The sequence below is a fragment of the Streptomyces sp. NBC_00568 genome, assembly GCF_026341855.1.
Lineage (GTDB): Bacteria > Actinomycetota > Actinomycetes > Streptomycetales > Streptomycetaceae > Streptomyces.
In genome coordinates, this window is record NZ_JAPENW010000001.1 from 5,177,146 (window position 1) to 5,234,816 (window position 57,671).

Here is a 57,671-nt window from a genome sequence, read left to right on the forward strand (position 1 = left end):
GCCGTATATTCGGCCCGTACCCTCCAGAACGGGAGAAGCCGGTGGAGATCGTGGCGTTCGGCGTCCAGTCCGACGAGAAGCCCCTGATCGAGAAGGCCTTCGCGGGACGCCATGAGGTCCGGTGCCTCGACGTCTTCCTCACCGAGGACACCGCTCCCATCGCGGCCGGCTACGAGGCCGTCTCCACCAGCGTCAACTGCGGCCTGGGGCACCGTGTCCTGCAGACCCTGGCGACCGGCGGAACCCAGCTCGTCGCCCAGCGCTCCACCGGGTTCAACAACATCGACCTCGAGGTCGCCGAGCGCCTCGGCATGACGGTCGCCCGGGTCTCGTACTACTCGCCCTACTCGGTCGCCGAGTTCGCCTGGACCCTCGCCATGGCCGTCAACCGCCGTATCGTGCGCGCCGCCAACCGCACCCGCGACTTCGACTTCCGCCTCGACGGACTGATGGGCCGTGACATGCACGGCCGCACCGCGGGCGTCATCGGGACCGGGAAGATCGGCGAGGCCTTCACCCGGATCGCCCACGGCTTCGGCATGAACCTGCTCGGCTGGGACATCGCGGAGAACCCTGCCTGCGCCGGACTCGGCATGAAGTACGTCTCCAAGGAACGCCTTCTCGCCGAGTCCGACCTCGTCACCCTGCATGTCCCGCTGATGCCGGGGACGCAGCACCTCATCGACGCCGACGCGCTGCGGATGATGAAGGACGACGCGATCCTGGTGAACTCCAGCCGCGGCGGCCTGATCGACAGCCAGGCCCTCGTCGCCCAGCTGCGCGAGGGCCGCTTCACGGGTGTCGGCCTCGACGTGTACGAGGCGGAGGCCGGGCTGTTCTTCCTCGACAAGTCCCTCGAGACCGTCGAGGACGACACCCTGGCCCGCCTGGTCACCTTCCCGAACGTCCTGGTCACCTCGCACCAGGCGTACTACACCGGCGACGCCGTCGGCCAGATCGTCGAGGCCACGGTCAAGAACGTCCTCGACTACACCGAGGGCCGCCGCTCGGAGAACGTGCTGGTGCCCCGCAGCTGACCGGTCAACTCCCGCACGACGGCCGCACCGTTCAGCGTCAGCACCGACTCCGGGTGGAACTGCACACCCGCGAACCCGGGACCGCGCAGCGCGTGCACCTCACCGTTCACGCCGCGGCTGACCTCGACGCCGTGCGCCGACAGCTCCACCAGCGCGTCGTCGTCGCAGCGTGCCACGAAGCTGTTGTAGAAGCCGACGGTCTCCACCCGCCCGAAGAGATCGACAGCGGTCTGCGCGCCCTGGTAGGGCACGTCCTTGCGGACGATCTCCAGTCCCAGCTCGGCCGCGATCAGCTCGTGCCCGAGGCAGACACCGAGCACGCCGTGCCGGTGTCCCCGGATCGCCTCGGCGGTGAGCGCCCGCAGGAAGCGCATCTTGGGGTCCGCCGGATCGGACGGGTCGCCGGGGCCGGGGCCGAGGACCACCGGCCCCTCGTGCGCGCGGACCGCGTCCCGCAGCCCCGGCTCGTCGTAGCGGCGCACCGTCACCTCGAGTCCGGACGACCGCAGCAGATGCGCCAGCATCGCGGTGAAGGTGTCCTCGGCGTCCACGATCAGCGCGTGTCCCGCGAGTTCCCGTGAGCGCTCCTGCATCCGCAGCCAGAACGGCGCCAGCGAGGCCCGCCGGCCGTCCAGCGACGCCCGCACCCGCGGATCGTCGCCCAGCCGCGGCCGTACGCCGTCCGGCCGCGGCCTGCCGGGGCGCACTCCCAAGGCGGCCAGCACACCCGCCGCCTTGGCGTGCGTCTCGGCGACCTCGCCCGCCGGATCCGATCCCCGTACGAGGGTGGCGCCGACCGGCACCCGCAGGCGTCCGCCCGCGTCGATGTCGGCGGTACGGATGAGGATCGGGGAGTCGAGCGTCTGCCCGCCGGCCGTTCCCTCCGAGCCGTCCCCCGGCTGCCGCCCGACCAGCGCCAGCGCGCCCGCGTAGTAGCCGCGCCCGCCGACCTCGTGGCGCTCGATGACACGGCAGGCGTTCTGCACGGGCGAGCCGGTGACGGTCGCCGCGAACATGGTCTCCCGCAGCACCTCCCGCACGTCCAGCGAGGAGCGGCCCCGCAACTCGTACTCGGTGTGCGCGAGATGGGCCATCTCCTTGAGCCGCGGTCCGATCACCACGCCGCCCATGTCACCGACGGTGCACATCATCTTGAGCTCCTCGTCGACGACCATCGAGAGCTCCTCGATCTCCTTGCCGTCCGAGAGGAACGCGAGCAGGTCCTCGGGCGTCGGGCCCCCGTCCGGGTAGCGGTAGGTCCCGCTGATCGGGTTCATCACGACGGTCCCGGCGGACATCCGCACATGCACCTCCGGGCTCGCCCCGACCAGCGTCCGCTCCCCGGTGTGCACCACGAACGTCCAGTACGCGCCCCGCTCGCCGACCAGGAGCCGGCGGAAGAGCGCCAGGGCGTCGGCCCGTCCGAACCCCGGGATCCGTCCCTCGTACGTCCGCCGGATCACGAAGTTCGCACCCTCGCCGCGCCCGATCTCCTCCCGCAGCACCCGCTCGACGATCCCGGAGTACTCCTCGTCGTCGACGTCGAAGCCGCCGTCCTCGACCCGCACGTCGTGCGCCGGCAGCTGCGCCAGCGCCTGCGCTAGCGGCAGTTCGTGACGCTCCTCGGGGGTGAGTACCGCCAGCGGGGTGCCGTCGTCGCGGACGTCGAAACCGCGCTCCCGGATCTGCCGGAACGGGATCAGCGCGAGGCCCTCGTCGGGGATGTCGGCGAGGCGCTCCACCTCGCGCACCGGCCCCATCAGCAGCTCCACCACGTCGTGGTCGCGGCCCGGGGTGCGGCGGCGCAGCAGGGCGAAGGGGCGGGAATCGTCCAGCAGGTCGAGCAGATTCATCGGTGCGGTCCTTCTCTCGAATGATGCATCTCGGAGAGGAACGACCCGGGTCCGCAAACACCGAAGGCCGCCCCTCGGGCGGCCTTCGCGAAGTCGTGCGTACGCGCAGTCAGTGGGCCGCCGGATGAGCGGTCCACCACCAGTTCTGGTTCGAATGCGCGAACATGCGCCGCACCCTACCCGACAGCGAGGGGCGGGCAACAGCGTGAACCGTCCCCGCGTGGCGTTCCGACCGCACGGCCACCGGCCATGGATGGCCAGACAGTCCGAACCCACCGAGAAGCGAGAACCATGCTCACAGCCCGCTCGTCCCAGACCCGCCGGACCGGCGCCCGCGCCCTGACCGTGCTCCTCGCGGCCGCCGCCCTCGCCGCCGGGCCGCTCGGCCCCGCGCTCTCGGCCCCGCGCCCGACCGACTCCGAGGACCTGACCCAGGTCGACTACCGCGGTCACACCTTCACCGTTCCCGCGTCCTGGCAGATCGTCGACCTGAAGAAACATCCCGACACCTGCGTCCGCTTCGACCGGCACGTCGTCTACCTCGGCAGGCCGGGCAACCACCAGAACTGCCCGGCCCGGGCCAGCGGACGTACCGAGGCGCTGCTGATCCAGCCCGCCCCCACCGCCCCGAGCGCGGTCACCGAGAACCCCACGGCCCGCACCTACCGGGCCACCGGTCACCGCATCGTCGTCACCGCCGCCTATGGATACGACCGCACCCGGATCCAGGACGTCCTGCGCAGCGCCGGGCTGCCCGTAGCCGCCGCACGGCCCGACGAACCCGCGGAACGGCCCGCGGCGGCCCCGCTGCCCGCCGACGCGACCTCCTTCCGAGGGGAGGGCTTCGACGCCTGCACCGCCCCGAGCCAGTCGGCGATGGACGCCTGGCGCGACGACTCCGGCTACGGCGCCATCGGCGTCTACATCGGAGGACTCAACCGCGCCTGCGCCCAGCAGCACCTGACCGCCGACTGGGTGCGCACCCAGTACACGCGCGGCTGGCGGTTCTTCCCGCTGTACGTCGGCCGGCAGCCCTCCTCCGACGGCGGCAGCTGCGGGGGCGGCTGCGCGGCGATCACCAGCCCGGTGCCGCAGGGCACCGCGGCCGCCGACGACGCGGTCAAGCAGGCCGCCGCGCTGGGCTTCGGCAAGGGCACGGTGATCTACAACGACCTGGAGCACTACGAGCCCGGCGGCAAGGTCACCGACCAGGTGCTCGCCTACATCGACTCCTACACCGAGCGCCTGCACGCGCTCGGCTACCGCTCCGGCGCGTACGGCAACACCTCGTCCCTGGTCTCCGACCTGATCGCCAACCGGGCCTCCATCACCCTGCCCGACGTGATCCACTTCGCCCGCTGGAACCGTGAGTCGACCACGTCCGACGCGTCGATCCCCTCGTCGCTGTGGTCCAAGCACCAGCGCATCCACCAGTACGTCGGCGACACGACCGAGACCCATGGCGGTGTGAAGATCTCCATCGACCGCGACCGGCTCGACGTGGACTAGCGGATTCCTTCTCCGGGCGGCGCTGCGACCGGTCGTACGGCCGCCCGGAGAGTTGTCGATCGAGCGGGGTTCGTCTCACTTGATGAGCATGTGGATGGACGTCCGACACGACCCCGTAATGTTGTGGGGGTGACCGTGAACGCTAAGTCCAGCGCGAGCGCTGGCAACACCTGGCGAGACCTGCCCGCGGCGCAGCAGCCCGAGTACCCCGATGCCGAGGCTCTGCGCGATGTGATCGCGGACCTCGCGTCGTATCCGCCGCTCGTCTTCGCGGGCGAGTGCGACCAGCTGCGCGCCCGGATGGCGTCCGTCGCCAAGGGAGAGGCGTTCCTTCTCCAGGGCGGCGACTGCGCCGAGGCCTTCGACGCCGTGTCGGCCGACCACATCCGCAACAAGCTCAAGACCCTGCTCCAGATGGGCGCCGTGCTCACGTACGCCGCCTCGGTGCCGGTGGTGAAGGTCGGCCGGATCGCCGGCCAGTACTCGAAGCCGCGCTCCAAGGGCACCGAGACCCGCGACGGCGTGACCCTGCCGACGTACCGGGGCGACTCGGTCAACGGCTTCGACTTCGACGAGAAGTCGCGTATCCCGGACCCCGAGCGCCTGAAGCGGATGTACAACGCGTCCGCCTCCACGCTCAACCTGGTGCGCGCCTTCGCCACCGGCGGCTACGCCGACCTGCGCCAGGTGCATGCCTGGAACCAGGACTTCGTGAAGTCGTCCCCCTCCGGTCAGCGCTACGAGCAGCTGGCACGCGAGATCGACAACGCGATGAACTTCATGCGGGCCTGCGGAACCGACCCGGAGGAGTTCAAGACCGTCGAGTTCTACGCCTCCCACGAGGCGCTGCTCCTCGACTACGAGTCGGCGCTGACCCGTGTCGACTCGCGCACGGGCCACCTGTACGACGTCTCGGGCCACATGGTGTGGATCGGTGAGCGCACTCGTCAGCTGGACGGCGCGCACATCGAGTTCGCGTCGAAGATCCGGAACCCGATCGGGATCAAGCTGGGCCCGACGACGACGGCCGAGGAGGCGCTGCAGTACATCGAGCGCCTCGACCCGGACCGCGAGCCGGGCCGTCTCACCTTCATCGTGCGGATGGGCGCGGACAAGGTCCGCGACAAGCTGCCCGAGCTGGTCGAGAAGGTCACCGCCTCCGGCGCGACCGTGGCCTGGGTGACCGACCCGATGCACGGCAACACCTTCGAGGCGGCCTCGGGCCACAAGACCCGCCGCTTCGACGACGTGCTCGACGAGGTCAAGGGCTTCTTCGAGGTCCACAAGGGCCTCGGCACGCACCCGGGCGGCATCCACGTCGAGCTCACCGGTGACGACGTCACCGAGTGCGTGGGCGGCGGCGACGAGATCTTCGTCGACGACCTGCACCAGCGCTACGAGACGGCCTGCGACCCCCGTCTGAACCGCAGCCAGTCCCTTGACCTGGCGTTCCTCGTCGCGGAGATGTACCGCGACCAGTAGCAGATCAACAGGTAGTGCGCCTGTTACCGGCACATGATGTGGGGCGCGGATCACATGCGATCCGCGCCCCACACCACTTTTCTGGTTCCTATGTGCCGGGTAAGGTTAGGTTAGCCTCACCGATTAACGGGATGGCGCGACCTGATGATTCCGGCGGGAGGTGGACCGCGTGTACGTCTGCAGTTGCTTCGGGATCACCGAACAGCAGGTGAAGAAGCACGCGGAGGACGGCGCCTGCACTCCTCGGCAGATAGCCTCGGCCTCCAAGGCGGGCACGGACTGCGGTTCGTGCGTACGCCGGATCCAGTCACTGCTGGGCAGGGGCTCGTGTCCGCGTCGTGAGCTGGCCGACCAGGGCATGCCGGTGCTCTCCGAAGTCCTCGGACCGGTCGAGACCGCCGGGCGCGAGGCCGCCTAACTCTCCGGCTGCTCGACGAGCTGCGCGATGTAGAGCGCCTCGCCGAGCTTCTCGACCAGTTCCAGCTGGGTGTCGAGATAGTCGATGTGGTGTTCCTCGTCCTCGAGGATCGACTCGAAGATGTTCGCGGACGTGATGTCGCCCTTGGCGCGCATCACCTCGATCCCGCGCTTGAGGCGGTCGATCGCCTCGACTTCCACCTGCCGGTCGGCCTGGAACATCTCGGTGACCGTCTGTCCCACCCGGACGTGGAAGAGCCGCTGGTAGTTCGGCAGTCCGTCCAGGAAGAGGATGCGGTCGGTGAGCACCTCCGCGTGCTTCATCTCGTCGAACGACTCGTGCCGGGTGTACTTCGCGAGCTTCGTCCAGCCGAAGTTCTCCTGCATCTTCGCGTGCAGGAAGTACTGGTTGATCGCGGTCAGCTCACCGGTCAGCTGCTCGTTGAGGAATTCGATGACCTCGGGGTCGCCCTGCATCGCAGAGGCTCCTTCCACGCGGGGACTGGGCAGGTTGCGCCGCATCTTTGCATCGGCGCCGGAGACCGTCCAGTAAGTGCACGCTTAGTAGGAGTTGCCCGAATCGGACCCCTGCTGGTCACAGGCACTGTCCCGGGTCTGTCAGGATGGAGTCATGGGTCAGCCGGTGGAGCGTGAATCTGGAGAAACAGCGCAGTCGGAGCTTCCGCCGGGGCAGCGACTTCAGCGCGGCTGGCCGGTCACGCACTACGGGCCCGTACCCAAGTTCCGCCCCGAGCGCTGGGAGTTCAGGGTCTTCGGCGCCACCGCCGACGGCGAGAAGCAGTGCTGGACCCACGAGGAGTTCACCGCCCTCCCGTACGACTCCGTCGTCGCCGATCTGCACTGCGTCACGAAGTTCAGCATGCTCGGGGCCGAATGGGGTGGTGTCCCCGCCCGTACGATCCTGGAGCTCGCCCCGCCCGCACCCGCCGTGACCCATGTGATGGTCTGGGCCGAGTACGGCTTCAGTTCGAATCTGCGCCTCGCGGACTTCGCCTCCGAGCGCTCCATCTTCGCCACCCACAAGGACGGCGAACTGCTGACGGCGGAACACGGCTTCCCGCTGCGCCTGGTCGTCCCGCATCTGTACGCGTGGAAGGGTCCCAAGTGGGTGCGCGGCGTCGAGTACATGACCGCCGACCGCCGCGGCTTCTGGGAGGAACGCGGCTACCACAACGTCGGTGACCCCTGGCGCGAGCAGCGCTACTCCTACCAGGAAGAGCCCGGGGACGGCCCCGAGCTCTGATCCCGGCTTCGCTGTCCGGGCTCCTCAGTGGTGGTACTCGTGGACCACCGCGTGCCCCTTGCCGCGGCCGATCATCCACTTGTTGACGGGCGTCGTGACCGCGAAGGCGATCACCAGGGACGCGGCCAGCGAGAACCAGAAGAGCGCGTCGGCCAGTTCCGCGTCCATCGCGGCCGGCCACAGCACGATCACCCCGTTGTCGATCAGCTCCATCACGGCGATCGACAGGGTGTCCGCGGCCAGTGCCACCCGGAACGCCGTCCGGAAGCCGACCCCCGCCTTCAGGACGCCGCGCAGTGTGAGCGAGTAGCCGAAGAAGAAGGCCAGCACGATCGCGAGGGCCGTCGTGGGCGCGTTGGCCCAGCCGAGTGCCGTGCCGATCACCATGCCCAGCACCTCACCGATGGCGCAGCCGGTGAGGCAGTGCAGCGTCGCCCGGGCGGCCATCGACCAGGTCGCCCCCGTCGGCGCGTGCGGGTGTCCGTGCGCCTCATGGTGCCCGTGCGCGTCACCGGCCGGCCCCTCGTGAGGCGTGTGCCCCGGCTGGTGTGTGTGCGTTTCGTGTTGCATGAGTGGTCCCCAGCGTCAGGTGACGGTTCCTCTGCACAGCAGCAACCATATACCCCCCTGGGGTATTCCTGAAGAGGTCGCGAAGCGCCGGGGCGGTGTCGGCCTCAGCCGTCGCGGAGCTTCTTCAGCCGCTCCACATCGGCCGCGTGCCCCTCCTTCCCGCCGGGCGTCTCGATGATCAGGGGGACGCCCTCCGTGGCGGGATGTGTCATCAGGGCACGGAACGGGTCCTCGCCGATGTGGCCGGAGCCAATGTTCTCGTGACGGTCCTTGTGTGCGCCGACCACATCCTTGGAGTCGTTGGCGTGGATCAGTCTGAGCCGCCCCTCACCGACGGTGTCGACGAGCAGATCGAGGGTCTGGTGCATACCGCTCTGCCCGGTCAGATCGTGGCCCGCCGCGAAGATGTGGCAGGTGTCGAGGCAGACGCCCAGCTTCGGGTGGGCGTCGAGAGCATCGAAGTACGGGCCGAAGTCCCAGGTGCGGGAGCAGAGGGAGAAGCCCTGGCCGGCCGTCGACTCCAGCAGGAGGAACGGGTCGTCGTCGTGGGTCAGTTCGTCCAGCAGCGGCAGCAGATGGGTGCGCACCTGCTTCAGCGCGACGGACCGCTCCCGGCCGCCCGTCGCGCTCCCGGTGTGCACCACCACCCCCAGCGCGCCTATCTCCCGCCCGCGCCGCAGCGAGTGCCGCAGCGACTCCACCGACTTCTCGACCGTCGCCTCGGTGTGCGAACCGAAGTTGATCAGATACGGGGCATGGACGTACGCCGGGATCGACCCGTCGGCGCAGGCGGCGCGGAAGTCCTCGTCCTGCTTCGGGTTCCCGGCGGGCGTCGCCCAGCCGCGCGGGTTGGCGACGAAGACCTGGACGGCCTCGGCCGCGAGGTCGCGGGCGTAGGAGAGGCCGACTGAGTTGAGGCCGCCGGCCACGGGAACATGGCCGCCGACGGGGTTGCGGAGCTGCTTGCTGGTCACACCCATCAGGGTGTCACGCGCCGCCGAGCACCCCGCGGGCGGACCGGGGTGGGGGAGCGGCCCCCGAGCGGAGGCTCCGCGGGGGCCGCGCGTCCCTGGAGGCTCAGCGGATCTCGATCGTGATCGTCGAGCCCTTGGGCGCCGTGTCGCCGCCGTCCACCGACTGGCTCTTGACCGTGTCGCCGAAGAGTCCGAGCAGTCCGCGGTCCTCGTCGACCTCGAACCCGGCGTCCTCGAGCGCCTGCTTCGCGTCGTCCACGCTGTCGCCCACGACGTCCGGGACCTCGACCAGCGGGGGGCCCTTGGAGACCGTCAGTGTCACCGTGTCGCCCTTGGCGGCCTCGCGGCCCGGGATCGGTGTCTGCTCGGCCACCTGGCCCTTGTCGAAGTCCGAGGTGACCCGGTTCGCGGCGATCTTCACCTTCAGACCCGCGTCCTCCAGCTCAGCGGTGGCGTCCTCGACGGACGAGCCGGTCACCTCGGGCACCTCCACCGGGCTGCCCTTGCTGACGATGATCGCGATCGCCGAACCCGAGTGCCGCGGCGTCCCCGCGACCGGATCGGTACCGATCACGAAGCCCTTGGTCACGTCGTCGCTGAACTTCCGGGTGACCATGCCCGCGGCGAGCCCGTCGCCCTTGAGCACGTCCTTCGCCTTGAACAGCGCGAAGCCCTTCAGGTCGGGCACCTTCACCGTCTCCGGGCCGTTCGAGACGGTCAGCGTCACGGAGTCGTTGTCGCGGATCCGCTCGCCGACACCGGGGTCGGTGCTGATGACCTGGCCGCGCTTCACGGTGTCGCTGTAGGCGCGCTTGACCTGCTTGACGTCGAGTCCGGCGTCCTGGAGCCGGGCCGTGGCCTGCTGCTCCGTCTTCGCCAGGACCGGCGGGACCTTGGTGAACTGGCCGGAGTTGATGTACCAGACACCGCCGCCGAGGCCGAGCACCAGCACGATCGCGGCGACGACCATCAGTATCCCGCGCCGCGGACGGGTGCCCGGCTGTCGCACGGGCGCGGTCGGCGCGGCACCGAAGGGGCTGGCCTGCTCGAACCGGCTGGTCCGGTTCAGGTCGTGGCCGTCCTCCTCGTTCACGGGCAGCGGACGGGGGACGGACAGCGAGCGCGGGATCACGCTCGTCCGGTCGTCGGCGTTGCTGTGGCCCACGGCGAGGGCACCCGGCGGCACGGCGTCGAGCTGGTCCGCGGTGAGAACGGCCCGTGCCTCGAGGACCTGGCCGAGCAGCGCCACCGCGTCGGCCGGGCGCACGTCGGGGTTGCGGGCGGTGGCCGTGGTGACCAGCACGTCCAGCGGGTACGCCATGCCGGGCACGGCGGCCGACGGAGGCGGCACGTCCTCGTGGAGGTGCTGGTAGAGAACCTGCGCGGGAGAGTCCCCGGTGTACGGCTTGGCGCCGGTGAGCATCTCGTACAGGACGACACCGCAGGCGTAGACGTCGACACGGGTGTCGGCGGTGCCGTGCTCGATCTGCTCGGGGGCGAGGTACGACACGGTGCCGAGGACGGTGCCCGTCGTGCTCGTGACCGTGTCCACGGCGCGGACCAGCCCGAAGTCCGCCACCTTGACCCGGCCGTCGTCCCCTATCAGGACGTTCTCCGGCTTCATGTCGCGGTGCACGAACCCGGCGCGGTGCGCGGCGCCGAGTGCGGCGAGCACCGGCTCCAGGATGTCGAGCGCGGCCCGCGGCTGCAGGGCGCCGCGCTCGCGCAGCACGTCACGCAGGGTGCACCCGGCGATGTACTCCATGGCCAGATAGACGTACGACCCGTCCGCCCCCTGGTCGAAGACCTGCACCACGTTGGGGTGCGCCAGCCGGGCCACCGACTTGGCCTCGCGGATGAACCGCTCGACGAAAGAGGCGTCGGCGGCCAGCGTCGGGTGCATCACCTTGAGCGCGAGCACGCGGTCGAGGCGGGTGTCCAGGGCCCTGTAGACCGTGGCCATCCCGCCGACCGCGATCCGTGCGTCGACGCGATAGCGGCCGTCGAGCACGTGTCCGACAAGCGGGTCCTGAAGGGTCGTATCCACGCAGGTGAGTCTACGAGCCGCCACTGTCACACCGCCCCGTTCGGCCGATTCCGGGGCCCGACTGCAGCCGACCTGTGACGCACGCCGCACGCACGGGGACGCCGGCATCGCACTGATGTCCGATCGGATCCCCGTCCGCCTCCGCAAGGCCACAACGCGACAACCTGCGCCCCGGGGAAGCCGATCGCGGCCGGAAACGGACGGTGCGGGGACCTCGCGCGGGCGGATGCCTCAGAACGCGGGGCGCTCCGGGTCCAGCGCCGCCATGCCCTCCGTGGGGGAGGAGGCCGCGGCGAAGTGCCGCCGGGGGATGCGCCCCGCCCGCCGGGCCAGACGCCCCGCCTCCACCGCGTGCCGCATGGCCTCCGCCATCAGCACCGGCTCCTGCGCCCGGGTCACCGCCGAGGCGAGCATCACGCCCGCACACCCCAGCTCCATCGCCAGCGCGGCGTCCGACGCCGTACCCGCCCCGGCGTCCAGGATCACCGGCACGCGCGCGTGCTCGACGATCAGCTGGAAGTTGTGCGGGTTGCGGATCCCGAGCCCGGACCCGATGGGCGAGCCGAGCGGCATGATCGCCGCGCAGCCGACGTCCTCCAGCTTCCGCGCCAGCACCGGGTCGTCGTTCGTGTACGGCAGCACGGTGAAGCCGTCGTCGACCAGCGTCTCCGCCGCGTCGAGCAGTTCGATCGGATCGGGCAGCAGCGTCCGCTCGTCGGCGATGACCTCCAGCTTGACCAGGTCGGTGCCCAGTGCCTCGCGCGCGAGCCGGGCGGTCAGCACGGCCTCACCGGCGGTGTAGCAGCCGGCCGTGTTCGGCAGGAGGCGGATGCCGAGCCGGTCGAGCACCGACAGGACCGAGCCGTGCACGGACGCGTCCACACGCCGCATCGCGACCGTCGTCAGCTCCGTGCCGGACGCCGCCAGGGAACGCTCCAGGACGTCGAGGCTGGGCGCGCCGCCCGTCCCCATGATCAGCCGGGACGCGTAGGACCTGCCACCGAGGACGAAGGGATCGTCGGCCATGGGTCAGCCTCCTTGGACGGCGGTGAGGACTTCGACGCGGTCGCCCTCGGTGAGAGCGGTGGACGACCACTGCGCGCGCGGGACGACGGTTTCGTTCAGGGCGGCGGCCACTCCGGCCGGCGCGGGGGTGAGGGTCGCGACGAGCGTGTCGAGAGCGGTCCCGGCGGCGATCCGCTGCCGCTCCCCGTTGACGACGATGTTCATGCGGGCTGCTCCGTGAGGGCGGTGGCGCCGAAGCGCAGGGGGCTGAAGGGGCGGGCTTCGGCGGGGAGTTCGCCGGTGGTCAGGACGTGGGCCATCGCGTCGCCCGTGACGGGCGTCAGGAGCACGCCGTTGCGGAAGTGCCCGGTGGCCAGCAGCAGTCCGTCCAGCGCGGTCGGGCCGAGCAGCGGCGCGTTGTCGGGCGAGCCGGGGCGCAGCCCCGCACGGGTCTCGACGAGCGGCAGCTCGGTGATCCCGGGAACCAGCTCATGGGCGTCGCGCAGCAACTCGTAGACGCCGCCCGCCGTCACGGTGGTGTCCCAGCCCAGTTCCTCGCTGGTCGCGCCCACCACGAGCTCGCCGTTCTCGCGCGGCACCAGGTAGACGTGGCTGCCGCGCACCATGGCCCGCACAGTGCGCTTCAGGAAGGGCGCGTACCGCCGCGGCACGGCCAGCCGCAGCACCTGCCCCTTCACCGGGCGCACGGGCGGCAGGACGTCTTCGGGGACGCCCGCCAGACGCCCGCTGAGGCTGCCGCCGGCCAGCACCACCTGGCCCGCGGTGAGTTCGCCGCCGTCCGTGGTGACCACTCCGGCGGCCCGGTCCCGTACGACGGTCAGACGCTCCGCCCAGGTCCGGTGCAGGACCACTCCGGCCCGCTCGCACGCCGTGACCAGGGCACCCGCGAGGCGCCGCGGGTCGATCTGGTGGTCGCCGTCGACCCGCAGACCACCGCGTACACCGGGCGCGAGCATCGGCTCGAGACGGCGGCACTCACGGCCGCTCAGCCACTCCGACTCCAGCCCCGACCGGCTCTGCAGGGCGTGCAGTTCCCGCAGGTGCGCGCGGTCGTCGGCGTCCAGCGCGACGGCCAACGTGCCGCACCGGAGATAGCCGAGGTCCTGGCCGGACGCCTCGGTCAGCTCGGCGGCGAAGTCCGGATAGCGGCGCGCGGAGGCGAGGTTGAGGCCCAGCAGGGTCTCCTCGCCGTAGTGCAGCTCGGTGACGGCGGCGAGCATCCCGGCCGCGACCCGGGCGGCCCCGCCGCCCGGCTCGGGGTCCACGAGCGCGGTGGCGAACCCGCGCTGAGCGGCCCGCCAGGCCGTCACCAGACCGATGATTCCGCCCCCGATGACGAGGACGTCTGAGGAACGTGCAGGCGACATGGGCGTCCAGCCCCTCCCTTCGCCGGCATGACCCGGATCAGGTTCGTACGGTCGGAGGCCGCCCAGCCTCCCTCTCAGCCCGGTGCGTCCGGGCTCCCGCGAGTGCTTTACGTTGGCCACCCTAGCCCGCCCCCGCCCGTCCCAGTAAGGGAGCCTCCGCCCGTGGCACGATCGCTCGAAGGCCTCGTCCTCGCCCCCGTCGCCGACCAGGCACCGGGCCAGGTCGGCACCCGCACCCGCTTCCGGTACCACGAGGAGGACGGCGTGGTCTGGGCCGACTACGCGGGCGGCGACGTGCTCCGCGGGCACCTCGTGGGTACCCGTGAGGGTGACCGCCTCGACTTCCGGTACGTGCAGCTGAAGCACGACGGGACCACCTCGTCGGGCCACTGCGTGTCCCTCGTGGTGGAACTGCCCGACGGCCGCGTGCGGCTGGAGGAGAGCTGGGCGTGGGAGTCCCGGACAGGCACAGGGACGAGCGTGGTGGAAGAGGTGCGCGGGACCTGTCGTGTGGACCAGGTCACCGAGCACGTCGGCTGACTGACGAATTGTCAGGTGTCTGTGACTCCTCCCCCTCGTGAACGAGGGGGCTTCTCACTCGACTCAAGGAGTTTCATGACGGCCAAGCCCTGACCGCTGCCGAAGGCAGACGCAAAGCCTACTACGCCGCTTTGCGGCTCCGGCACTCAGGACGCGTTTCCCGCCCCGGCCCGAAGGTCTGGATTCCCACGCCAAGGAGAGAGATGGTGATCAGGTGAGCGAGCAGACGCAGTCTCAGGGGTCCACCGCACGGCGGGTCGTCGTGGTGGGCGCGGGCATGGCCGGAGTGCAGACCGCGGTCGCCCTGCGCGAGCAGGGCTTCACGGGCACCGTCACGCTGATCGGCGCGGAGCCGCATCAGCCGTACGACCGGCCGCCGCTGTCCAAGGCCGTACTCCTGGGCAAGGCCGAGGGCTCCGCCTTCGACATCGACTTCGAGGCCCTGGACATCGAGCTGAGGCTGGGCCGCGCGGCGCTCGGCGTGCGCCCCGGGGACCACGAGCTGGACACCGAGGGCGGACCCGTCCCCTACGACGTCCTGGTCGTCGCCACCGGCGCCGAACCGATCCAGCTGCCCGGCGCGGAGGGCGTGCCCGGGGTGCACCTGCTGCGCACCCTGGACGACGCCGAACGGCTGCGTCCCGTCCTCACCCAGCAGCACGACATCGTGGTCGTCGGCGCGGGCTGGATCGGCGCCGAGTTCGCCACGGCGGCGCGTGAGGCGGGCTGCGCGGTGACGGTCGTCGAGGCCGCCGACCGGCCGCTCGCCGGCGCGCTGCCCGCCGAGGTGGCCGCACCGATGGCCGCCTGGTACGCGGACAGCGGGGCCTCGTTGCGCACCCACGCGCGCGTGGAGCGCATCGAGCCCGGCGCGGTGGTCCTGGACGACGGCTCCCGGGTGCCCGCGGGCGCCGTCGTGGTCGGGATCGGGGCGCGGCCCGCGACCGCCTGGATCGCCGCCTCCGGAATCGAACTCGGCGCCCACCGCGAGATCGTCGCCGACGACCACCTGCGGACCTCCCTGGTGGACGTCTACGCGGTCGGCGACTGCGCCTCCTTCCCGTCGGGACGCTACGAGGACCGCCTCCTCGTCCACCACTGGGACAACGCCCTGCAGGGCCCGCGCACGGTCGCCGCGAACATCATCGGGGAGGCTCCCGCCGCCTACGACCCGGTGCCGTACTTCTGGTCCGAGCAGTTCGGCCGCTTCGTGCAGTACGTCGGCCACCACGCGCCCGCCGACACCCTGGTGTGGCGCGGTGACTCCTCGGGCGCCTCCTGGTCGGTGTGCTGGCTCCACGAGACGCGTCTGGTCGCTCTTCTGGCGGTGGGCCGCCCGAGGGATCTCGCTCAGGGCCGCCGGCTCATCGAGGCGGGCGCGCTGATGGATCCGGAGCTGCTCGCGGACCCGTCGAGGCCGCTGAAGGCCGCCACGGTCTGAAACCGTCACGCCAGGTCGGGTGCCCTCGGCTTCCGACTGTCGGTCCGGGATGGCAGGCTTGTCCCGTGACCGAGATTGACGCAAAGATCGATGCTCTCGTCCCCGCCTGGCTCACCCTCCCCGACATCGCCGAGCAGTTCGGCGTCGAGGTGACCCGTGTCCGGCAGCTGGTCAAGGACGGCCAGCTGATCGCCGTACGCCGTGGTGAGAACCGAGCGCTGCACGTCCCCGCCGACTTCATCGACGCGGACGAGCAGAAGGTAGTCAAGGGCCTGGCCGGCACCCTGACGCTCCTGAGGGACGACGGCTTCTCCGACGAAGAGGCCCTCGAGTGGCTCTTCACGCCCGACCCGAGCCTGCCCGGCACCCCCGCGCAGGCTCTGAGCGAGAATCGCGGCACGGAGGTGAAGCGCCGCGCCCAGGCGCTCGCCGTCTGACCTGCAACGAGACCGTCCGGCGCGGGACGCGCGGCGGCGGGACCACCCCGGCCGCCGCGCGCCCCGCCCACCGACAACGGGGGACACACGCATGCCCGAGAACGCCGCCACCACCGCGCGGGGCCGGCTCGCCGACGCCCGCGTCTACCTGTGCACCGACGCCCGCAGGCGTCAGGGCGACCTGGCCGAGTTCCTCGACGCGGTCCTGGGAAGCGGCGTCGACATCGTGCAGCTCCGCGACAAGGGCATGGAGGCGGGCGAGGAGCTGGAACACCTCCAGGTCTTCGCGGACGCCTGCGCCCGGCACGGCAAGCTCCTCGCGGTCAACGACCGGGCCGATGTGGCCCACGCCGCCCGGGCCGACGTCCTGCACCTGGGCCAGGGTGACCTCCCGGTTCCCGCGGCCCGCGCGATCCTCGGCGACGAGGTCCTCATCGGACGCTCCACGCACGCCGGGTCCGAGGCCGCGGCCGCCGCGGTCCAGGAGGGCGTGGACTACTTCTGCACCGGCCCCTGCTGGCCCACCCCCACCAAGCCCGGCCGCCACGCACCCGGCCTCGACCTGGTCCGCGGCACGGCCTCCCTCGGCACCGACCGTCCCTGGTTCGCGATCGGCGGCATCGACCTCGGCCGGCTCGACGAGGTGCTCGAAGCCGGCGCCCGCCGCGTCGTCGTCGTACGGGCGATCACCGAGGCGGACGACCCCGGCGCGGCCGCTGCGGAGTTCGCCAAGAGGCTGCGCGCGGCGTAGGCGCGGCAGCGGCCCGCGCGGAGCGTGCCGGCACGGCTGACGTCCGCGCGGAGCGTGCGGAGAGGGCCCCGGGAGCACGCTGATGCGGCCGCTGTCCGAGGGGTGGACAAGAACTCGACAGATCGGACAAATCCCAGCGGTTCGGTTGGGGGACCGACGCCCTCTGGCTAACCTGCGAGTATGGCCCTCGGATCTGCTTCCACCAGGACTGATCGCGCACGCACCGTGCGCGACATGCTCGCGACCGGCAAACAGACGTACTCGTTCGAGTTCTCGGCGCCGAAGACCCCCAAGGGCGAGCGGAACCTGTGGAACGCCCTGCGGCGGGTCGAGGCCGTCGCGCCCGACTTCGTCTCCGTGACCTACGGAGCCGGCGGCTCCACCCGGGCCGGCACGGTCAAGGAGACCGAGCAGATCGTCCTCGACACGACCCTGACCCCGGTCGCCCACCTCACCGCGGTCAACCACTCCATCGCGGAACTGCGCAACATCATCGGGCAGTACGCGGACGCGGGCATCCGCAACATGCTCGCCGTGCGCGGCGACCCGCCCGGCGACCCCATGGGCGAGTGGGTCCCGCACCCCAAGGGTCTGACCTACGCGGCCGAACTCGTGCGCCTCATCAAGGAGTCGGGCGATTTCTGCGTCGGGGTCGCGGCCTTCCCGGAGATGCACCCGCGGTCCAGCACATGGGACCTGGACGTCTCCCACTTCGTCGACAAGTGCCGCGCCGGCGCCGACTACGCGATCACGCAGATGTTCTTCCAGCCGGAGTCCTATCTGCGCCTGCGGGACCGCGTCGACGCGGCGGGCTGCGCGACGCCGGTCATCCCGGAAGTCATGCCGGTGACAAGTGTGAAGATGTTGGAACGGCTCCCCAAACTTTCCAATGCCTCGTTCCCGGACGTCCTGAAAGAGCGGATCCTCACAGTCAAAGAGGATCCGGCGGCTGTACGCTCCATTGGGATCGAGTTCGCGACGGAGTTCTGTGCGAGGCTGCTGGCCGAGGGAGTCCCCGGACTGCACTTCATTACGCTGAACAACTCCACGGCGACGCTGGAAATCTACGAGAATCTGGGCCTGCACCACCCGCAGCAGGCCTAGACCGGTCGCACCCACGTACGACACACTGCGTAGCGGCCACTGGGAGAGGGGCGTACATGGGCTTGACGGTCCTCTATCTTGCATTCGGCATCGTCGCGTTGTGGCTGCTCGGCGAGGTGCTGCTGCAGTACAAGGCGCGGCTGCGGTTCCGGCTGCTCGCCTTCGTCGGCTTCCTCGGTGTGGTTCTCGGTGTCCTGATGCACTCGGTCGTGGTCATCGGCCTGGGCGCGGCCGCCTTCACTGTCGGTCAGACCTATGTGACGCTGTCGTTCCGCCAGGGCTTCGCGCAGGGCTGGGCCATCAACGGCCGCTCCGCGCCGGCCAAGCCCAGCAAGCGCCGCCGCGGCGAGCCGGGGGGCGAGGACCCGTCGCTCGAGGTCTCCGACCTCGAAGCGGTCGAGGAAGCGGCCTACCGGCGCGAAGACGACTTCGCGGCCGACGACGACGTCTTCACCCCCGCCCAGTCCGACCGGTTCATGCCCCCGGGGTCCGCCGAGCCCGCAGCCGCCGAGTCCACGGCGGTCTACGAACCGCAGCCCCTGCCCGAGGACACCGGCTCCTACGGCGTCTACAACGCGGCCGCCTACGCCGCCGCCACCGACCAGTCCTACGCGGGCGCGGCCCAGTCCCAGGACCAGCAGGCCTACGCGACGACCGCCCAGGACCAGCAGGGTTACGCGACGGGCGGCCAGTCGCAGGACCAGCAGGCCTACGCGTACGACGGGTACACGGGCTACGACCAGCAGCAGTACGGCTACGACAACAGCCAGCAGCAGTACGCCGCGTACTCCGACCCGTACATCGGCCAGCAGACGTACACGGGCGCCTCGTACGACACCACCTACACCGGTGGCGACCAGCAGTACACGCAGCAGCAGAACTACGGCCAGGACCAGTACGCCACCGGTACGTACGGCGGCGAGACCCCGGCCGGCGGTGTCTGGGTGCCGCAGCAGCGCACCGACGAGTACGGCGGCGAACTCCCGCCCGAGCAGCAGCAGTACCCGTACCAGGGCAACGGCAACAACAGCGCCGGGATCGACGAGCAGTACCGGTACTGACCGGCCGGACAGCGGCTGACGGTCTTCTCGCCCCCGCTGCCCGCCGGTCCGCTCACTGCGAGCCCTGGAACTCCGGTCCCTCCACGATCAGCCCGGCCACCAGGGCGCCCGACATACCCGCGTGCGGCAGACCGCCGCCGGGGTGCGCCCAGCCCCCGGCAGTGAAGAGCCCGGGCACCCGCGTGCTGTTCGACGGGTGCAGCAGCCGGCCGTCCCCCGCAGCGAGAGCGGGAGCGGGGACCGCGCCACCCTCCGCGCCGGTCGCCTCCGCGATGTCGGCCGGGGTGCGGACCTCGTGCCACAGGAGCCGGTCGCGCAGGCCCGGCAGGGCACGCCCGGCCGCGCCGAGGACCCGCTCCACGTCCGCCTCGGACACCGGGGCGCCCGACGGCACCGTGACCGTCACCGTGACCGCCTCGTGCTCCGCGTCCGGTACGAGGGCGGGGTCGTCGGGGCGGGACACCACGACGGTGGGCGACGCGGGCAGCCCGGGGCGCTCGCCGAAGAGCCGGTCCAGCTCGCCCGCGCGGTCGACCGTGTGGACCACCGTCCGGTGCGTCACCCCGGCGGGCCGCCCGCCGCGCAGCGCGAGCAGCACGGTCAGCCGGCTGGCCGCCCCCGGCTGCGGCGGGACCTCGTCACCGCCCCGGACCATCACCCCGGGGAGAAGGCCGTCCAGGACACCTGGCGCGACGCCCGCGACCACGAAGTCCGCCTCCGCGAACGCGTCCCCCTCGGATCCGGAGCTCGGGGAGCCGCCCCCGGAGAGCTCCACGCCGACCACCCGGCCGCCCTTCTCGACGATCCGCTCGACGGACGTCCCGAAACGGAACTCGACCCGGCGGTCCACACACCGTTCGTACACCGCGCGCGCGAGCTCCCGGATGCCGCCGCGGACGTACCAGGTGCCGAAGGCGTGCTCCATGTACGGCAGCACGGCGGCGCTCGCCGGGGTGACGCGCGGGTCGAGCCCGTACGCCAGGGCGTGGCTCTCCAGGAGAGCCGTGAGGCGCGCGTCGCGCAGCTCCCAGGCGGCCACCTCGGCGAGCGTGCCGGCCCGGCGGGTGCGCAGCAGCTTCCTGTGCGGCACCGAGGGATAGGGGTCGCGCTCGGCCAGCACCGGCCAGTTGGGCCACAGCGGCTCCTCCAGGAGCGGTCTGCGCGCCCGGTCCCACGCCTCGCGGGCCCGCACCAGGAAGTCGCCCCACCGCGCGCCCGCGTCCGCGCCGAGCGCTTCGTCCAGCGCGGCGAGCACGCCCGCGCGCGAGGCGTTCGGCAGGGACACCCGGGTGCCGTCGGCGAAGACATGGTCGGTCGACGGGTCGACCTGGACCAGCTCGACGCACTCCTCCAGCGGCTGCTTGCCCGTCTTGACGAACAGGTCGCGGTAGACCGCGGGCAGCGGCAGCAGCCCCGGTCCGGTGTCGAAGGCGAAGCCGTCCCGCTCGAAGCGGCGCACCGCGCCGCCGTACGTCTCCGTCCGCTCGTACACCACCACCCGGTGGCCCGCGACGGCCAGCCGGGCGGCGGCCGCCATCGCGCCCATCCCGGCGCCGATCACCGCAATCCGTCCCATGCCGGCGACTTTATCGGCAGCCACCGACAGCCCCGTCCCGGAGGCCGGCCGGGCGGTCCCGGCCGGCCGCGTCGGAGGATCCGGCTGCCGCGCGGACCCTCCGCCCCGGTCATTCGAGGTCCGCCCGTGACGCCGGTCCGGGCGGCCGCTCCACCCGCGCGGCCATCCGTCTCTCCTCCCGGCGCTGCGCGCGGCGGCGCAGGAACCTTCTGATCCGGGAGGCGAGGAAGTAGAGCACCACGAGCCCGGTGACCAGCAGGACACCGGCGATGACCGCCGCCGCCTCGGGGTAGAACATCGCGAAGGTGAGGAGCCCGGCCACCCCGAGATCCTCGGCGGTGCTCATCACGAAGTTGCTGAACGGCTCGGGCGAGGTGTTGATCGCCATCCGTGTCCCGGCCTTGACCGTGTGGCTCGCCAGCGCCGTCGAACCGCCGATCAGGCCCGCCGTCAGATCCGAGACCGAGCCGCTCTGTCCGGCGAGCAGCGCACCGACCCACGCGCCCGCCGCCGGACGGATCACCGTGTGCACGGAGTCCCACACCGAGTCCACGTACGGGATCTTGTCGGCGACCGCCTCGCAGAGGAACAGCACGCCGACTGTGACCAGGATCTCAGGGCGTTGCAGGGACTCCGGGACCTCGTCGCTCAGCCCCGTCGCACCGAAGACGCCGAGGAGCAGCACCACCGCGTACGCGTTGACGCCGCTGGCCCAGCCGCTGGTGAAGACCGGGGGGAGTACGGACACGGACGCGATCGTAACCAGTGGGCGAGGGCGCGTCCTGGGCATGAGTGCGTATGCCTGAGTATCCGTACCTACAGGGTGAGATGAGTAGGCGCACGGATGGGTCCCACCTGCGCGAACGACAGAGTGGAGACACGGAAAGGGGCGCGGTTCCGGCACCGCCGACACGGGGCGGCGGAACGGACCCCGCGCCCTTGGCCGCTCCTTCCGCCGACTCGCTCGGCGGGAGTGAGACACGGGGGATCCCGGGGGACGACCGAACGGGGGCCCGACGGGGGGTACGGGGGAGCACGACGGAGCGCCGGTTCGAACGGCCCGCGGGGGACGCGGCCGTTCGAACCGGCGCTTTCGTGTGTGCGGGTGTTCAGCGGTGGCCGCTCACACGCCCCTGGAGGAGCCGGGACAGCGCCGCGTGGACGTCGTCCAGGGAGCGCTCCGGCTGGAAGGCCTGCCAGTCCAGGGCGGCCACCAGGACCATCCCGACCAGTGCCGCCGCCGTCAGCGGGATGTCGATCTCGTCGCTGAGCTCCCCGGCCGCCACCGCGTCGCGCAGTACGTCCTCGACGACCGCCACCGCCTGCTGCCGCACCACCATCAAGGTGGACTGCCAGGCACGGTTGGTGCGCCAGAGCTCCGCCACGTACAGCTGGGTGAAGGCCGGATAGCGGTTGATGAAGACGAGCCCGGCCCGGATCATCGCGTCCAGCGCGTCCACCTTGCTGCCGCCGTCCCGGGCGGTCTTCTCCGCGGCCTCCCGCAGCGAGGCGGTGAGGAGCCCCACGCCGTGCCGCAACAGCTCCTCGAAGAGGACCGACTTGCTCGCGAAGTTGTAGTAGACCGTGCCTTTCGCGACCCCGGCCCGCTCGGCGATCTCGTCCACTGTGGTGGCGGAGAAGCCCTGTTCGGCGATCAGTGTGACGGCCGCCTCGTAGAGCTTCTGCCGGGTCGCCTCGCGGCGGCTTCCGCCGCCCGCCGTGGTGCTGCTGCTGTCCATGGCCCCGATTGTCACAGGAGCGCTCACGCGCTTGGTCACAGGCTCAGCTCCGGGTGCAGCCGGTCGAGGGTCCACACCTGCTTGCGGCGCGCCGACAGGGCGGTGAGCGCGAGGGCTCCCACGGTGAACGCCGTCAGGACGAGGCACGCCGTCCGGACCGGCTCGAGGCCGCCGCCGGTGATGAGCCTCCGGAGGGCCTCGACGACGTAACTCATCGGCATGAAGGGGTGGATCGCGTTGAAGAAGCCCGGACTGGTCTGGACGGGGTAGGTGCCGCCCGCCGACGTCAGCTGGAGCATCAGGAAGGCGAGGACGAGGATCCGGCCCGCGGCCCCGAAGCGCGCGTTGAGCCACTGCACGATCGCCGCGAAGCAGGCCGACACCAGGAACAGGAAGCCCACCGTTCCGGCCGCCCGGACCATCTGGAGGCCGATCGCCCAGTGGAGCACCGCCATCAGGGCGGCCGTCTGGAGCACGCCGACGACGGCGACCGGCAGCCAGCCCGCCAGAGCGATCCGCCACGCCGAGGCCCCCGCGGCGAGCGCGCGCCGGTTCAGCGGCTGGATCAGCATGTACGCCACCATCGCGCCGACCCACAGGGACAGCGGGATGAAGTACGGGGCGAATCCCGTGCCGTAGTTGGGCGCCTTGTGCAGGTCCCTGGAGGCCAGCTGCACCGGGTCGGCCATGACCTGGGTGCGCCGGTCGCGGTCGGGCTTGTCGTAGTCGGGGATCTGGTCGGCGCCGTCGTGCAGTCCGCCGGCCAGCTTCCCGGAACCGCCGACGAGCTTGTACAGGCCGCCGTCGAGGTCGCTCGCGCCCGTCCTCAACTGTCCGACGCCCGTGTCGAGGTCCGCCGCGCCGGTCTTGGCGGTGCCGATACCGGAGTGCAGCCGCTTCGCTCCCTTGGCGACCGAGGAGGCGCCGTCGTTCAATTTGTTGATCTTGGAGACGCTGTCGTCGAGGTCCTCGGAGAGATGCGGCGAGCGGTCGGCGAGGGCCTGCGCCTGCTTCTCCAGCGTGGCCAGGTTCTTGTCCAGCTCGTCGAGGTCGCCGTCCTGGTCGTCGATCAGCGTGTTCACGTCGTCGGCGACCTTGACGACGTCCGCGGCGGCCTCCTTGGCCTTCTTCAGGTCGGGACAGGCCGCGTCGGGGAGCGGGAGGGTCTCGCAGCGCGCGCGGTAGACGGTGTTCAGCGTGTCGGACGCGGCGCGTGCGCCCTTGGCCGCGGCCGGGGCCGTCTTCACCAGGGTGTCGAGGTTGTGGCGGATCCCCGCGGCCGAGTCGGCGACCAGCCGGGCCGTGTCACCGATCGACTTCTCGTTGTCCTTCAGGAAGGGGCCGACCTTGTCCGCGACCCCGTTGACCTTGTCGGCCAGCGCCTGGGTGCCGTCCGCGACCTGGCGCGAACCGTCCTCCAGGTCACCGGCGCCCGTGTTGAGCTTCCTCAGGCCCCCGGAGAGCTTCCCGCTGCCCTTCTTGGCTTCCTTCAGGCCGTCCGCGAGGTCCTTGGAGCCCTTCTTCGCCTTGCCGATGCCGCCGTTGAGCTTGTCGGCGCCCTCGGCTGCCTGCACGGTCGCCCCGTGGATGTCCGAGAAGGAGATGAAGATCTTGTCGAGGAACGAACGTGAGGCCTTCGTGGACGCGGCCGTCCGTACCTCGCTGAACACCGTGCGGGAGATCTGCCCGACGATGTAGTTGTTCGCGTCGTTGGTCCGCACCTGGAGCGCACCCGTCTCGGGTGATTCCCCGGAACTGGACGCGATCCTCTTGCTGAAGTCGCCCGGCATGGTCAGCGACAGGTAGTACGTGCCGTCCTCCACGCCGCGGCGGGCCTCGGCGGAGCTCACCTCGTGCCACTCGAAGGTGTCGCTGTCGTGCAGCCCCTCGGTGATGTTGTCGCCGATCGTCACCTTCTTGCCGCCGGCCGTCGCCCCCTTGTCGTCGTTCACCAGCGCCACGGGGATGCGGTCGAGACGGCCGTACGGGTCCCAGAACGACCACAGGTAGAGGGCGCCGTACAGCAGGGGCAGCAGCAGGAGCGCGGCGAGCGCGGCGCGCGGCAGCTTGCCCCGGCCGAAGCGGCGGAGTTCAAGAGCGGCCAGTTTCGGTGAGCGCATCAGCCGTCTCCTTGTCGTTGGTCCCGCTGTCGCTGTCGCTGTCGCTGTCGCTGTCGCTGTCGCTGTCGCTGTCGCTGTCGCTGTCGCTGTCGCTGTCGGCGTCGGCGTCGGCGTCGGTGGTGGCCTTGGCGTCGGCGTCGGTGGCCTTGGCCGTTTCGGCTGTGGGGCTGGTGGCCGTCGCATCGGTGCCGCCGTCGGCGTCGGACTTGGTGGTGCCGGCGTCGGCCTTGGTGGTGCCGGTGTCGGCCTTGGTGGTGGCAGCGGCGGCAGCGGTGGTGGTGTCGGCGGTGGTCTCGGTCCCGGGTGTCGCCGCGGTCTCGCGGGAGGCGCCGGGGCCCTGTTCGCCGGCGGTCCCCGACGCGTCGCTCGGTGCGGTGGACACGACGACGGCGCCCTCGGGGGCCTCACTGCACACCGCCACGACCGTGGTGCCGGACTCGGCGAGAGACGCCAACAGGGCCCAGACGTCGGACCGTTCGGCATCGGAGAGCTTGAGGTCGGCGTCATCGACACCGAGCAGCCGAGGGCGGCCGATCAGGGCCAGCGCGACGGACAGCCGCAACGCTTCGAGCCGTTCCAGATCGCGTACGGCGGTCCTCGCCCCCTTGGGCAGCGTCTCCGGGTCGAGTCCCGCGGCGGCCAGCGCGGCGCCGATCCGCGACTTGGCCTCGCTCACCCGCTCGCCGCGCGGTCGCAGCAGGGCGCGCAGCGAACCGCCGAACCGCCGCTGCAGCAGCGCCCGTTCGCGCAGGTGCTCCCCGACGGTCAGCGCGGGGTCGAGGTCCGTGACCCCGGGCACGTGTGCGAGCGCGCTCGTCCGGCGCACCGCGGCCATCTGCTTCGGCAGCCCGGCCGCGCCCACGGCCGCCGTCCCCTCGGTGGCCTTCATCCGGCCGGTGAGCGCGAGCAGCAGGCAGGTGCGGCCGGACCCGGACGGTCCCTCGATCGCGATGAGCGATCCGGGCTCCGCTTCGAGTCGAACCCCGCGGAACGCCCAGCCCCGGGGCCCCTTGAGCCCGAAGTCCTCAGCTGTGACGCCCAGTCCGTGTGGACCGTCCACAGATTCCCCATCCCCTGAAACATGGAACTACTTTTGAACTGACTGGTCAGTGCAAAAACTATCCCGAACTTTCGAGCGAAGCAAAAGCCCAGGTCAGAACGGATTGTCAGTGGCATACCTCACGATGGGCACATACGGCCACAGTGCTGTCACGCGACGACAGGAGGTTCGTCATGGCCAGCAATTCCGCAGCCGCCGCCCGCCGGCGCCGCGCCACCGGCCCTGCCCCCTCACTGAACGGCCCGGCGAGCGACGTGCACCCTGTGCTCCGCCGGGCCACGGCGCCACCCGCCGCCCTCGACCTGCTCTCCCAGGCCCGCACCGGGCTCGACGAGGCGACGGCCCTGGAAACGTCCAACGAGCGATACGCGACAGCCCACTTGGCCGCGCTGCGCACCGCCGCCGCCGTGCTGGCCGCGCGAGGCCGCCCGGAACCCACGTCCCGACGCCGGGCCCGTATCCGCAGCGCCTGGGAAGTCCTCCCGGAGATCGCTCCCGAACTGACCGAGTGGAGCGCGTTGTTCGCCTCCGGGGCCACCCGCCGTGCCCGCGCCGAGGCGGGCATCCAGGGAGCGGCCACCACTCGCGACGCCGACGACCTGATACGCGACGTCGCCATGTTCCTGCGCCTCGTCGAGCGGATGCTGGTGCTGCAGCCCGTGCTGCCCCAGCCCCGGCAGGACGGGGACCGGGAGCGGGCGGACAGGGGGGTGCCGGACGCGGGTTGACCGCGGCGGTGTCGAGGACGGGCCGGTGCGGGAACCTCACGTCCACCGGTACGGGAACCTCGGATCGACCGGTACGCGAAGCCCGGATCGACCGGCTTCGGGGCATCGGGCGGACCCCGGGGAGGCCACCGGCTCGGCGCCCGTCCGGCACCCGCTCGTCACGCGATGCGGCGCACGTGAGACGGAGGATCGTTCACGGCGGCGGAGGCAATAGGGTGGAGGCGCCTGCTGCCTCCCCGCCGGGAGGCCCGAAGATCGCTCCGCCGTTCAACAGGCGGTGCCGCGCCGAGGAGTCAACTGCCGTGTCGGACCCGATGCGCCCCCGCGCTTCTCTCCGTACCGCCGTGGTCTGGGAGGTCCTCAAGGACGCCCTGGACCGCCGGGTCAAGGCCGCCGGGCGGGAGTCGCTCGACGTGCTGGACACGGGTGGCGGCAGCGGCAACTTCGCTGTGCCCGTCGCCGGTCTCGGTCACCGTGTCACCGTCGTCGACCCCAGCCCGAACGCGCTGTTCGCGCTGGAGCGCCGCGCCGCCGAGGCCGGCGTCGCCGACCGTGTGCAGGGTGTCCAGGGCGACGCGCACGGACTCTTCGACGTGGTCGAGCGCGGCGGCTACGACGCCGTGCTGTGCCACGGCGTCCTGGAGTACGTCGACGACCCGGCCGAGGGCGTCCGCAACGTGGTGGACGCGCTGCGGCCCGAGGGCGTGCTCAGCCTCCTCGCCGCCGGTCTGGGCGGCGCCGTGCTGGCCCGCGCACTGGCCGGGCACTTCAAGGAGGCCCGGCACGCGCTCGACGACCCGGACGGACGCTGGGGGGAGGGTGATCCTGTTCCGCACCGGTTCACCGCCGAACAGCTCACCTCCCTGGTCGCCGGCGCGGGCCTGCACGTCGGTGCCGTGCACGGCGTACGGGTCTTCGCGGATCTGGTGCCGGGAGTCCTGGTGGACACCGAGCCGGGCGCCCTGGAGGCCCTGCTGAAGCTGGAGGCGGCGGCGGCCGAACTCGCCGCCTTCCACTCCGTGGCCACACAGCTCCATGTGCTCGGCGAGGCCCGGGGTACCGCCGAGGGCTGAGCCGCCTCCCGTGGTGCGCCGCTGATCAGGGGCTCGGCAGCAGATGGAGTACGCCACAGACCACCCGATCGAGTGCTCGGCGCCGTATGATCGAGGGAGACCGTCCGGCATGACGGACCGTTCGCTGGGGAATGCACGCCTCAGTACATCGGGTCGCCATGCCGGGTTCCGGTTGGCGAATTGGCGTAGAGGGGCGGGTTTCACGGGGGCGATTCCCTGCCTATCCTGAAGGGGACCCCCGGTCGCCCCGGCGACTGCACGATGAGGAGGACTCCGTGCCGCTCTCGGAGCACGAGCAGCGAATGCTCGAGCAGATGGAGCGAGCGCTGTACGCCGAAGATCCCAAGTTCGCGACAGCGCTTGAGGGAAGCGGGCTGCGTACGTACACCCGGCGACGGGTTTACCAGGCGGTCGCGGGCTTCCTGGTGGGTATCGCGCTCCTCATGGCTGGAATGGTCGCAGTTCAGATCTGGCTGAGCGTGGTGGGCTTCCTGGTCATGCTGGGCTGTGCGGTGCTCGCCGTCACCGGTTGGCGCAAAGCTCCCAAGCCGGGTGAACAGCCGGCCGCGTCCGGCTCACCCGCCGCACGCCGTCAGGGCCGGCAACGCCGCTCCATGATGGACCGCATCGAACAGCGCTGGCAGCGTCGTCGCGACGAACAGGGCGGTAACTGAGCCTCCGGCGTCGCAGCCGCAGACATACGCGTGAGGGGGCGTCCACCCGGGTCCGGGTGGACGCCCCCTCACGCGTGCGTTCGGGTGCCCGTGCGCATGCCGGTCGTGCCGGGCCGGGAGCCGCTCGGTCTCGGGGCTCTCCCTCGGGCCCCCGGGCTCCCTCCCGGGGCCGGGCAGCCCGCTCCCTCCCGGGGCCGGCCAGCCCCGGGGCGTCCCGGCGGCTCGGACGTCCTGAGAGCAACCGCCGGCGGTGCGAACCCGCCCGCCCGGTGCCCGGGACCCACGTTCAACGGCACCCGGCACACCGGTGGCTGTGCCCACCCGTCCCGCCCTGCGGGGCGCCTGCCCACAGCGGGGAGCGGGTGCCCCGTCGCCCGTCGATCGCCCAGCCCGTGACCGGCAGGCCGGCCGGTGCGGCCGGTCTGCCGGTCAGGGGGTCTGGCTCGACGGGCGGTGCAGGAGGGCTTCCTTGCGGGCTGAGACGCGGGCTCCGAGGGTCGTCCAGGCGGCCGAGGCCGCCCAGATCACCCGGACGGCCGAACGCGGGGCGAGGAGAGCACGCAGACGGACGGGACGGCTCGCGGAGGCACTGAGGGCCTCCGCGACACGGCGCGCGTCGTTCGCGAGTCCTGCCACCGGCCGGGGGTGCGGAGCGTAGAGAACCTGCTCCACGGCCGCGGCCAGCCGGTGCACCGCGGCCGAGGCCTCCGGATCGAGCTCCCCGATCCGGACGATGCGCTCGGCGGCCTTCCTCGGCGTCTGCGACTCCTCCGGCGCGATCCCGTAGTCCCACGCCGTATCGGTCACCTCCAGCCAGGCCCCCAGCGTGTACGCCGCCACGTCCGCCTCCGTGCGGCCGTGGCCGCCGAGCCGGACGGTCCGTGTCCGCAGCCGCCACAGCATGGGCAGCAGCGGCACACCCAGGATCACGAGCCCGGCCAGCGCCAGCCCGAGGTTGTTCAGCCAGGGCCAGTCGTCGTCCTGGGCACCGACCGCCGCCGCCGAGGACTCGCTCGGGCACGCCGCCAGCTTCCGCAGCTGCGGCGAGCAGCTCTCGCTGGCCGACGGTGCCGTGGAGGGCGCCGCGGACACCGAGGACGAGGGCTTGGGCACGACCGGTGCGTCGTTGCCCGGGGTGTTCGTCTGGGTGTACGCGGGAACCGTGCCCCGGCTCGGGGTCGGCTCGAAGCGGGTCCAGCCCACGCCCTCGAAGTACAGCTCGGGCCAGGCATGCGCGTCCCGCAGGCTCACCGACATCGAACCGTTCGCCTGCGGAGACCCGGGCGTGAAGCCCACCGCCACGCGGGCCGGTATCCCCAGCGTCCGCGCCATCGAGGCCATCGCGAAGGAGAAGTGGACGCAGAAGCCCTCCTTGTCCTTCAGGAAGTTCGCGATCGCGGCGGAGCCGCTGCCGGCCTGCACCTCGGTGTCGTACCGGAAGTTCCCGCTGACGGCGAAGTAGTCCTGGAGCTTGACCGCCTGCTCGTAGTGGTTGGCGGAGCCCTTGGTGACCTTGCGGGCCGTGTCCGCCACCAGCGGGGGCAACGACTCCGGAACCTTGGTGAACTGGCGCCTCATCGCGGGCGAGGGCTCCGGGGCGCTCGCCAGCTCCTCCGCGGTCGGCTGCACCATCAGGCTCGTGACCTCGTACTGCACACCGCGGGTGTTCTGCCCGTGGTCACCGACGAGGGTGCGCCCCACGGGTTCGTACCGCCAGCTGCCGTCGATGTCGACCTTGCTGGCCGGATACGGCATCGGCAGCCAGTCCTGCGCGTACCAGTCGGCCGCCGCGATACGGGTCCGGATCGTGGCCCGCTTGACGCGGTCGGCGAGACCGATCGGCGCCGGGAACGACTTCGGCACGTCCTCGATGTGGCGCTGGGCCGGCTTCCAGGCCGTGCCGTCGAATTCGTCCAGCGAGACGATCCGCAGATACAGGTCCTGCGTCTCCGCGGTGTTGGTGCGGTACGTCAGGACCGTGCGGTCCTCGTCCACGTTCAGGCTGTCGCGGAGTGAGACCAGCGGGTTCACCGCGGAGATCGTGCCGCCGCCCCCGGAGCCGTTGCCCACGCCCCGTCCCGTGGCGTCCAGCAGTCCGCCGTCGAGCGCGGGCAGGGCGAGCGGCACCACCAGGGCGACGCCCAGCGCCACCGCGCCGATCCGCCGCCCGGTGCGGACGGGCGCGACGGCGCCGTCCGCGGGCTCGGGGCCGGGAGCGCGGGGCGCTCCGCCGAAGACGCGACCCCACTGCGAGAGCCGGTCCCGGCCCTCGGCCAGCAGCAGCATCAGATAGCCGGCGGCCGCGAGCAGGAACCACAGCCAGGCCGCGCCGCCGCCGGAGAGGCCCGCGGCGACGGAGTACAGGGCGAGCAGCGGAAGGCCGGCGGGGGCGGCGCTGCGGTAGGTCACCGCGAGCGCGTCCACCGCGAGTCCGATCATCAGGACGCCGCCGACCAGCATCAGCCGGATTCCGTCCGACAGGGGTGCCGGAATCGAGTACCGGCCGACGTCGGCGCTGCCCGCCTGGAGGAGTGTCGCGAAGTGCTGGAAGGCCTCGGGCCCGGGGACGATACCGGCGACGGCCTGCTGCCGGGCGAAGATCAGCGTCAGCAGCATCAGCGTCACCAGAGCCTGTGCCGCCACGGTCAGCGGCCGGGCCAGCGGAACCCGCCGGGTCAGCGCGCCCACACCGGTCTGCACGGCCACCAGGAACACCGCCTGGAAGATCCATGTCGCCGGGTCCACCAGCGGCAGCAGCGCGCAGGAAGCCAGCAGTGTGGCCGCGGCCGCGCACAGTGTCAGTCGGGCTCGCCCGCTCATGTCCCACTACCCCCCGCGGTAGTACCTGTCGACGCCACGTGCGTGCGCTGACGGTCGGCCTCGCGCCACAGGTCCGCGAGCGACGCGCCCCGCGGCACCATGACGGCGGTCCAGCCCGCCTCGCGCAGCATCCGCAGCCGGTCCACGCTCCTGTCCAACGGGCCGGGCACTTCGCTCGGTTCCCGCACCCAGGACTCACTGTCCAGCAGAAAGGCGACGGCCCCGCCGCTGCGCTGGCGCATCTTGCCGAGCACGGTCGCCTGCTCCTCGTCGAGATCGCCGAGGAAGGCGATCAGCAGTCCTTCGTTGCCACCGCGCAGCACGTCGTACGCCCGGGACAGGCCCGTGCCGTCCGAGTGGTCGATGACGGCGAGCGTGTCCATCATCATCCCGGCGGCGTCCGCCGATTCCTGGCTGGCGCCCGCGAACCCGTCGGCGCCCTCCCCGGGCACCGAGCTGCCGGTGTCCGTCAGAAGGCGGACCGAGAAGCCCCGTTCGAGCATGTGGACCAGGGTCGACGCCGTGCCCGAGACGGCCCATTCGAAGGCCGCGTCCGGACCCGCGCCCTGGAAGGCGATGCCACGGGTGTCGAGCAGCACGGTGCACCGGGAGCGCTGGGGCTGCTCCTCGCGGCGGACCATCAACTCGCCGTAGCGAGCGGTCAGCCGCCAGTGCACGCGGCGCAGGTCGTCGCCGTAGCGGTAGCCGCGCGGAATGATGTCGTCCTCGCCCGCCAGGGCCAGGGAGCGCTGCCGCCCGTCGCCGTACCCCTTCGCCTCGCCGGTCAGCCGCACCGGAGGCAGTGCCTCCACGCGCGGGATGACCGTCAGGGTGTCGTACGTCGAGAAGGAGCGGGTCAGCTCGCACATGCCGAACGGGTCGGTCAGCCGCAGCTGGAGCGGGCCCAGCGGGTAGCGGCCGCGCAGGTCCGAGCGCACCCGGTAGGACACCTCGCGGCGGCCGCCCGCCTCCACCCGGTCCAGCACGAAGCGGGGGCGCGGACCGAGCACGTACGGCACCCGGTCCTGGAGCATCAGCAGGCCGGTGGGCAGGCGCGAGATGTTGTCCATGCGCAGATGGACGCGGGCCTCGGAGCCGGCGGGCACGCGCCCGGGGGAGAGCCTGCGGCTGCCCGCGACCCGGTAGCGGGTGCGGTACAGCACGGTCGCGCAGACCAGCGGGAGGGCCGCGAGGAGGAGGCCGACCCGGAGCAGATCGCTCTGCCCCAGGACGTACGCGCAGATCGCGGCGGCCACTCCGGCGGCCAGGAACGAGCGACCGCGTGTGGTGAGCCCGGCGAGCGCGGTGCGCAGCCCGCCCTTGTCCTCCTCGGCGGTGTGCCCCGTGCCCGCTTGCGTCATCACAGCCTCCGGGGCGGCTGCTGACCGTACGTGGGCGTGCCCCGGCCCATCGAGAGGCCGGACTGCTGCTGGGGAGCGGCGGGCACCGGGGTGCGCTGGAGGATCTCCTGGACGACCTGCTCGGCCGTGCGGCGGTTCAACTGTGCCTGGGCCGTGGGCAGCAGGCGGTGGGCCAGGACCGCGACGGCGAGCGCCTGCACGTCGTCCGGCAGCGCGAAGTCCCGGCCGCTGAGAGCGGCGGACGCCTTCGCCGCGCGCAGCAGATGCAGCGTGGCGCGCGGCGAGGCGCCGAGTCTGAGGTCGGGGTGGGTGCGCGTGGCCGCCACCAGGTCCACCGCGTAGCGGCGCACCGGATCGGCGACGTGGACCGTGCGGACCGCGTCGATCAGCTTCACTATCTCGTGCGCGTGGGCGACCGGCTGGAGGTCGTCCAGCGGGTTCACGCCGCCGTGGATGTCCAGCATCTGCAGTTCGGCGTCCGCGCTGGGGTAGCCGATGGAGACGCGGGCCATGAAGCGGTCGCGCTGCGCCTCGGGCAGCGGGTAGGTGCCCTCCATCTCGACCGGGTTCTGGGTGGCCACCACCATGAACGGGCTGGGCAGTTCGTAGGTCGTCCCGTCGATGGTGACCTGCCGCTCCTCCATCGACTCCAGGAGCGCGGACTGCGTCTTGGGCGAGGCGCGGTTGATCTCGTCGCCGATCACGATCTGCGCGAAGATCGCGCCCGGCTTGAACTCGAAGTCCCGGCGCTGCTGGTCCCAGATGGACACACCGGTGATGTCCGAGGGCAGCAGGTCGGGCGTGAACTGAATACGCCGCACCGAACAGTCGATGGACCGTGCCAGCGCCTTGGCCAGCATGGTCTTGCCGACGCCCGGGACATCCTCGATCAGAAGATGCCCCTCGGCGAGCAGCACGGTCAGCGAAAGCCGTACGACCTCAGGCTTGCCTTCGATCACTCCTTCCACCGAACTGCGGACACGCTCCACAGTGGCGGTCAGATCTGTAAGGCTCGCTCGATCGTCATAGGTCGTCACCCGGCCCTCCTCGGCCCTTTCCCGGGCCGACGCCCTGTGCGGACCGGCCCACCCCGAAACACGGACACCACGCGCGAAAGGTTCCGCGTGACGTCACACCCGCATTCTTGTTGCCGTTACCGGTTCGTGTCACTCGCCTGTGGATAACTGGCCGCGATATGTCAGGTTTTACGGCCCTTTGGGCAGCGGACGGTCGGGGTTTTTGGTGAAGAGAGGGTCCCACGGGCGGCCGAGGGTCGGCGACCGGGGGGTCCTGCGGTGCCGGTCAGGAGGGGTCGATCTCGCGCAGCAGGCCGGTCGTGACGTCGAAGACGAAGCCGCGGACGTCGTCGGTGTGCACCAGGAACGGGGAGGTGCGCACCCGCTGCATCGACTGCCGTACGTCCTGTTCGACGTCCCGGAAGGCCTCGACCGCCCACGCCGGGCGCTGGCCGACCTCCATCTCCAGGTCGTGCCGGAAGTCCTCGGTGAGGGACTCCAGGCCGCAGCCGGTGTGGTGGATGAGGACCACACTGCGGGTGCCGAGCGCGCGCTGGCTGATGGTGAGGGAACGGATCACGTCGTCGGTGACCACGCCGCCCGCGTTGCGGATGGTGTGGCAGTCGCCCAGTTCCAGGCCCAGCGCGGCGTGCAGGTCGAGCCGGGCGTCCATGCACGCGACCACCGCGACGTGCAGCACGGGGCGGGCGTCCATCCCCGGGTCGGTGAAGGCGGCGGCGTATTTTCCGTTCGCGTCGACGAGTCGGTCGGTGACCGTGCGCTCTGCGGCTATGGCGCCTTCGGGTTCGGTGGGAACAGATGCGGAAGTCGTCATACCCATGACGTTACTGGTCACGCCCGAGGCAGTCCTGCTGTGAGAGGGGACAAAAAATGTCATCGCGGCTTGTTGTGAGGTAATCCACACGGGCGGTGACGACGTGCCCGTTCGGGTGATTCTTCCGGATCCGCGGCTTCGCTCCGAGCGGGGTCCGCGACGCGCATGCCGGTTGATTGACCGCGAGACACCGTGGACTAAAGTGACGCGAAGCGGGAGGCGAGGCTCTCCCCGCTGGACTGTTTTCCCTGGAGACCCGGCGACTTTCCGGAGTCTCCCCGCGTGCGCGGCGCGTACGTACGGCTCGGCCTCCTCCCGCTCCCGGTCGGCTGACGCCACTCATCCGGCGCCAGCAGACCTTCCCCTTCCCGAGCGGGTGGGGACCCGGCGGTGCGTATGGCCGCGCCGGACCTGAGAGGGCCCGGAATGACAGGGCGCGAAGCGCTCCCCAACGAGGGCGGCAGCGGGCGACCGGAGGGGCAGAGCCGACACGTCCCGGTCATGCTCGACCGGTGCCTGGACATGCTCGCCCCGGCCCTCGCCGAGCCCGGAGCCGTGGTCGTCGACTGCACGCTCGGACTCGGCGGTCACAGCGAGGCACTGCTCACCCGGTTCCCCGAAGCACGGCTCGTGGCCCTGGACCGCGACAAGGAGGCGCTGCGCCTCTCCGGAGAACGGCTCGCTCCCTTCGGTGACCGGGCCTCCCTGGTGCACGCCGTCTACGACGAACTCCCCGACGTGCTCGACCGCCTGGACATCCCGCGCGTCCAGGGCATCCTGTTCGACCTCGGGGTCTCCTCCATGCAACTCGACGAGGCGGACCGGGGTTTCGCGTACGCGCAGGACGCCCCGCTCGACATGCGCATGGACCAGACGACCGGCATGAGCGCGGCCGAGGTGCTCAACACCTACCCGCCGGGCGAACTGGTGCGGATCCTGCGGGCGTACGGCGAGGAGAAGCAGGCCAAGCGGATCGTCTCCGCGGTCGTGCGCGAGCGCGACAAGGACCCCTTCACCAACAGCGCGCGGCTCGTCGAACTGATCCGCGACGCGCTGCCCCAGGCGGCCAAGCGCACCGGCGGCAATCCCGCCAAGCGCACCTTCCAGGCGCTGCGCATCGAGGTCAACGGTGAACTGAGCGTCCTGGAGAGGGCGGTTCCCGCGGCCGTGAAGACGCTCGCCGTCGGCGGCCGCATCGCCGTGCTGTCGTACCACTCGCTGGAGGACCGGCTGGTCAAGCAGGTGTTCGCGGCCGGCGCCGCCAACACCGCGCCGCCCGGACTCCCGGTCGTCCCCGAGCGCTATCAGCCCCGGCTCAAGCTCCTCACCCGCGGTGCCGAACTTCCCACGGAGGAAGAGGTCGCCGAGAACCGGCGAGCGGCTCCCGCCCGGCTGCGGGGGGCGGAACGCATCCGCGAGGACGCCGCCGAGTGAGGCGCGGGGAGAGGGAGGGCGTGTGAGCGGCAAACCCGAACTCAGGGGGCGGGCCGCGCGGCTCGCGCGGCTCCTTCCGGCCGGCGCCGGGCAGGCCGCCCGCACTCCCTTCGTCCTCCTGGTCGTCCTCCTCCTCGGCGGCGGTCTCATCGGGCTCCTCGTGCTGAACTCGGCGCTCAGCGAAGGGGCGTTCCGCCTCGACGACCTCCAGAAGGACACCAAGAGCCTGACCGACGAGGAGCAGGGCCTCGAGCGGGACGTGGACGCCTACTCCGCCCCCGACGCCCTCCAGCGCCGCGCCCGCGAACTCGGCATGGTCCCCGGCGGCGACCCGGCCTTCCTCGACCCCGACGGCACGGTCAAGGGCGTCCCCGGAGCCGCCGGCCGGCAGTCCGCCGCGCGGGCCCCGATGATCCCCCCGCCCGAGGTCCTCGCCCGGCCCACGAGCCCCGCCGCGGGCCCGGCACCGCGCGCGGCACCCAGTACGGCCTCGGCACCCGCCCCGCGGCAGCCGTCCCCGGGCGCGCACACCACCCGGGCCCCCGCCCCGTCCACACAGCCCTCCACGACCCCCGGCAGGTGACGGAAGTGTCCGACAGGGAACCGCCGCGCCGCCGAGTGCCCGGCCCCGCCAGGCCCGCACGCCCCGGCGGCCGGAGCCGCCCGGGTCCGGGGGGCCGCCCCGTGCGCCGCCCGGCCCCGGCCCGTCCCGACGGCCCGCGCGTCATCCGGCTCGGCAGCCCCCGCCCCCGTCTGCGCATGGTCAGTCTCGCGCTGACGCTGGTGATGATCGCGTTCGTCGTACGGCTGCTCCAGGTACAGGCCGTCGACGCGAGCACCTATACCGCGAAGGCCGAGCAGAACCGGTACGTCGGACGCACACTGGCCGCCGAGCGCGGCGGGATCACCGACCGCGACGGCGTCGAGCTGGCGACGAGCGTGGACGCGTACGACATCACCGCCGACCCGACGATGTTCACGCGCGAGGCCACCAAGGTGGGGGACGCGCCCGAGCAGGCCGCCGCGCTCCTCGGCCCGATCATCGGCCAGGACACGGACACCGTCGCCAGGAAGCTGCGGACGAAGAACACCCGCTACACGCTCCTCGCGCACCGCCGCACCCCCCAGGTCTGGCAGCAGATCAAGGACCTGAAGAGCACCCTCGGGACCAAGGCGGAGACCGACAAGAGCACGGTCAACGTCCTCGCGGGCGTCCTCGCCGTACCGGCCAGCAAGCGCGTGTACCCGAACGGCGATCTCGCCGCCGGGATACTGGGCTGGGTCAACGCCGACGGCAAGGGCGGCGGCGGGATCGAGCAGCAGCTGAACAAGGAGCTCACCGGCAAGGACGGCAAGATCCGCTACGCCCAGTCCGGCGGCCGCCAGGTGCCGACCGTGGGTTCCACCGAGACACCGGCCGTGGCCGGCTCCGACGTCGAGCTGACCATCGACCGGGACATCCAGTGGGCCGCGCAGGACGCCATCAGCGAGCAGGTGAAGAAGTCCCGGGCGGACCGCGGGTACGTGATAGTGCAGGACACCAGGACCGGCGAGATCCTCGCCATGGCCAACTCGCCCGGCTTCGACCCCAACGACCTCACCCAGGCCAACGCCGCGGCCATGGGCAACGCGGCCCTCCAGGACGCGTACGAGCCCGGCTCCACCGCCAAGCTGATGTCCATGGCCGCCGTCCTCCAGGAGAACGTGGCCACCCCCGGCACGCACGTCGTCGTGCCGAACCGGCTGCACCGCGGGGACCGGCTCTTCCAGGACGACATCGACCACACCACCTGGTATCTCACGCTCAACGGGGTGCTCGCCAAGTCCAGCAACATCGGCACCATCCTGGCGACCGGCCAGCTCGGCAAGACCCAGAAGCAGGCGAACCGGGTCCTCTACTCGTACCTGCGCAAGTTCGGCATCGGCAGTCACACCGGGCTCGGCTTCCCCGGTGAGACCGCGGGCATCCTCGCGCCGCCCGACAAGTGGTCGACCTCGCAGCAGTACACGATTCCTTTCGGCCAGGGCGTGTCAATCAACGCGATGCAGGCGGCCTCCGTCTACTCGACGATTGCCAACGGCGGTGTCCGTATCGAGCCGACCCTGGTGCGCGGCACCAAGGGGGCCGACGGTCGCTTCACGCCCGCCGCCGAGCCGAAGAAGACCCGGGTCGTGAGCGAGAGGACGGCGAAGACCCTCGCCCAGATGCTGGAGTCCGTGGTGGACGACGAGCAGGGCACCGGCGCCAAGGCGCGCATCCCCGGCTACCGGGTCGCGGGCAAGACGGGTACGGCAAACCGCGTGGATCCGGCCACCGGCAAGTACCACGGCTACACCTCGTCGTTCGCCGGATTCGCCCCCGCGGACAAGCCCCGGATCACCGTCTACTGCGCGATCCAGAACGCCACGAAGGGCCTGTACTACGGCGGTCAGATCTGCGGACCCGTCTACAAGCAGGTCATGGAGTTCGCCCTGAAGACCCTCCAGGTCCCGCCCACCGGTGCCCACGCGGCCCGTCTGCCCGTCGAATTCACGCCGTGACCGCCTCCGACCGCACACCCTGATCGCCCCCACGCACAACGGACCAGGAACCACTCGTGACAACGATCACCCCGGACCCCGGGAACAACTCCTCCTCGGACGCCGAGCCCGAGCCCTCGCTTCGCCCAGGCGGGGGTGAGCCCGGTACGCTCACCGCCGTGCCACACGCTGATCAGTCCCAAACCACCCAGAAGGGCGTTCCTGTGACATATCCGGGGCCGCCGCGTCCGGTTCACGTCTCCGCCATCCACCTCGCGGAGCTGGCCGATCAGCTGGGCGCCGAGGCGCCGGAGAGCGACGCCGGGGTCACGGGCATCACCCATGACTCCCGCGCGGTGCGACCCGGCGACGTGTACGCCGCCCTGCCCGGGGCCCGTCTGCACGGCGCCGACTTCGTGACCCAGGCGGCCGGCCTCGGCGCGGTCGCCGTACTCACCGACCCGACCGGCGCCGAACGCGCCGCGGCCACCGGTCTGCCCGTCCTCGTCGTAGAGGACCCGCGCGGCTCGATGGGCGAGCTGGCGGCCACCATCTACGGCCACCCGGGGCGCGATCTCCTCCAGATCGGCATCACGGGCACCTCCGGCAAGACCACGACGGCCTACCTCGTCGAGGGCGGCCTGAAGACGGTCCGCTCCACCGGCCTGATCGGCACGGTCGAGATGCGCATCGGCGACGAGCGCATCAAGTCGGAGCGCACCACGCCCGAGGCCACCGACCTGCAGGCCCTGTTCGCCGTCATGCGCGAGCGCGGGGTCGATTCCGTCGCGATGGAGGTCTCCAGCCACGCGCTGGTCCTCGGCCGCGTCGACGGCTGCGTCTTCGACGTCGCCGTCTTCAACAACCTCAGCCCGGAACACATGGAGTTCCACACGGGCATGGAGGACTACTTCCAGGCCAAGGCGCAGCTGTTCACGGCCAGACGCAGCCGGCTCGGCGTCGTCAATCTCGACGACGAGTACGGCCGCCGGCTCAGCGAGGAGGCGACCGTCCCGGTCGTCACCTTCTCCGCCGAGGGCCACCCGGACGCCGACTGGCGCGCCGAGGACGTCGAAGTCGGCCCGATGGACTCGACGTTCACTGCGATCGGCCCCAAGGGTGAGCGGATCACCGCCCGCTCGCCGCTCGCGGGCCCCTTCAACGTGGCGAACACGCTCGCCGCGATCGTCGCGCTCGCGGTCGCCGGCATCGACCCGCAGACCGCCGCGGACGGTATCGCCGCCGTCCCGGGGGTCCCGGGCCGGCTGGAGCGCGTGGACGAGGGCCAGCCGTACCTCGCCGTCGTCGACTACGCCCACAAGACGGACGCCGTCGAATCCGTCCTGCGCGCCCTGCGCAAGGTGACCGAGGGCAAGCTGCACGTGGTGCTCGGCTGCGGCGGAGACCGTGACAGGACCAAGCGGATGCCGATGGGCGCGGCCGTGGCCCGGCTCGCCGACACCGCCGTCCTGACCTCCGACAACCCCCGCTCCGAGGACCCCCTCGCCATCCTCGCCACGATGCTCGCGGGCGCCGCCGAGGTGCCGGCGCACGAGCGCGCCGAGGTCCAGGTCTTCGAGGACCGGGCCGCCGCCATCGCCGCGGCCGTCGCGCGCGCAAAGCCGGGCGACACCGTGCTGGTCGCGGGCAAGGGCCACGAGCAGGGCCAGGACATCGCCGGGGTGGTGCGTCCCTTCGACGACCGCCAGGTGCTTCGCGAAGCTATCCAGAAGACTCAGGGATGAACTTGTGATCGCCCTCTCTCTCGCCGAGATCGCAGCAGTCGTCGGCGGGCAGACGTACGACATACCGGATCCGGCGCTACAGGTCACCGGACCGGTCGTCAGGGACTCCCGTGAAGTGGAGTCCGGCAGTCTCTTCGTCGCCTTCGTCGGCGAACGCGTGGACGGCCACGACTACGCCGAGGCGGTGATCGCAGCCGGCGCGGCCGCCGTTCTGGCGTCCCGCCCCGTCGGCGTGCCCGCCATCGTCGTGGACGACGTGCAGACGGCTCTCGGTGCCCTCGCCCGCCATGTCGTCGAACGGCTCGGCGCGACCCTCGTGGCCCTCACCGGCTCCGCCGGCAAGACCAGCACCAAGGACCTGATCGCCCAGGTGCTGCGGAGCAAGGCGCCGACCGTCTTCACCCCCGGCTCCCTCAACAACGAGATCGGACTGCCGCTCACCGCGCTCAGCGCCACCGAGGAGACCAAGTTCCTCGTGCTGGAGATGGGCGCCCGCGGCATCGGCCACATCCGCTATCTCGCGGACCTCACCCCGCCGAAGATCGGTCTCGTCCTCAACGTCGGCACCGCCCACATCGGCGAGTTCGGCGGCCGCGAGCAGATCGCGCAAGCAAAGGGCGAGCTCGTCGAGAGCCTCCCCGAGGACGGCGCGGCGGTCCTCAACGCCGACGATCCCCTCGTTCGCGCCATGGCTTCCCGTACGAAGGCACGCGTGATCCTCTTCGGAGAGTCCGACGAAGCGGACGTACGGGCCGAGAACGTCCGGCTCACGGAGAACGGACAGCCCGCCTTCAGCCTTCGCACACCCTCCGGGTGCAGTGATGTGACCATGCGCCTGTACGGTGAGCACCACGTGTCGAACGCGCTCGCCGCGGCCGCCGTCGCCCATGAGCTGGGCATGTCCGCAGACGAGATCGCCCGCGCGCTCTCCGAGGCGGGCTCCCTCTCCCGCTGGCGGATGGAGGTCACCGAGCGTCCGGACGGCGTGACGGTCGTCAACGACGCCTACAACGCGAACCCCGAGTCCATGCGAGCCGCCCTGCGCGCGCTCGCGTCGATGGGCAAGGGACGTCGTACGTGGGCGGTGCTCGGTCAGATGGCCGAGCTCGGGGACGAGGCGCTCGCCGAGCACGACGCGGTCGGACGGCTTGCCGTCCGGCTCAATGTCGGCAAGCTCGTCGCGGTCGGGGGCAGGGAAGCGTCCTGGCTGCAACTGGGCGCATATAACGAGGGTTCGTGGGGTGAGGAGTCGGTGCACGTGTCCGACGCACAGGCGGCTGTCGACCTGTTGCGCAGCGAGCTGCGCCCAGGGGACGTCGTGCTCGTGAAGGCGTCCAGGTCCGTCGGGCTGGAACGGGTGGCGCTCGCGCTGCTCGCCGACGGTGCCGAGGGTGAGGTTTCCGCCCGATGATGAAGCAGATCCTGTTCGCGGGAGTCATTGGCCTGTTCCTGACTCTGGTCGGCACTCCGCTGCTGATCAAGCTGCTGGCCCGCAAGGGCTACGGCCAGTACATCCGCGACGACGGCCCGCGCGAGCACCACAGCAAGCGCGGTACGCCGACCATGGGTGGTATCGCCTTCATCCTCGCGACGATCATCGCGTACTTCCTGTCGAAGGTGATCACGGGCTACGCGCCCACGTTCTCGGGCCTGCTGGTGCTCGGCCTGATGGCGGGCATGGGCCTGGTCGGCTTCCTGGACGACTACATCAAGATCGTCAAGCGGCGTTCGCTCGGTCTGCGGGCCAAGGCGAAGATGGCCGGACAGCTGATCGTCGGCATCGCCTTCGCGGTGCTGGCCCTGCAGTTCGCCGACAACCGCAACAACACTCCGGCCTCCACGAAGCTCTCCTTCGTCCAGGACTTCGGCTGGTCCATCGGCCCGGTGCTCTTCGTGGTCTGGGCGCTGTTCATGATCCTCGCCATGTCGAACGGCGTGAACCTGACGGACGGTCTGGACGGCCTCGCCACCGGCGCCGCGACGATGGTCTTCGGCGCCTACACCTTCATCGGTGTCTGGCAGTTCCAGGAGTCCTGCGCCAACGCGACGACCCTGACCAACCCGGGAGCCTGCTACGAGGTACGCGACCCGCTCGACCTCGCGGTCGTCGCCGCCGCCCTCATGGGCGCCTGCTTCGGCTTCCTGTGGTGGAACACCTCGCCGGCCAAGATCTTCATGGGCGACACCGGTTCGCTGGCCCTCGGCGGCGCGCTCGCCGGCCTCGCGATCTGCTCCCGCACGGAGATCCTGGTCGCCCTGCTCGGCGGCCTCTTCGTCCTCATCACCATGTCGGTGGTCATCCAGGTCGGCTCCTTCAAGCTGACCGGGAAGCGTGTCTTCCGCATGGCACCGCTCCAACACCACTTCGAACTCAAGGGGTGGTCCGAAGTCCTTGTGGTGGTCCGCTTCTGGATCATCCAGGGCATGTGCGTGATCGTCGGACTCGGCCTCTTCTACGCAGGATGGGCAGCCAAGAAGTGACCAACTGGCAGGGGAAGAACGTCACCGTCGCCGGCCTCGGCGTCTCGGGCATCCCGGCGGCCAAGGTCCTGCACGGCCTCGGCGCGGTCGTCACGGTCGTCAACGACGGTGACGACGACCGGGCCCGGGCGCAGGCCGCGGAGCTGGAGGCGCTCGGCGTCACCGTGCGCCTCGGTGACGGCGCGACCCTGCCCGAGGGCACCGAGCTCATCGTGACCGCGCCCGGCTGGCAGCCGGACAAGCCGCTGTTCGCCGCGGCCGCCGCGGCGGGCGTCCCGGTCTGGGGCGACGTCGAACTCGCCTGGCGGCTGCGGGAGCAGGACGGCCGGAAGGCCGCGCCCTGGCTCGCGGTCACCGGCACCAACGGCAAGACCACGACCGTCCAGATGCTCGCCTCCATCCTGAAGGCGGCGGGCCTGCGCACGGCGGCCGTCGGCAACATCGGCGTCTCGCTCCTCGACGCGGTCCTCGGCGAGGAGCAGTACGACGTCCTCGCCGTCGAACTCTCCAGCTACCAGCTCCACTGGGCGCCCTCGCTGCGCGCCCACTCCGCGGCCGTACTGAACCTCGCGCCCGATCATCTCGACTGGCACGGCTCGATGGAGGCGTACGCCGCCGACAAGGGCCGCATCTACGAAGGCAATCGGGTCGCCTGCGTCTACAACGTGGCCGACAAGGCCACCGAGGACCTGGTGCGCGCCGCGGACGTCGAGGAGGGCTGCCGGGCCGTCGGCTTCACTCTCGGCGCTCCGGGGCCCTCCCAACTCGGCGTGGTGGACGGCATCCTGGTCGACCGCGCCTTCGTCGAGAACCGGCAGAAGAACGCCCAGGAGCTGGCGGAGGTCTCCGACGTCCGTCCGCCCGCCCCGCACAACATCGCCAACGCCCTTGCCGCGGCGGCCCTCGCGCGTGCCTACGGGGTGCCCGCGCGGGCCGTACGGGACGGGTTGCGGGCCTTCACCCCGGACGCGCACCGCATCGCGCACGTCGCCGATGTCGGCCGGGTCGCCTACATCGACGACTCCAAGGCCACCAACACGCATGCCGCGGAAGCCTCCTTGGCGGCCTACGAGTCGATCGTGTGGATCGCGGGCGGGCTCGCCAAGGGCGCGACCTTCGACGAGCTGGTCGCCAAGTCGGCCAAGCGGCTCCGGGGCGTCGTCCTGATCGGCGCGGACCGCGCGCTGATCCGCGAAGCCCTGGCGCGACACGCCCCTGAAGTACCCGTCGTCGACCTCGACCGGACCGACACTGGGGCGATGCTCGCGGCTGTCCGGGAGGCCGAGCGGCTCGCCGAGCCCGGGGACACGGTGCTGCTGGCCCCGGCCTGTGCGTCCATGGACATGTTCGCCAACTACAACAAGCGCGGTGACGCGTTCGCGGAGGCGGTCCGCGAACTCGGCGCCTGACCCGGCCGCCTCGCCGGGCGAACCTGGGAGGGACGGACGCGTGACATCGTTGTGGCCCGGAGACGCCGATGCCGACTAGCCGTACCGGCCGACCTCCCGTGCAGCGGGCCGGCCGGCGGCCCGTCGCCCGGGTGTCGCGCGACAATCCCGTACGCCGCCTCTTCATCCGCGCCCGCAAGGCCTGGGACCGGCCGCTGACCGCGTACTACCTGATCCTCGGCGGCAGCCTGCTGATCACCGTGCTGGGGCTCGTGATGGTCTACTCGGCCTCGCAGATCACGGCGCTCCAGCTGTCCCTGCCCGGTTCGTACTTCTTCCGCAAGCAGTTCCTGGCGGCCCTGATCGGCGGCGTGCTGATGCTGGCCGCCTCGCGGATGCCGGTGAAGCTGCACCGCGCGCTGGCCTACCCGATACTGGCGGGTGCCGTGTTCCTGATGGCCCTGGTCCAGGTGCCCGGGATAGGAGTCGCGGTCAACGGCAACCAGAACTGGATCTCCCTCGGCGGCTCGTTCCAGATCCAGCCCAGCGAGTTCGGCAAGCTCGCCCTCGTGCTGTGGGGCGCCGATCTGCTCGCCCGCAAGCAGGACAAGCGGCTGCTGACCCAGTGGAAGCACATGCTGGTGCCGCTCGTCCCCGTCGCCTTCATGCTGCTCGGCCTGATCATGCTCGGCGGCGACATGGGCACGGCGATCATCCTCACGGCGATCCTGTTCGGGCTGCTGTGGCTGGCCGGAGCACCCACCCGGCTGTTCGTCGGCGTGCTGTCCATCGCCGTGGCGATCGGCTTCACCCTCATCAAGACGAGCCCCAACCGCATGTCCAGGCTGGCCTGCATCGGGGCGACCGAGCCGGGGCCGCACGACACCTGCTGGCAGGCCGTGCACGGCATCTACGCCCTCGCCTCCGGCGGTCTCTTCGGTTCCGGTCTCGGCGCCAGTGTGGAGAAATGGGGCCAACTGCCCGAAGCGCACACCGACTTCATCTTCGCCATCACCGGGGAGGAACTGGGCCTCGCGGGGACGCTGTCGGTACTCGCCCTCTTCGCGGCTCTAGGCTATGCGGGTATCCGCGTGGCCGGACGCACGGAGGACCCCTTCGTGAGGTATGCCGCGGGAGGCGTGACCACCTGGATCACGGCGCAGGCCGTGATCAACATCGGTGCGGTGCTCGGTCTGCTGCCGATCGCCGGTGTCCCGCTCCCGCTGTTCTCCTACGGGGGCTCCGCCCTGCTGCCGACCATGTTCGCCATCGGGTTGCTGATCGCCTTCGCGCGTGACGACCCCGCTGCGCGGGCGGCACTCGCGATGCGGCAACCCCGCTTTGGCAGAAGGCGGGGTGCGGTGAGAGAGTCCGCAAGGGCCGGGGGGCCCCGGAGATGGAACACGATGCGACGGCGTGCCTCGGCGGCGCGTTCGTCCGGAGAGCGGTGAATTTCGGTGCATGTCGTACTCGCCGGCGGGGGGACCGCCGGCCACATCGAGCCCGCGCTCGCCCTCGCGGATGCCCTGCGCAGGCAGGACCCGACCGTGGGGATCACGGCCCTGGGCACAGAACGCGGACTCGAGACGCGGCTCGTACCCGAGCGCGGCTACGAACTCGCGCTGATCCCCGCGGTGCCGCTGCCGCGCAAGCCCACCCCCGAGCTGATCACCGTCCCCGGACGGCTGCGCGGCACGATCAAGGCTGCCGAGCAGATCATGGAACGCACCAAGGCGGACGCGGTCGTCGGCTTCGGCGGCTACGTGGCCCTGCCCGGCTACCTGGCGGCCAAGCGCCTGGGCGTGCCGATCATCGTCCACGAGGCCAATGCCCGCCCCGGCCTCGCCAACAAGATCGGATCGCGGTACGCGGCCCAGGTGGCCGTCTCCACACCCGACAGCAAGCTCCGCGGGGCCCGTTACATCGGCATCCCGCTGCGCCGCTCCATCGCCACCCTCGACCGGGCCGCCGTACGGCCCGAGGCGCGCGCCGCGTTCGGGCTCGACCCGAACCTGCCGACCCTCCTGGTGTCGGGCGGCTCGCAGGGCGCCCGCCGCCTCAACGAGGTGGTCCAGCAGGCGGCTCCGTACCTTCAGCAGGCCGGAATCCAGATCCTGCACGCGGTCGGCCCGAAGAACGAACTGCCGCAGGTGCATCAGATGCCGGGGATGCCCCCGTACATCCCGGTACCGTACGTGGACCGGATGGATCTCGCGTACGCCGCGGCCGACATGATGCTCTGCCGCGCGGGCGCGATGACCGTCGCCGAACTCTCCGCCGTCGGACTGCCCGCCGCCTACGTCCCGCTGCCCATCGGCAACGGCGAACAGCGGCTGAACGCCCAGCCGCTGGTCAAGGCCGGCGGCGGACTGCTGGTCGACGACGCGGAGCTGACCCCGCAGTGGGTGCAGCAGAACGTGCTGCCCGTTCTCGCCGACCCGCACCGGCTGTACGAGATGTCGCGTGCCGCCAGCGAGTTCGGCCGCCGGGACGCCGACGACCTGCTCGTCGCGATGGTGTACGAGGCGATCGCCTCGCGCCACCGCTAGGACCGTATGAGGGAAGGCAGGGAGCGTGGCCGGACCGACGACCGCCGAGCGCGGTGAACGGCAGAAGCTGGAGTCAGGCCCGCCCCGGCCGCCCTTTCTCGGGCGGCTCCGCCGCCCTCATAGGCTCATCATCCTTTTGACCGCCGTGGTGTTGGCGGGCGCCGCCGCGGTGTGGATCCTCTACGGCTCGCCATGGCTGCGCGTGGAGCGCGTATCGACCTCCGGGACGCGGGTGCTGACGGCCGGGCAGGTGGAGGAAGCGGCCGATGTTCCGGTCGGATCCCCGTTGATGTCCATCGACACGGAGGCGATCGAGGCGCGATTGCGCGGGAAATTGCCCCGAATTGACTCGGTTGACGTCGTCCGATCCTGGCCGCACGGAATCGGTCTCAAAGTGACCGAACGTACCCCGGTCCTGATTGTCGAAAAGGGCGCAAAGTTCGTCGAAGTGGACGCCAAGGGCGTGCGGTTCGCGACCGTTTCCGATGCCCCGAAGGGTGTGCCGGTACTGGAATTGACGGTTTCGCGGCCCGCCGTTCTGCGCCGCTTCCCCGCCGACCGGCTGGTGCGTGAGGCGGTGCGGATCGCCGGGGACATTCCGGACTCCGTCGCCCGCGACACCCGTACCGTCAAGGTCCGTTCCTACGACGCCGTCTCGCTGGAGTTGAGGGGCGGCCGGACCGTCGAGTGGGGCAGCGGCGAGAAGGGCCGCGCGAAGGCCAGGACGCTCCTTGCTCTCATGAAAGCCGATCCCGAGGCCCGGCACTTCGACGTAAGTGCCCCCACAGCCCCCGCCTCATCGGGCAGTTGACTCGCATCAGCGCAGGCCAGCACCCTGGTTGGGCAGTGCTGCGCCTGATCACATAGGGTGAAAAGAAAAACGGGAGGTTCGGCGTGTTCGTTGAACGTGCGCCACTTGTCGACTTAGTGTCCTGTTCGGAAGAGTCCAAGGAACAGACACACTGGTAACCCTAAACTTCAGCGTTAGGGTTCGGGTCGGCGTTCGGACCGTCCCATTCGGCATCAGTCGTCGGATCGCGACCGTGCGAGGCGACGACACGTAACTCGAGGCGAGAGGCCTTCGACGTGGCAGCACCGCAGAACTACCTCGCAGTCATCAAAGTCATCGGTGTCGGCGGCGGTGGTGTCAATGCCATCAACCGGATGATCGAGGTCGGTCTCAAGGGCGTCGAGTTCATCGCCATCAACACCGACGCTCAGGCGCTGTTGATGAGCGACGCCGACGTCAAGCTCGACGTCGGCCGGGAACTCACCCGCGGCCTCGGGGCCGGAGCCAACCCGGCAGTCGGCCGCAAGGCCGCCGAGGACCACCGCGAGGAGATCGAGGAGGTCCTCAAGGGGGCCGACATGGTCTTCGTGACGGCCGGCGAGGGTGGCGGCACCGGCACCGGCGGCGCGCCCGTCGTGGCCAACATCGCCCGCTCCCTGGGCGCCCTCACCATCGGCGTGGTCACCCGCCCGTTCACCTTCGAGGGCCGGCGCCGCGCCAACCAGGCGGAGGACGGCATCGCGGAACTCCGCGAAGAGGTCGACACCCTCATCGTCATCCCGAACGACCGGCTGCTGTCCATCTCGGACCGCCAGGTCTCGGTCCTCGACGCCTTCAAGTCGGCGGACCAGGTCCTGCTCTCCGGTGTTCAGGGCATCACCGACCTCATCACCACGCCCGGCCTGATCAACCTCGACTTCGCCGACGTGAAGTCCGTGATGTCCGAGGCCGGTTCGGCCCTCATGGGCATCGGCTCGGCCCGCGGCGACGACCGCGCGGTGGCGGCGGCCGAGATGGCGATCTCCTCGCCGCTCCTCGAGGCCTCCATCGACGGCGCCCGCGGCGTCCTGCTCTCCATCTCCGGCGGCTCCGACCTCGGCCTGTTCGAGATCAACGAAGCCGCCCAGCTGGTCAGCGAGGCCGCGCACCCCGAGGCCAACATCATCTTCGGCGCGGTCATCGACGACGCCCTGGGCGACGAGGTGCGCGTCACCGTCATCGCCGCCGGCTTCGACGGCGGCCAGCCGCCGGCCAAGCGGGACAACGTCCTCGGATCGACCTCGGCCCGACGCGAGGAGCCCGCTCCGGCGCGCCAGACCGAGAGCCGCCCGTCCTTCGGGTCGCTCGGTAGCGTCACCCCGAAGGAGACCGCCCCGGAGCCCGCTCCGGAGCCGGTCAGCGAACTGCCGGTGTCCCCGCCGGTCCCGCCGTCCCGCTCCTACTCGGACAGCGCGGCCGAGGAACTGGACGTGCCGGACTTCCTGAAGTGATAGGACATCGCTCCGAAACGAGCACCGCGAGCGGCGCCCACTTCGCCTTCACCGACAGGTGGGGCGGGGTGAGCGCCGTTCCGTACGAGGAGCTCAACCTCGGCGGAGCGGTCGGCGACGACCCCGACGCCGTACGCACCAACCGGGAACTGGCGGCCAAGTCGCTCGGGCTCGATCCGGCCCGGGTCGTCTGGATGAACCAGGTGCACGGACCGGACGTGGCGGTCGTCGAGGAGCCGTGGGGCTCCCCGGACATCCCGTCCGTCGACGCGATCGTCACGGCACGGCGGGGGCTCGCGCTCGCCGTCCTCACCGCCGACTGCACGCCCGTCCTCCTCGCCGACCCCGTCGCCGGGGTGGCGGCCGCCGCCCACGCGGGACGGCCCGGCATGGTCGCCGGGGTGGTGCCCGCGGCCGTACGGGCCATGGTGGAACTCGGCGCCGATCCGGCCAGGATCGTCGCCCGCACCGGACCCGCGGTCTGCGGACGGTGCTACGAGGTGCCGGACGCGATGCGCGCCGAGGTCGCCGCCGTCGAGCCCGCGGCCTACGCCGAGACCACGTGGGGGACGCCCGCGGTCGACGTGACCGCCGGAGTGCACGCGCAGTTGGAACGGCTCGGAGTGCGTGACCGGGAGCAGTCGCCGGTGTGCACGCTCGAATCGGGGGACCACTTCTCGTACCGACGGGACCGCACCACCGGGCGGCTCGCGGGCTATGTCTGGCTGGACTGATGGGGCATGACAGACCGTAAGGCTCAACTCGCCGCGAATCTGGCGAAAGTGGAAGAGCGCATCACGGCGGCGTGCACCGCCGCCGGGCGCAAGCGCGAAGAGGTGACCCTGATCGTGGTCACCAAGACCTACCCCGCGAGCGATGTGCGGATCCTGTCGGAACTCGGTGTGCGGCATGTCGCCGAGAACCGGGACCAGGACGCGGCACCGAAGGCCGCGGAGTGCTCGGACCTGCCCCTGTTGTGGCACTTTGTCGGGCAATTGCAGACCAACAAGGTGCGTTCCGTGGTCGGTTACGCGGGTGTCGTGCAGTCGGTCGACCGCTCCAGGCTCGTCGCGGCCCTCTCGAAGGAAGCGGTGCGGGCGGAGCGTGAGGTGGGGTGCCTCATCCAGGTCGCGCTGGACGCGCAGGAGCGCGGCCGGGGTGAGCGGGGAGGTGTGGGGGTCGGCGGAATCGAGGAGTTGGCCGACCTTGTCGCGGGGGCCCCCGGGCTCCGGCTCGACGGGCTGATGACCGTCGCTCCGCTCACCGGTGAGTACGCGGGGCGGCAACAGGCGGCGTTCGAGCGGCTGATGGATTTGTCGACTGCCGTGCGCCGGACTCATCCGGCTGCGAACATGGTCTCGGCAGGGATGAGCTCGGACCTCGAACAGGCCGTGGCGGCCGGAGCGACACATGTACGCGTCGGTACTGCGGTACTCGGAGTCCGACCCAGCCTCGGGTAACGTCGCCAAGAAGTCGGACCACAGCAGAAAATATGGTCATTTCCGCCAAAGGCGGGCATAACGACCTCGTGGATCGCGGGCACTTGGCAATTCGTCAGCCGATCCACCACAGAGCGGAGGACTCAGAGCATGGCCGGCGCGATGCGCAAGATGGCGGTCTACCTCGGCCTCGTGGAGGACGATGGGTACGACGGCAGGGGATTCGACCCCGACGACGACTTCGAGCCCGAGCTCGACCCCGAGCCCGAGCGGGACCGGCGACGGCATGAGCCGTCGCACCAGTCACATCAGGCGCACCAGTCCCAACGGGACGAATCGGTACGAGTGGTACAGCCCCCGGCGCCGCGTGACCCCGTGCCGCATTCCGCTTCGCTCGCCGCGGAGTCCGGGCGTCCGGCACGCATCGCCCCCGTGGCGTCCATCACACAAGAACGTCAAAGCCTGGAGAAGAACGCCCCGGTGATCATGCCCAAGGTCGTGTCGGAACGAGAGCCGTACCGGATCACCACGCTGCACCCCCGGACCTACAACGAGGCCCGTACCATCGGGGAACACTTCCGTGAGGGCACCCCGGTGATCATGAACCTGACGGAGATGGATGACACGGATGCGAAGCGACTTGTCGACTTCGCGGCCGGTTTGGTGTTCGGTCTCCACGGCAGCATCGAGCGGGTGACGCAGAAGGTGTTCCTGTTGTCGCCTGCTAACGTCGATGTCACGGCGGAGGACAAGGCCCGCATCGCAGAGGGCGGGTTCTTCAACCAGAGCTGAGACGCAGGACCGGGAACACCGCATGGGAAACAGGGGAGAGGGACGCACGGATCATGAGCGTGGTCGGGCAGGTCTTCTACATCGCGCTGATGTGCTTCCTCATCGTGCTGATTTTCCGGTTGGTCATGGACTACGTCTTCCAGTTCGCCCGCTCATGGCAACCCGGCAAGGCGATGGTGGTCGTTCTGGAGGCCACCTACACTGTCACCGATCCACCGCTCAAGCTTCTGCGGCGGTTCATTCCGCCGCTGCGTCTCGGGGGCGTGGCGCTTGACCTGTCCTTCTTCGTACTGATGATCATCGTCTTCATCCTGATCAGGCTTACGCAGAGCATGATGTGAGCGATGTGAACGATACGGTCTTGCCGAATGCCGACGACTACGTTGAGGTGAAGAGATGCCGTTGACCCCCGAGGACGTGCGGAACAAACAGTTCACGACCGTCCGCCTCCGAGAAGGCTATGACGAGGACGAGGTCGATGCCTTCCTCGACGAGGTCGAAGCCGAACTGACTCGCCTGCTCCGCGAGAACGAGGACCTGCGCGCCAAGCTGGCCGCTGCCACGCGCGCGGCCGCGCAGAACCAGCAGCAGCAGGGTATGCGCAAGCCGCCCGAGCAGCAGGACCAGCAGGGCCCGCCGCAGGGTATGCGAGGCCCGGGCGCCCCCGTGCCCGCCGGGATATCGGGTCCGCCGCAGGGTATGGGCGGCCCCATGGGAGGCCCGCCCCAGCTGCCCAGCGGTGCGCCGCAGCTGCCCGCCGGCCCCAGCGGCCAGGGTGGCCAGCAGGGTCAGGGTCCGATGGGCCAGGGCCCCATGGGGCAGGGTCCGATGGGGCAGGGTCCGATGGGCCAGGGCCCCATGGGTCAGGGTCCGATGGGTCAGGGTCCGATGGGGCAGGGCCCCATGGGGCAGGGTCCGATGGGTCAGGGTCCCGGTCAGATGCAGCAGATGCAGCAGATGGGTGGCCCGATGGGCGGACCCATGGGTGGCCCCATGGGCGGCCACGGCCAGCAGATGCCGCAGCAGGGCCCCGGTGGCGACAGCGCCGCGCGTGTCCTCTCGCTGGCCCAGCAGACCGCCGACCAGGCGATCGCCGAGGCCCGCTCCGAGGCCAACAAGATCGTCGGTGAGGCCCGCAGCCGCGCCGAGGGTCTGGAGCGCGACGCCCGTGCCAAGGCCGACGCCCTGGAGCGGGACGCGCAGGAGAAGCACCGCGTCGCGATGGGCTCCCTGGAGTCCGCCCGCGCCACGCTGGAGCGCAAGGTCGAGGACCTGCGCGGCTTCGAGCGCGAGTACCGCACGCGTCTGAAGTCTTACCTGGAGTCGCAGCTGCGCCAGCTGGAGACGCAGGCGGACGACTCGCTCGCCCCGCCGCGCACTCCGGCCACGGCGTCCCTGCCGTCGTCCTCCGCGCCCTCCATGGCTCCCGCGGGTGCCGGTGCGCCGTCCTACGGCGGCAACCAGGGCATGGGTGGCCCGACGCAGGCCCCGCCGTCCTACGGTGGGCAGCAGCAGATGTCGCCCGCGATGACCCAGCCGATGGCTCCGGTGCGGCCCCAGGGCCCGTCGCCGATGCAGCAGGCGCCCTCGCCGATGCGCGGGTTCCTCATCGACGAGGACGACAACTGACGGCCATGAGCACGCCTTAGGCGTCGGCAGCGTTCAGGGCGGGGCCCCCGGATTCCGGGGGCCCCGCCCTTTTGTGCGGTCCCTGCCCCTTGCGCGGCCCCTCGTGCGGCCTCCTGTGCGGTCGCGGAGCGCTTGTACGGGGTACGCAACGCCGAAGGCCCGGGGCCACCAGGAATCCTGGTGGCCCCGGGCCTTCGGTACGGGTGCGCCGGTCCTCGTTACGCCTTGCGGAGGCGGAACACCAGGGACAGGCCCTCGTCCGTGAAGGGCTCCCCGAAGGTGCCGTCGGCCTCGCCCTGGGCGAAGTCCGTGGCGAGGACCTCGTCGGCGATCAGACCGGCGTGCTCGCCGAGTGCCGCGATGACCGCCGGGTCCGTGGAGGTCCAGCGGAGCGCGATGCGGTCGGCGACGTCCAGGCCGCTGTTCTTGCGGGCCTCCTGGATCAGCCGGATCGCGTCACGGGCGAGGCCCGCCCGGCGCAGCTCCTCGGTGATCTCCAGGTCGAGGGCGACGGTAGCGCCGGAGTCGGAGGCCACCGACCAGCCCTCGCGCGGGGTCTCCGTGATGATGACCTCGTCCGGGGCCAGCGTCACGGTCTCACCGTCGACCTCGACCGACGCGGTGCCCTCGCGCAGGGCGAGGGACAGGGCGGCGGCATCGGTCTCGGCGATGGCCTTCGCCACATTCTGGACGCCCTTGCCGAAGCGCTTGCCCAGCGCGCGGAAGTTCGCCTTCGCCGTCGTGTCGACCAGTGAGCCGCCGACCTCGGAGAGTGAGGCGAGCGAACTCACATTCAGCTCCTCGGTGATCTGCGCGTGCAGCTCGGGGTCGAGGGTCCCGAAGCCGGTCGCCGCGATCAGCGCGCGGGACAGCGGCTGGCGGGTCTTGACGCCCGACTCCGCGCGCGTGGCGCGGCCGAGCTCGACGAGACGGCGGACCAGCACCATCTGGCGCGACAGCTCCGGGTCGATGGCCGAGAGGTCCGCCTCCGGCCAGGTCGACAGGTGCACGGACTCGGGGGCGTCCGGGGAGACCGGGACGACCAGGTCCTGCCAGACCCGCTCGGTGATGAACGGGGTCAGCGGGGCCATCAGCCGGGTGACCGTCTCCACGACCTCGTGCAGCGTGCGCAGCGCGGCCTTGTCGCCCTGCCAGAAGCGGCGGCGGGAGCGGCGGACGTACCAGTTCGAGAGGTCGTCGACGAAGGCCGACAGGAGCTTTCCGGCACGCTGGGTGTCGTAGGCCTCCAGAGCCTGCGTCACCTGGTCGGTGAGCGCGTGGAGTTCGGACAGGAGCCAGCGGTCCAGCACCGGGCGGTCGGCCGGGGCCGGATCGGCCGCGCTGGGCGCCCAGTTGGTGGTGCGGGCGTACAACGCCTGGAAGGCGACGGTGTTCCAGTAGGTGAGGAGCGTCTTGCGGACGACCTCCTGGATCGTGCCGTGGCCCACGCGCCGGGCCGCCCACGGGGAGCCGCCGGCAGCCATGAACCAGCGCACCGCGTCGGCGCCGTGCTGGTCCATCAGCGGGATCGGCTGGAGGATGTTGCCCAGGTGCTTGGACATTTTGCGGCCGTCCTCGGCGAGGATGTGGCCGAGGCACACGACGTTCTCGTACGAGGACTTGTCGAAGACCAGGGTGCCGACGGCCATCAGCGTGTAGAACCAGCCGCGTGTCTGGTCGATGGCCTCGGAGATGAACTGCGCCGGGTAGCGGCTCTCGAAGATCTCCTTGTTCTTGTACGGGTAGCCCCACTGCGCGAACGGCATCGAGCCCGAGTCGTACCAGGCGTCGATGACCTCCGGGACGCGGGTCGCCGTCAGGCCGCAGCCGTCCTGCGGGCACGGGAAGGTGACCGCGTCGATGTAGGGGCGGTGCGGGTCCAGGTCGGACTGGTCGGTGCCGGTCAGCTCGGACAGTTCCGCGCGCGAGCCGACACAGGTGAGGTGGCCCTCCTCGCACGTCCAGAGCGGGAGCGGGGTGCCCCAGTAACGGCTGCGCGAGAGCGCCCAGTCGATGTTGTTGTTCAGCCAGTCGCCGAAGCGGCCGTGCTTGACCGACTCCGGGAACCAGTTGGTGTCCTCGTTCTCCTGGAGGAGACGGTCCTTGACGGCGGTGGTGCGGATGTACCAGGACGGCTGCGCGTAGTACAGCAGCGCGGTGTGGCAGCGCCAGCAGTGCGGGTAGCTGTGCTCGTACGGCACGTGCTTGAGGAGCAGGCCGCGGTTCTGCAGGTCCTCGGTGAGCTTTTCGTCCGCCTTCTTGAAGAAGACACCGCCCACGAGCGGGACGCTCTCCTCGAAGGTGCCGTTCGGACGGATCGGGTTCACGACCGGGAGGCCGTAGGCGCGGCAGACCTTGAGGTCGTCCTCACCGAAGGCGGGGGACTGGTGGACCAGACCCGTGCCGTCCTCGGTCGTCACGTACTCGGCGTTGACCACGAAGTGGGCGGGCTCGGGGAACTCGACGAGCTCGAACGGACGTTGATACGTCCAGCGCTCCATCTCGGCACCCGTGAAGGACTCGCCCGTGGTCTCCCAGCCCTCGCCGAGCGCCTTCTCGACGAGCGGCCGCGCGACGACGAGCTGCTCCTCGCCGTTCGTCACGACGACATAGGTGACGTCCGGGTGCGCGGCGACCGCGGTGTTGGAGACCAGCGTCCACGGCGTGGTCGTCCACACCAGGAGCGCGGCCCGGCCGGCCAGCGGACCGGAGGTGAGCGGGAAACGGACGTACACGGAGGGGTCGACGATCGTCTCGTAGCCCTGGGCCAGCTCGTGGTCCGAGAGGCCCGTCTCGTCGCGCGGGCACCAGGGCGCCACGCGGTAGTCCTGGACCAGCAGGCCCTTGTTGAAGATCTCCTTGAGCGACCACCAGACGGACTCGATGTACTCGGGGTCCATGGTCCGGTAGGCGTCGTCCAGGTCGACCCAGTAGCCCATGCGGTTCGTCAGCTCGGTGAACGCGTCGGTGTGGCGGGTCACGGACTGGCGGCACCGGTCGTTGAACTCGGCGATGCCGTACGCCTCGATGTCCTGCTTGCCGGTGAAGCCGAGCTCCTTCTCGACCGCCAGCTCCACCGGGAGGCCGTGGCAGTCCCAGCCGGCCTTGCGGCCCACGTGGTAGCCGCGCATGGTGCGGAAGCGCGGGAAGACGTCCTTGAAGACGCGCGCCTCGATGTGGTGGGCGCCCGGCATGCCATTGGCGGTGGGCGGGCCTTCGTAGAACACCCATTCCGGCCGGCCCTCGGACTGCTCAAGGCTCTTGGCGAAGATCTTCTGCTCGCGCCAGAAGTCGAGCACGGCGTGCTCGAGGGCGGGCAGGTCGACCTGGGCGGGCACCTGGCGGTACGTCGGCGCTGTCATCGGCGAGCTTCCTCCAACGGACTTTCTGCCTTCCGTCGGAGGGACGAGAGCCGTGTTGCTACGGACGCCGTGTGCGGCGCGCTCCCGCGGTACCACCCTCCTTGGCTCCCCGGTGCGCCGTTCGCACCAGTGAGCCCCCTCATTGGGGTCGCGATGCCGGGTCTACTGGCCCCTGAGGGGTGTTCTGCCGGCGGCTCCGGGGTGATCTTCGCGTCGCGCTCGCCCCCGGGCTTCCACCGTCCCCGGGTCGCTCCTGGCCGCGTACGCCGCTACTCGTCCCCATCCATGCTTCTCGCTCCGCCCAGTGTACGGCGCCCCGGGGACAGCGGCCGACCGGTTTTCCGGGGCGCGGCCGTGGCCTGCGCGGTGACCCGAATGGCGAGGCGCACGCGTCCGGATCCCGGGACGCCGGGCCCGGCGGATTACCCGGCGGGGAGCTGGGCACAACGCATGCAGGCTTGCCGCGCGGGGCTCGCGAGGCGGGCGAATCGTGGGCGTGCCCCGTTGCCGCGGGTCAGAAGTCGATTTATCGTCCCAGCACGATTCGCGAGCAAGATCACAATATGTGAAGGGGCCGCGGCCATGGTGGCGAAGAAGACCGCCGTACAGCAGTCGGCGTCCGGCAGATCCACCGGTGCGGCGGCCAAGGACGTGGGTGGGAAGAAGACCGCACAGGGGGGTCCCGCGACGGGCGAGGCGAAGCCGGTGAAGACGACCTCCAGGACCACGGATCCGGCCGGGAAGGCGCCGCCCACGAAGACGGCGAGCAAGCCGGCCGGAACAGTCGACAAGGCCGTCGACGGTCCCGTCGACAAGATCGTCGACGGGACGGCGAGCGGGACGGCCACCAGGAAACCGGCCTCTTCGAAGGCCGCGGAGACCTCGAAGGCCGCGGAGGCCGAGGCCGGCGCTTCGAAGGGGGCCGCTTCTGAGGCGGCGTCCTCGAAGACGGCCGACACGACAGCGGCGTCCCCGGGCACCGCGTCCGCGAAATCCGCCTCCACGAAGGCGGCGGCCAAGAAGACCACCGCCAAGAAGGCCACCGCGAAGAAGGCGGCGGCAGCGGCGACGAAGCCGGTGTCCAGGAAGTCCGCGGCCAAGAAGAGCGCCGGCACGGCGAGGAAGAGCACCAGTACGGCCAAGAAGACGGCCGCTTCCGCGGCCCAGGGTGCGGCCGAGGCCGCGAAGACGACGGGAGCCACGACGGTGGTTGCGAAGAAGACCCCTGGCACGGCCACGGCCGCGAAGAAGGCCACCGCGGTCCCCAAGGCGCGGCTCGCCGCGGTGGAGCCCGGCGAGCTCGCGGTGCGCCCGGGCGAGGACCCCTGGACCCCGGAGGAGGTCGGGGCGGCCCGCGCGGAACTCCAGTCGGAGGCTCTCCGGCTGCGCACCGAGATCTCGTCGTCCGAGGAGGCTCTCGCGGGCCTGATGCGGGACTCCGGCGACGGCGCGGGCGACGACCAGGCGGACACCGGCACGAAGAACATCACACGCGAACACGAGATGGCACTCAACTCGAACGCGCGCGAAACGCTGGAACAGACCGAGCACGCCCTGGACCGCCTCGACGCGGGCACCTACGGGCTCTGCGAGAACTGCGGCGACCCCATCGGCAAGGCCCGCATGCAGGCGTTCCCGCGCGCCACCCTGTGCGTGGAGTGCAAGCAGAAGCAGGAGCGCAGGCACTGAACCGCGGGCGGCGGGCGGAGCGCCACCGCCTCGCGGTGCGCGCGTGCTCCTGACCACAGGAGCCGAGGGGGGTGTGCCGTACCCTCGTCCTCAGTCAGGAACCTAGGTCGAGGGACTCACTCACGTGGCAGAGGCGGAGCGCATCATCGGTACGCCGGACATCTCAGGGGCGGCGGGAGCCGAGCCGGGGAAGTCCGACGGGAACGCGGCGGCGTCGGGTGACCGGTCCGGCGCGGACGGGGCGGCCCCGTCCGAGCGGCCCAGGGGCAGGCGCAGGATCGCCGTGCTCTTCACGGTGGCCGTGCTGGCGTACGCCCTCGATCTCATCAGCAAGATGATCGTGGTGGCGAAGCTGGAGCACCACGACTCGATCGAGATCATCGGGGACTGGCTGAAGTTCGAGGCGATCCGCAACGCGGGCGCGGCCTTCGGCTTCGGCGAGGCGTTCACGATCATCTTCACGGTGATCGCCGCGGCGGTG

The 57,671-nt window shown here is 71.0% G+C and carries 51 protein-coding genes and 1 riboswitch (1 of these 52 running past the window's edge); of the genes, 32 read left to right on the plus strand and 19 right to left on the minus strand.

What is annotated here, in order from left to right:
- The first annotated feature begins 41 nt into the window (after positions 1-41).
- On the plus strand, positions 42-1,037 hold the full coding sequence (locus OOK38_RS22435; protein WP_266757835.1) for a 2-hydroxyacid dehydrogenase: 996 nt from the start codon (positions 42-44) through the stop codon (positions 1,035-1,037).
- On the opposite strand, the gene OOK38_RS22440 is transcribed toward OOK38_RS22435, so the two are convergent.
- A complete protein-coding gene (locus OOK38_RS22440; protein ID WP_266848749.1) occupies positions 989-2,890 on the minus strand; it encodes an anthranilate synthase family protein in 1,902 nt (633 codons plus the stop codon). The genes OOK38_RS22435 and OOK38_RS22440 overlap by 49 nt on opposite strands.
- A 109-nt stretch (positions 2,891-2,999) precedes the next feature.
- The gene (locus OOK38_RS34630) at positions 3,000-3,056 is read right to left on the minus strand and encodes a trp operon leader peptide (protein ID WP_101392327.1); all 57 of its coding nucleotides are present in this window, start codon (positions 3,054-3,056) and stop codon (positions 3,000-3,002) included.
- Between the two features lie 125 nt (positions 3,057-3,181).
- Here OOK38_RS34630 and OOK38_RS22445 point away from each other — a divergent pair, with 125 nt between their 5' ends.
- From OOK38_RS22445 to OOK38_RS22455, 3 genes are all read left to right on the plus strand, one after another.
- A complete protein-coding gene (locus OOK38_RS22445) occupies positions 3,182-4,399 on the plus strand; it encodes a glycoside hydrolase domain-containing protein (RefSeq protein ID WP_266757833.1) in 1,218 nt (405 codons plus the stop codon).
- Positions 4,400-4,528: 129 nt separating this feature from the next.
- Positions 4,529-5,881, plus strand: coding sequence for a class II 3-deoxy-7-phosphoheptulonate synthase (locus tag OOK38_RS22450; RefSeq protein WP_266757832.1), 1,353 nt, complete (start codon positions 4,529-4,531; stop codon positions 5,879-5,881).
- A 160-nt stretch (positions 5,882-6,041) separates the two neighbouring features.
- Complete coding sequence (locus OOK38_RS22455; RefSeq protein WP_266757831.1) at positions 6,042-6,299, plus strand: bacterioferritin-associated ferredoxin; 258 nt, start codon at positions 6,042-6,044, stop codon at positions 6,297-6,299.
- On the opposite strand, the gene bfr is transcribed toward OOK38_RS22455, so the two are convergent.
- Positions 6,296-6,775, minus strand: coding sequence for a bacterioferritin (gene bfr / locus OOK38_RS22460; RefSeq protein ID WP_266757830.1), 480 nt, complete (start codon positions 6,773-6,775; stop codon positions 6,296-6,298). The two genes, OOK38_RS22455 and bfr, sit on opposite strands and share 4 nt — an antisense overlap.
- Before the next feature lie 154 nt (positions 6,776-6,929).
- Between bfr and OOK38_RS22465 the strand changes: the two genes are divergently transcribed.
- On the plus strand, positions 6,930-7,562 hold the full coding sequence (locus OOK38_RS22465) for a sulfite oxidase-like oxidoreductase (RefSeq protein WP_266757829.1): 633 nt from the start codon (positions 6,930-6,932) through the stop codon (positions 7,560-7,562).
- A 24-nt stretch (positions 7,563-7,586) separates the two neighbouring features.
- Here the strand turns inward: OOK38_RS22465 and OOK38_RS22470 are convergent, their stop codons facing one another.
- From OOK38_RS22470 to thiO, 6 genes are all read right to left on the minus strand, one after another.
- Positions 7,587-8,132, minus strand: coding sequence for a DUF4396 domain-containing protein (locus tag OOK38_RS22470; protein ID WP_266757828.1), 546 nt, complete (start codon positions 8,130-8,132; stop codon positions 7,587-7,589).
- Positions 8,133-8,236: 104 nt separating this feature from the next.
- Entirely contained in the window at positions 8,237-9,112 is an 876-nt protein-coding gene (locus tag OOK38_RS22475; protein ID WP_266757827.1) for a deoxyribonuclease IV, read from the minus strand.
- Positions 9,113-9,209: 97 nt separating this feature from the next.
- Complete coding sequence (pknB, locus tag OOK38_RS22480) at positions 9,210-11,153, minus strand: Stk1 family PASTA domain-containing Ser/Thr kinase (RefSeq protein WP_266757826.1); 1,944 nt, start codon at positions 11,151-11,153, stop codon at positions 9,210-9,212.
- A 231-nt stretch (positions 11,154-11,384) separates the two neighbouring features.
- Positions 11,385-12,179 (minus strand): thiazole synthase, encoded by a 795-nt coding sequence (locus OOK38_RS22485; RefSeq protein ID WP_266757825.1) that lies wholly within the window; start codon positions 12,177-12,179, stop codon positions 11,385-11,387.
- A gap of 3 nt (positions 12,180-12,182) precedes the next feature.
- The gene (gene thiS / locus OOK38_RS22490) at positions 12,183-12,383 is read right to left on the minus strand and encodes a sulfur carrier protein ThiS (RefSeq protein ID WP_266757823.1); all 201 of its coding nucleotides are present in this window, start codon (positions 12,381-12,383) and stop codon (positions 12,183-12,185) included.
- Complete coding sequence (gene thiO / locus OOK38_RS22495) at positions 12,380-13,546, minus strand: glycine oxidase ThiO (RefSeq protein WP_266757822.1); 1,167 nt, start codon at positions 13,544-13,546, stop codon at positions 12,380-12,382. Before thiO ends, thiS begins: the two co-directional genes overlap by 4 nt.
- Positions 13,544-13,656: riboswitch (TPP riboswitch) on the minus strand. (Overlaps the previous gene by 3 nt.)
- A 52-nt stretch (positions 13,657-13,708) precedes the next feature.
- Between thiO and OOK38_RS22500 the strand changes: the two genes are divergently transcribed.
- From OOK38_RS22500 to OOK38_RS22525, 6 genes are all read left to right on the plus strand, one after another.
- A complete protein-coding gene (locus tag OOK38_RS22500; RefSeq protein ID WP_266757820.1) occupies positions 13,709-14,086 on the plus strand; it encodes a hypothetical protein in 378 nt (125 codons plus the stop codon).
- Positions 14,087-14,300: 214 nt separating this feature from the next.
- Entirely contained in the window at positions 14,301-15,527 is a 1,227-nt protein-coding gene (locus tag OOK38_RS22505) for an NAD(P)/FAD-dependent oxidoreductase (RefSeq protein WP_266757818.1), read from the plus strand.
- A 65-nt stretch (positions 15,528-15,592) separates the two neighbouring features.
- On the plus strand, positions 15,593-15,964 hold the full coding sequence (locus OOK38_RS22510; RefSeq protein WP_261706908.1) for an Rv2175c family DNA-binding protein: 372 nt from the start codon (positions 15,593-15,595) through the stop codon (positions 15,962-15,964).
- Between the two features lie 91 nt (positions 15,965-16,055).
- Complete coding sequence (thiE, locus tag OOK38_RS22515; protein WP_266757815.1) at positions 16,056-16,715, plus strand: thiamine phosphate synthase; 660 nt, start codon at positions 16,056-16,058, stop codon at positions 16,713-16,715.
- Between the two features lie 180 nt (positions 16,716-16,895).
- On the plus strand, positions 16,896-17,819 hold the full coding sequence (metF, locus tag OOK38_RS22520; protein ID WP_266757813.1) for a methylenetetrahydrofolate reductase [NAD(P)H]: 924 nt from the start codon (positions 16,896-16,898) through the stop codon (positions 17,817-17,819).
- 56 nt (positions 17,820-17,875) lie between these two features.
- Positions 17,876-18,880, plus strand: a complete 1,005-nt coding sequence (locus OOK38_RS22525) for a hypothetical protein (protein ID WP_266757811.1) — start codon at positions 17,876-17,878, stop codon at positions 18,878-18,880.
- A gap of 52 nt (positions 18,881-18,932) precedes the next feature.
- Here OOK38_RS22525 and OOK38_RS22530 read toward each other — a convergent pair whose 3' ends face one another.
- From OOK38_RS22530 to OOK38_RS22550, 5 genes are all read right to left on the minus strand, one after another.
- Positions 18,933-20,456: an NAD(P)/FAD-dependent oxidoreductase gene (locus tag OOK38_RS22530; RefSeq protein WP_266757809.1), complete on the minus strand. Its 1,524-nt coding sequence runs from the start codon at positions 20,454-20,456 to the stop codon at positions 18,933-18,935.
- Positions 20,457-20,565: 109 nt separating this feature from the next.
- A complete protein-coding gene (locus OOK38_RS22535; protein WP_266757808.1) occupies positions 20,566-21,204 on the minus strand; it encodes a DUF4126 domain-containing protein in 639 nt (212 codons plus the stop codon).
- A 361-nt stretch (positions 21,205-21,565) separates the two neighbouring features.
- On the minus strand, positions 21,566-22,195 hold the full coding sequence (locus OOK38_RS22540) for a TetR/AcrR family transcriptional regulator (RefSeq protein WP_266757807.1): 630 nt from the start codon (positions 22,193-22,195) through the stop codon (positions 21,566-21,568).
- A 35-nt stretch (positions 22,196-22,230) separates the two neighbouring features.
- Positions 22,231-24,315 (minus strand): YhgE/Pip domain-containing protein, encoded by a 2,085-nt coding sequence (locus OOK38_RS22545; protein ID WP_266757806.1) that lies wholly within the window; start codon positions 24,313-24,315, stop codon positions 22,231-22,233.
- Positions 24,287-25,375, minus strand: a complete 1,089-nt coding sequence (locus OOK38_RS22550; protein WP_266848751.1) for an ATP-binding cassette domain-containing protein — start codon at positions 25,373-25,375, stop codon at positions 24,287-24,289. The genes OOK38_RS22545 and OOK38_RS22550 overlap by 29 nt, the downstream gene beginning before the upstream one ends.
- Positions 25,376-25,548: 173 nt before the next feature.
- On the opposite strand from OOK38_RS22550, the gene OOK38_RS22555 reads away from it, so the two are divergent.
- The 3 genes from OOK38_RS22555 to OOK38_RS22565 all read left to right on the plus strand — a co-directional run bounded on the left by OOK38_RS22555 (position 25,549) and on the right by OOK38_RS22565 (position 27,850).
- Positions 25,549-26,103 (plus strand): SAV_6107 family HEPN domain-containing protein, encoded by a 555-nt coding sequence (locus tag OOK38_RS22555; protein ID WP_266757803.1) that lies wholly within the window; start codon positions 25,549-25,551, stop codon positions 26,101-26,103.
- A 302-nt stretch (positions 26,104-26,405) separates the two neighbouring features.
- Positions 26,406-27,176 (plus strand): methyltransferase, encoded by a 771-nt coding sequence (locus tag OOK38_RS22560; RefSeq protein WP_266757801.1) that lies wholly within the window; start codon positions 26,406-26,408, stop codon positions 27,174-27,176.
- 275 nt (positions 27,177-27,451) lie between these two features.
- Positions 27,452-27,850, plus strand: coding sequence for a DUF3040 domain-containing protein (locus tag OOK38_RS22565; protein WP_266757800.1), 399 nt, complete (start codon positions 27,452-27,454; stop codon positions 27,848-27,850).
- Positions 27,851-28,279: 429 nt separating this feature from the next.
- Here OOK38_RS22565 and OOK38_RS22570 read toward each other — a convergent pair whose 3' ends face one another.
- The 4 genes from OOK38_RS22570 to OOK38_RS22585 all read right to left on the minus strand — a co-directional run bounded on the left by OOK38_RS22570 (position 28,280) and on the right by OOK38_RS22585 (position 33,882).
- On the minus strand, positions 28,280-30,670 hold the full coding sequence (locus OOK38_RS22570) for a DUF3488 and transglutaminase-like domain-containing protein (protein WP_266757798.1): 2,391 nt from the start codon (positions 30,668-30,670) through the stop codon (positions 28,280-28,282).
- Positions 30,667-32,031, minus strand: a complete 1,365-nt coding sequence (locus tag OOK38_RS22575; protein WP_266757796.1) for a DUF58 domain-containing protein — start codon at positions 32,029-32,031, stop codon at positions 30,667-30,669. Before OOK38_RS22575 ends, OOK38_RS22570 begins: the two co-directional genes overlap by 4 nt.
- The gene (locus OOK38_RS22580; RefSeq protein WP_266757794.1) at positions 32,031-33,068 is read right to left on the minus strand and encodes a MoxR family ATPase; all 1,038 of its coding nucleotides are present in this window, start codon (positions 33,066-33,068) and stop codon (positions 32,031-32,033) included. Before OOK38_RS22580 ends, OOK38_RS22575 begins: the two co-directional genes overlap by 1 nt.
- Before the next feature lie 265 nt (positions 33,069-33,333).
- A complete protein-coding gene (locus OOK38_RS22585; RefSeq protein WP_266757792.1) occupies positions 33,334-33,882 on the minus strand; it encodes a carbonic anhydrase in 549 nt (182 codons plus the stop codon).
- Between the two features lie 426 nt (positions 33,883-34,308).
- Here OOK38_RS22585 and rsmH point away from each other — a divergent pair, with 426 nt between their 5' ends.
- The 16 genes from rsmH (at position 34,309) to OOK38_RS22665 (ending at position 52,139) form a co-directional block, all read left to right on the plus strand.
- Entirely contained in the window at positions 34,309-35,316 is a 1,008-nt protein-coding gene (gene rsmH, locus OOK38_RS22590) for a 16S rRNA (cytosine(1402)-N(4))-methyltransferase RsmH (RefSeq protein WP_266757790.1), read from the plus strand.
- A 22-nt stretch (positions 35,317-35,338) separates the two neighbouring features.
- Entirely contained in the window at positions 35,339-35,899 is a 561-nt protein-coding gene (locus OOK38_RS22595) for a hypothetical protein (protein ID WP_266848753.1), read from the plus strand.
- Between the two features lie 5 nt (positions 35,900-35,904).
- Positions 35,905-37,857 carry a penicillin-binding protein 2 gene (locus tag OOK38_RS22600; protein WP_323178821.1) on the plus strand — a complete coding sequence of 651 codons (1,953 nt, stop codon included), beginning with the start codon at positions 35,905-35,907 and terminating at the stop codon, positions 37,855-37,857.
- 203 nt (positions 37,858-38,060) lie between these two features.
- Entirely contained in the window at positions 38,061-39,581 is a 1,521-nt protein-coding gene (locus OOK38_RS22605; protein ID WP_266765639.1) for a UDP-N-acetylmuramoyl-L-alanyl-D-glutamate--2,6-diaminopimelate ligase, read from the plus strand.
- A 4-nt stretch (positions 39,582-39,585) separates the two neighbouring features.
- Positions 39,586-40,992, plus strand: coding sequence for a UDP-N-acetylmuramoyl-tripeptide--D-alanyl-D-alanine ligase (gene murF / locus OOK38_RS22610; RefSeq protein ID WP_266757784.1), 1,407 nt, complete (start codon positions 39,586-39,588; stop codon positions 40,990-40,992).
- Positions 40,989-42,062 carry a phospho-N-acetylmuramoyl-pentapeptide-transferase gene (gene mraY, locus OOK38_RS22615; protein WP_266757782.1) on the plus strand — a complete coding sequence of 358 codons (1,074 nt, stop codon included), beginning with the start codon at positions 40,989-40,991 and terminating at the stop codon, positions 42,060-42,062. The genes murF and mraY overlap by 4 nt, the downstream gene beginning before the upstream one ends.
- Positions 42,044-43,471 (plus strand): UDP-N-acetylmuramoyl-L-alanine--D-glutamate ligase, encoded by a 1,428-nt coding sequence (gene murD / locus OOK38_RS22620; RefSeq protein WP_266757780.1) that lies wholly within the window; start codon positions 42,044-42,046, stop codon positions 43,469-43,471. Before mraY ends, murD begins: the two co-directional genes overlap by 19 nt.
- Before the next feature lie 68 nt (positions 43,472-43,539).
- The gene (gene ftsW, locus OOK38_RS22625; RefSeq protein WP_266757778.1) at positions 43,540-44,901 is read left to right on the plus strand and encodes a putative lipid II flippase FtsW; all 1,362 of its coding nucleotides are present in this window, start codon (positions 43,540-43,542) and stop codon (positions 44,899-44,901) included.
- A 6-nt stretch (positions 44,902-44,907) separates the two neighbouring features.
- The gene (murG, locus tag OOK38_RS22630) at positions 44,908-45,999 is read left to right on the plus strand and encodes an undecaprenyldiphospho-muramoylpentapeptide beta-N-acetylglucosaminyltransferase (RefSeq protein ID WP_266757776.1); all 1,092 of its coding nucleotides are present in this window, start codon (positions 44,908-44,910) and stop codon (positions 45,997-45,999) included.
- A gap of 25 nt (positions 46,000-46,024) precedes the next feature.
- On the plus strand, positions 46,025-46,810 hold the full coding sequence (locus OOK38_RS22635; protein ID WP_266757774.1) for a cell division protein FtsQ/DivIB: 786 nt from the start codon (positions 46,025-46,027) through the stop codon (positions 46,808-46,810).
- A 275-nt stretch (positions 46,811-47,085) separates the two neighbouring features.
- Complete coding sequence (gene ftsZ, locus OOK38_RS22640; RefSeq protein ID WP_266757772.1) at positions 47,086-48,279, plus strand: cell division protein FtsZ; 1,194 nt, start codon at positions 47,086-47,088, stop codon at positions 48,277-48,279.
- Positions 48,276-49,013: a peptidoglycan editing factor PgeF gene (pgeF, locus tag OOK38_RS22645; RefSeq protein WP_266757770.1), complete on the plus strand. Its 738-nt coding sequence runs from the start codon at positions 48,276-48,278 to the stop codon at positions 49,011-49,013. The genes ftsZ and pgeF overlap by 4 nt, the downstream gene beginning before the upstream one ends.
- Positions 49,014-49,019: 6 nt before the next feature.
- A complete protein-coding gene (locus tag OOK38_RS22650) occupies positions 49,020-49,739 on the plus strand; it encodes a YggS family pyridoxal phosphate-dependent enzyme (protein WP_266757768.1) in 720 nt (239 codons plus the stop codon).
- 129 nt (positions 49,740-49,868) lie between these two features.
- Positions 49,869-50,510 carry a cell division protein SepF gene (locus OOK38_RS22655; protein ID WP_266757766.1) on the plus strand — a complete coding sequence of 214 codons (642 nt, stop codon included), beginning with the start codon at positions 49,869-49,871 and terminating at the stop codon, positions 50,508-50,510.
- Positions 50,511-50,563: 53 nt separating this feature from the next.
- Positions 50,564-50,851, plus strand: coding sequence for a YggT family protein (locus OOK38_RS22660; RefSeq protein ID WP_266757765.1), 288 nt, complete (start codon positions 50,564-50,566; stop codon positions 50,849-50,851).
- A 55-nt stretch (positions 50,852-50,906) separates the two neighbouring features.
- Complete coding sequence (locus OOK38_RS22665; RefSeq protein WP_266757763.1) at positions 50,907-52,139, plus strand: DivIVA domain-containing protein; 1,233 nt, start codon at positions 50,907-50,909, stop codon at positions 52,137-52,139.
- A gap of 218 nt (positions 52,140-52,357) precedes the next feature.
- Here OOK38_RS22665 and ileS read toward each other — a convergent pair whose 3' ends face one another.
- The gene (gene ileS / locus OOK38_RS22670) at positions 52,358-55,501 is read right to left on the minus strand and encodes an isoleucine--tRNA ligase (protein ID WP_266757761.1); all 3,144 of its coding nucleotides are present in this window, start codon (positions 55,499-55,501) and stop codon (positions 52,358-52,360) included.
- Positions 55,502-56,083: 582 nt separating this feature from the next.
- Here ileS and OOK38_RS22675 point away from each other — a divergent pair.
- Together OOK38_RS22675 and lspA are read left to right on the plus strand one after the other, a co-directional pair.
- Positions 56,084-57,190 carry a TraR/DksA C4-type zinc finger protein gene (locus tag OOK38_RS22675; protein ID WP_266757759.1) on the plus strand — a complete coding sequence of 369 codons (1,107 nt, stop codon included), beginning with the start codon at positions 56,084-56,086 and terminating at the stop codon, positions 57,188-57,190.
- Between the two features lie 124 nt (positions 57,191-57,314).
- Positions 57,315-57,671 carry the 5' portion of a signal peptidase II gene (gene lspA, locus OOK38_RS22680; RefSeq protein WP_266757757.1) on the plus strand. Its footprint extends 270 nt past the window's final position, so the window shows 357 of its 627 coding nt (coding positions 1-357); the start codon lies at positions 57,315-57,317; its stop codon lies off the right edge, out of view.

Coding starts and splice junctions, on each gene's coding strand:
- OOK38_RS22545 (WP_266757806.1), bottom strand. CDS start 24,315: ATGCGCTCACCGAAACTGGCCGCTCTTGAACTCCGCCGCTTCGGCCGG.
- OOK38_RS22650 (WP_266757768.1), top strand. CDS start 49,020: ATGACAGACCGTAAGGCTCAACTCGCCGCGAATCTGGCGAAAGTGGAA.
- mraY (WP_266757782.1), top strand. CDS start 40,989: ATGATGAAGCAGATCCTGTTCGCGGGAGTCATTGGCCTGTTCCTGACT.
- thiS (WP_266757823.1), bottom strand. CDS start 12,383: ATGAACATCGTCGTCAACGGGGAGCGGCAGCGGATCGCCGCCGGGACC.
- OOK38_RS22485 (WP_266757825.1), bottom strand. CDS start 12,179: ATGGCCGACGATCCCTTCGTCCTCGGTGGCAGGTCCTACGCGTCCCGG.
- OOK38_RS22665 (WP_266757763.1), top strand. CDS start 50,907: ATGCCGTTGACCCCCGAGGACGTGCGGAACAAACAGTTCACGACCGTC.
- bfr (WP_266757830.1), bottom strand. CDS start 6,775: ATGCAGGGCGACCCCGAGGTCATCGAATTCCTCAACGAGCAGCTGACC.
- OOK38_RS22675 (WP_266757759.1), top strand. CDS start 56,084: ATGGTGGCGAAGAAGACCGCCGTACAGCAGTCGGCGTCCGGCAGATCC.
- murD (WP_266757780.1), top strand. CDS start 42,044: ATGGGCAGCCAAGAAGTGACCAACTGGCAGGGGAAGAACGTCACCGTC.
- OOK38_RS22555 (WP_266757803.1), top strand. CDS start 25,549: ATGGCCAGCAATTCCGCAGCCGCCGCCCGCCGGCGCCGCGCCACCGGC.
- OOK38_RS22440 (WP_266848749.1), bottom strand. CDS start 2,890: ATGAATCTGCTCGACCTGCTGGACGATTCCCGCCCCTTCGCCCTGCTG.
- rsmH (WP_266757790.1), top strand. CDS start 34,309: ATGACAGGGCGCGAAGCGCTCCCCAACGAGGGCGGCAGCGGGCGACCG.
- thiO (WP_266757822.1), bottom strand. CDS start 13,546: ATGTCGCCTGCACGTTCCTCAGACGTCCTCGTCATCGGGGGCGGAATC.
- OOK38_RS22470 (WP_266757828.1), bottom strand. CDS start 8,132: ATGCAACACGAAACGCACACACACCAGCCGGGGCACACGCCTCACGAG.
- OOK38_RS22465 (WP_266757829.1), top strand. CDS start 6,930: ATGGGTCAGCCGGTGGAGCGTGAATCTGGAGAAACAGCGCAGTCGGAG.
- OOK38_RS22655 (WP_266757766.1), top strand. CDS start 49,869: ATGGCCGGCGCGATGCGCAAGATGGCGGTCTACCTCGGCCTCGTGGAG.
- ftsW (WP_266757778.1), top strand. CDS start 43,540: ATGCCGACTAGCCGTACCGGCCGACCTCCCGTGCAGCGGGCCGGCCGG.
- OOK38_RS22570 (WP_266757798.1), bottom strand. CDS start 30,670: ATGAGCGGGCGAGCCCGACTGACACTGTGCGCGGCCGCGGCCACACTG.
- OOK38_RS22445 (WP_266757833.1), top strand. CDS start 3,182: ATGCTCACAGCCCGCTCGTCCCAGACCCGCCGGACCGGCGCCCGCGCC.
- OOK38_RS22530 (WP_266757809.1), bottom strand. CDS start 20,456: ATGGGACGGATTGCGGTGATCGGCGCCGGGATGGGCGCGATGGCGGCC.
- OOK38_RS22575 (WP_266757796.1), bottom strand. CDS start 32,031: ATGACGCAAGCGGGCACGGGGCACACCGCCGAGGAGGACAAGGGCGGG.
- thiE (WP_266757815.1), top strand. CDS start 16,056: ATGCCCGAGAACGCCGCCACCACCGCGCGGGGCCGGCTCGCCGACGCC.
- OOK38_RS22585 (WP_266757792.1), bottom strand. CDS start 33,882: ATGACGACTTCCGCATCTGTTCCCACCGAACCCGAAGGCGCCATAGCC.
- OOK38_RS22525 (WP_266757811.1), top strand. CDS start 17,876: ATGGGCTTGACGGTCCTCTATCTTGCATTCGGCATCGTCGCGTTGTGG.
- OOK38_RS22475 (WP_266757827.1), bottom strand. CDS start 9,112: ATGGGTGTGACCAGCAAGCAGCTCCGCAACCCCGTCGGCGGCCATGTT.
- OOK38_RS22540 (WP_266757807.1), bottom strand. CDS start 22,195: ATGGACAGCAGCAGCACCACGGCGGGCGGCGGAAGCCGCCGCGAGGCG.
- ileS (WP_266757761.1), bottom strand. CDS start 55,501: ATGACAGCGCCGACGTACCGCCAGGTGCCCGCCCAGGTCGACCTGCCC.
- metF (WP_266757813.1), top strand. CDS start 16,896: ATGGCCCTCGGATCTGCTTCCACCAGGACTGATCGCGCACGCACCGTG.
- OOK38_RS22660 (WP_266757765.1), top strand. CDS start 50,564: ATGAGCGTGGTCGGGCAGGTCTTCTACATCGCGCTGATGTGCTTCCTC.